Source organism: Cupriavidus sp. 05N39 (genome assembly GCF_056397325.1).
In genome coordinates, this window is the sequence record NZ_JBFTNE010000007.1 from 1 (window position 1) to 56338 (window position 56338).

A 56338-nucleotide genomic window follows, 5' to 3' on the forward strand; every position below is an offset into this window, starting at 1 on the left:
ACCCATGGCAAGTTGCCTTTATCGCGGACTACACGCTTTCCAAGCGGACTGATGTCTACCTGACCACGGCATATTCAAAGAATGCGGGTCTGGGACTGGATTCCCCGATGATTGGCTTTGCTAACAGCCTTTCCCTTGGCAATAGCTACGCGCTTGCCAGCGGCCAAAGCAACATGCTCGGTGTCGCCGTAGGTATTCGCCACAAGTTCTGACGATAGTTCAACGGTATGTGACAAGGCCATATTTGCGCAGTGGCGCGGGCAGTCCCGCAGGGAAGCTCGCGTGCATCCAGCCCCACCCATGCTCTTTGTGCCGCTTCGGCGGCATTTTTTTTGGGTTCGGAGGTTCCTCGAAGTGCGCGATGGGGACCAGGGAAGAACCGGGCGAATAGCGATAGCCAGTGACAGCTCAGATCAAATCAGACGCCAAAGGCACGCATATCGCGATACCAACGGGAGCCACACCAGGATCATCGAGAGGACGGTTAGGCAGCGCAAGGGATGCGCTCCGATCAAAGACGGATGTCGCGTTACGCGAACACTTTCAGGCCCCTCAGCACGGCAGGCCTACGCGCAACCTCCCGATACCAGCGAGCAAGTTCTGGATGCTCGCTCCATTCGATGGCGTCGTGAAATGCGCGTGCAATGGTGAATGCCGCGATGTCGGCAACCGAAAACGACTCGCCTGCCATAAAAGCGGAAAATGCCAGGAACCGGCCGCCGTCAAGTAGTGCGGATACGGCGAGTTCGTTGATGGATTTCGCCTGGTCGGACGCTCCGATCTGTTGGAGCTTGAATGCCCCATGGCTCACCGCAATGACGTCGGTCAAAAAATAGAAGAACCGCTCGTACACCTTGGCCCGCGCGACTGGATCGGCCGGCAGCAGAGTGGTCGGAGAGGACTCTGCCGCGAACAAGATGATGGCGTTGGACTGCGCGAGGACAAACCCGGCGCCAGAGGCACGTTGGACAAGAACCGGAACCTTGCCGAAGGGGTTCAACGACCGTAGCTCCTGCCCCTGGTGCTCTCCAGTTGCCAAGTTGACGGGTCTTGCGGAATAGGCAATACCAGCCTCTTCCAGCGCGATGGCGGCACGGATGCAATTCCCGGTTTGGGCCCCGTACAACTCCAGTGCATTCTGCATATAGGCCCCTCTCTCCCTGCGATCATCACTAGATTGCCGCTCTGGAGTGTATATGAGATCCGGAACAAGGGCAGGGTCATCCATATGCCACCTCATGCCTGGCTGCGAATGCCATCAGGTTTCGATACGGTTCCGCGGCTTTCCCGTCGGCATCCCCGGCAAGTGGAACCGGCATTCCCATTCGTTTCCATTTTCGATGCCTGGCACGAGACGACAGGACCTTCATTCGCCCCCTCGATATCGATGAAATGTTCGTGGCGATCACGGTCCCGGCGCGCGCCATCGACTCAATCTGGCGTCTTCATGACAAACGCCGCCCCAGCGTTTCGGGCACCATCGCGAGTCCGATCAGCGAGACAACCCCGCAGCCAATGACATAGAGAGCCGGCGCGTTGGGGTTGCCCGTGACCTGCATCAGCATGGTCGAGAACAACTGCGCGAAGCCGCCGAACAGCGCGATCGCCACGTAATAGGTCACCGACATGCCGGTTGCGCGCAGCCGCTGCGGCAGCACCTCGCTGACCAGCACCATCGTGGCAGGAGACGTCATCGCCATCGGTACGGCCAGCAGCCCTACCACGATCAGCAGGCAGGTCAGGGATGGAATGCGGTTAAGGAGCGAGAAGGCCGGATAGATCATGACGAGCAGCGCCACCCGGGACCACCACACGACTTTCCGGCGCCCGACGCGATCGCAGAGCCAGCCGGACAGCGGTGCGAACACCGCCAGCACCAGGGAGGCGACGAAGCCTGCCCAGATGGCATCGCCGCGCGAGATGTGCAGCTGGAAGGTCGCGTAGTTGGCCAGGTAGAAGGCGATGACGTGGATCGAGGCCGCGAGGCCGATCATCAGCAGGACGCTCGCCACCAATTCGCGCCAATGCGCCCTCATCAGCTGGCGGCCGGCGCCCTTCTTCGACGCCTTCTTCGGCTCCGGCACCAGCGTCTCCTCCAGGCGGCGCCGGATGACCTGACCGATCGGAATCACCAGAATGCCAATCAGGAAGGCGACGCGCCACCCCCACGACTCAAGCGCGGAAGGCGGCAGCGCATTACTCAGCACCAGTGCGACCAAGGCAGCGAACACAGCGGCAACGCCCTGGCTGGATGCCTGCCAGCTAGTGTAGAAGCCGCGCGAGCGCTCATCCGCATACTCGAGCAGCATCGCGCTGGCGGAGCCCATCTCGCCGCCAATGGCGAAGCCCTGGATCAGGCGGGCGAGGATCATCAGCACGGGGGCAAGGACGCCGAGTTGGGCATAGGGCGGCGTCAGCACCAGAATCAGCGCGCTGAAGGCCATCAGCCACATCGAGAGCACCACTGCCGGCTTGCGGCCGACGCGGTCGGCATACGCACCGATCACCAGTCCGCCCAGTGGCCGCATCAGGTAACCGGCCCCGAACGTGCCGAAGGACAGCAGCAGCTGGCCGAGCGGATTGCCGACGGGAAAATACAGGGGAACGATCAGCAGGGCGAAGAAGTTGTAGACACCCGAGTCATACAATTCCAGGGCGCCGCCAATGGTAATGGCCGAAACGGCCGAAACCTTGGATAGCGGCTTGGGTGCCGTCGCGTTAGGCGTGGCGCATCGGGATGTGGCTCCCATCGCGGTTGGATCAGAGGGCATTGGTGTCTCCTGCCTTGCGGCGGTGGATCAGCGAGTACATGGCTCGCCGTCGGTAGTCGTTGCTGAGCGGATGGCAATCTCAGAGTCGAAGATTCAGTTGCCTGACCAGGCTTGCCCAACTCACCTGCTCCGCCCCGATCAGCGCGGAGAACTGCTCGGCCGTGCCGCCGGCGGGTTCAAAACCCTTGTTGGCGAGGCGCGCATGCACATCCGGCATATTCAGGGCTTTCACAATCTCGCCATTGAGCCGCGCCACGATGTTCTTCGGTGTCCCGGCTGGCGCGACCACGCCATACCATTCGGTTGAATCGACGCCCGGGAATCCCGCTTCCGCCATGGTCGGCACGTCCGGCAGCAGCGCCAGACGCCGTTTGCCGACCACCGCGAGTGCCTTGAGTTGCCCGGACTTGAGCAGTGGCTGGACCACCGGGAGGCCAGGGAACATCATCTGGATATGGCCGCCGATCATGTCCGTCAGCGCCGGCGGCGCACCCTTGTAAGGCACGTGCACGATATCGATGCCAGCCTGCTGCCTGAATGCTTCGCCGAGCAGGTGCAGCTGGGTTCCGGGCCCGGACGACGCGTAGCTGATCTGCCCCGGGCGGGCCTTGGCTTGCACGACCAGCTCCTTGACCGAGCTGGCCACGGCCGGGTTCACCACCAGCACATAGTTCAGCGTGACCAGCAAGCTCACCGGCGCGAAGCTCTTGACCGTGTCAAAAGGCAGGCCGCCATAGAGGCTCTGGTTGATGAGCATCGGGGTGGTCGCCACCAGCAGCGTATAGCCATCGGGCGCGGCCTTGGCGCCGGCCGCCGCGCCAATATTCCCGCCTGCCCCGGGCCGGTTGTCGACTATGACCTGCTGCCCGAGGCTGAGTGTCAGTTTCTCCGCAACAATCCGCGTGGCGACATCGACACTGCCTCCGGCCGGCCAGGGTACGATCATCCGGATCGGACGGCTGGGAAAGCCGTCCTGCGCCCAGGCCGGGGACAGGCTTGCCGCAAGCGTGATGACGCACAGAGCGCGCTGCGCGAGACGCCGTACGAATCTCATATGGATTCCCTGTATGTTGTTTCCATGAGGTAGCAACCCCGAAGGCAATGGCTCTGCGCTTCCGCACAGGTATCCGCTAATCCAGGCGCACCCCGGATTGCTTGACCACGATGGCCCACTTCTTCTGCTCGGCAGCGATAAACGTGCTGAACTGCTCGGGGGTGTTGCTGGCCGGTTCATAGCCTCTGCCGATCAACTGATCGCGGACACTTGGCATGTTCAGGGCTTTCCCGATCTCCGTGCTGAGACGAACCACGATCTCCTTCGGCGTCCCGGCAGGCGCCACCAGGCCATACCATTCGCTCGCCTCGATACCGGGAAACCCCGCTTCCGCCATGGTCGGCACATCCGGCAGCAAGGCCAGGCGCTGCTTGCTGGCGACCGCGATGGCTCTGAGCTGGCCGGATTTCATGAACGGCAACACCGCGGGAAGGCCGTGAAACATCATCTGGATATGGCCGCCTACCATGTYGGTCAGCGCCTGCGGCCCCCCCTTGTAAGGGGCGTGGATGACGTTGATGTGGGCGGCTTCCTTGAATGACTCTCCGATCAGGTGCTGTTGCGTCCCCGGCCCTGGCGATGCATAGCTCATCCGCCCCGGCTCCGACCTGGCGCGGGCCACCAGTTCCGTCACCGATTTCGCCACCGCCGGATTCACCACCAGCACATAGGGTGAACTGGCCAGCAGGCTGAGCGGTGCAAAATCCTTGCTCGTGTCGAAGGGCAGGTTGCTGTAGAGGCTCGGGTTGATCGTCATCGGCGCGCTTGCCACCAGCAGCGTATAGCCATCCGGCGCCGCCTTTGCGCCCATGCCCGCGCCGATATTGCCGGTGGCGCCGGGCCGGTTGTCCACCAGGACCTGCTGGCCAAGGCTGATGGAGAGCTTTTCCGCAACCGTACGGGTGACGGAGTCGACGCCGCCGCCAGCGGGCCACGGTACGATGATGCGAATCGGCTTGTTTGGGTACCCACCCTGCGCCCACGCGCCGGGGACGGTAGCAGCCAGTGCTATGGCGGACAGAAGCAGGCCTGCACGGCGCAGTACGAAGTTCATCACGGTCTCCAGTCTTTATAGTGTTTTGATGATGCTCTACACACAAATCTGCCTATGGGCACGCTGCCTTTAGCTCAGGCATTGGCCTTGCGCTTCGGCCCGGCTTCGCTCGGGGCGCCCTGCGCGTCATGCCACTGCGCCATCAGGCGCTCCCATCTGGCCCGCACAGCCACGAGATTGCGTGCCTTGACATGGCCATAGCCGCGGATGTCTTCCGGAAGGCGTGCGATTTCCAGTGCCAGATCGAGATTCTGTTGCGACAGCGTCGGCAGAAGCGCTTCGATGCTCTTGCGGTACTCGCCAATCAGTGCTCGCTCCACCTTGCGTTCCCCGGTGTAGCCGAAGGCGTCGAACGGGGTACCCCGCAGGCCTTTCATCTGGGCCATCACGCGGAACGCAGTGCGCATCCACGAACCAAATGGCCGCTTGACGAGTTCGCCCTTCTCGTTCTTCCTGGCCATCATCGGCGGTGCGAGATGGTGGACCAGCTTGAAGTCGCCTTCGAACATCGCGGCAACCTTCCCGATGAAGGCCGGGTCGGTATGCAGCCGCGCCACCTCGTACTCATCCTTGTAGGCCATCAGCTTGAACAGGTAGCGTGCGACCGCTTCGGTGACCTTGCTGCTGCCGAGGCGCGACTCCACCGCCTGCACCCTGGCGACAAAATCTTCATACTGCGCGGCATAGGCGCGGTTCTGGTAGCTGACGAGGAACTCGGCGCGCTTGTCGATGAAATCGCCGAGCGATGGCTTCCTGACGAACTGAACCACCTGGGCATCGGCGGATCGCACCGGCACCTTGGCCAGATCGTGCGCGCAGTGCCGGCCCCACTCAAAGGCCGCCTTGTTGTTGTCGACCTGCACGGCGTTGAGTTCGATCGCGCGCATCAGCGCTTCACGCGACAGCGGCACCCTGCCCTTCTGCCAGGCGTAGCCGAGCAGCATCAGGTTGGAGTAGATCGACTGGCCGAGCAATTGCGTCGCCACTTGCTCGGCATCGAAGATGCCGAAATGGCCTGCCTCGACGCCTTGCGCGATCGCCGCAATGGCCTGGTCGCTGTGAGACTGCCAGTCCGGATCGCGGACAAAGGCCGAAGTCGGCGTCACGTGGCTGTTGAGCACGACAAAGGTGCGGCCCTGCGACAGGGTCGCCAGCGTTGCCTTGCTGGCGCCGACCACCGTATCGGAGGCGATCACCAGGTCAGCCATGGCGACATCGACGCGCGTTGCGTGCAGGGCGTCGGGCCCGTCGGCAATCTGGATGTGGCTCCAGGTCGCGCCACCCATCTGCGCCATGCCGGTGGCATCCTGCGTGATCACGCTCTTGCCTTCCAGGTGGGCCGCCATGCCGAGTACCTGGCCGATGGTGACGATCCCCGTCCCGCCGACGCCCGCCACCACGATGCGCTGGGCCTTGGCGGCATCCGGCAGCTTCGGCTCGGGCAGTACCGGCATATCGGAGAGCTTCGCCTTGCGCGCCGCTTCCGGCTTCTTGAGCTTGCCGCCCTCCACCGTGACGAAACTCGGGCAGAAACCCTTGACGCAGGAAAAGTCCTTGTTGCAGGTGTTCTGGTTGATCTCCCGCTTGCGGCCGAACTCGGTTTCGAGCGGCTGTACCGCTACGCAGTTGCTCTCGACCGAACAATCCCCGCAGCCTTCGCAAACCAGCTCATTGATGATGACCCGCTTGTCCGGATCGACCATCGTGCCGCGCTTGCGTTCCCGCCGCTTCTTGGTGGCGCACGCCTGGTCGTAGATGATCACGGTGGCACCCTCGACCACCCGCAACTCGCGCTGCACGGCATCGAGCTCATCGCGGTGGCGTATGGTGACGCCCGGCGCCAGGTCCTTGACGACGGCATATTTCTGCGGCTCGTCGGTCACCACGACAATGCGCTTCGCTCCCTCCGACGCCAGTTCGCGCGTCATGCCCGGCACGTCCAGTTGCCCGTCGACCGGTTGCCCGCCCGTCATGGCAACGGCGCTGTTGTAGAGGATCTTGTAGGTGATATTGACGCCGGCATTGATCGATTGCCGCACCGCCAGCGATCCGGAGTGGTTGTACGTGCCGTCGCCAAGATTGGCGAACATGTGCGCGCGCTTGCTGAACGGCGCCTGCCCCATCCAGGGCACGCCCTCGCCGCCCATCTGCGTCCACGACGTGGTCGAACGGTCCATCCAGACCACCATGCCGTGGCATCCGATCCCGGCCATGGCGATCGATCCTTCCGGCACGCGCGTGCTGGTGTTATGCGGGCAACCGGGGCAGAACCACGGGAGACGGTCGGTGCCGCGGCTGTCGCCCTGGGGGAACTGGCGATCCTTGGCCTCGATTTGCGCCAGGCGCACGTCCATCCGCGCGGCGATATCCGGGGGCACGCCCAGCTTCTTCAACCGGCCCGCGATGGCCTTGGCGATCAGCGCGGGGGTCAGGTCGGCCTTGGCGCGCAGCAGCCAGTTTTCCGCCGGCTTGCGGTGACTCCATTCACCGCCGGCGCCTTCACCGTCGGCCGGTTCGTACTTGCCGATCACGGCAGGCCGCGCGTCGGCGCGATAGTGGTACAGCTCATCCTTCAACTGCTGCTCGATGATCGGGCGCTTCTCCTCGACCACGAGGATTTCGCGCAGGCCGTGCGCGAACTCGCGCACGCCCGCCGGCTCGAGCGGCCACACCACGCCCACCTTATGGAGCCGCACGCCGATGGCGCGGCACAAGGCATCGTCCAGGCCAAGGTCGGCCAGCGCCTGCCGGGTATCGCTGTAGGCCTTGCCGCTGGCAATGATGCCGAGACGGTCGTTCGGCCCTTCAATCACATTGCGGTTAAGCCGGTTGGCGCGGATATAGGCAAGCGCCGCCGGCCACTTGATCTCCATCATCCGCGCTTCCGCCGCCAGCGGATCGTCGGGCCAGCGGATATGCAAGCCGCCCTCCGGCCTGGCAAAGTCCTCGGGCAGCAGGATGCGCACCCGGTCGGCATCGGTCACCACCGATGCGCCCGCCTCCACCACCTCCTGCACGGTCTTCATGCCGGCCCACAAGCCACTGAAGCGGCTCATGGCGAAGGCATGCACGCCCAGGTCCAGAATGTCCTGCACGCTGGCGGGAAAGAACACCGGCAGCCCGCAAGCGATGAACGTATGGTCGCTCTGGTGCGCGAGCGTGCTGCTCTTGGACACATGGTCGTCCCCGGCCAGTGCGATCACACCACCCAGCGGCGCCGTGCCCGCCAGATTGGCGTGCTTGAGCGCGTCGCCGCTGCGGTCCACCCCCGGGCCCTTGCCGTACCAGATGCCAAAGACGCCGTCGTACTTCTTGCTCTCGGCATCGAACTCGAGTTGCTGCGAGCCCCACACCGCGGTTACGCCGAGTTCCTCGTTGACGCCGGGCTTGAAGACGACATGATTGTCCGCGAGGTGCTTCTTGGCCTGCCACAACGCCTGGTCATATCCGCCAAGCGGAGAGCCCCGGTAGCCGGAAATGAATGCGGCGGTATTGTGGCCGGCCAGGGTATCGCGCTTGCGCTGCAGCAGCGGCAGGCGCACCAGTGCCTGGACGCCGCTCATGAAAGCGCGCCCCGTGTCCAGTGCGTACTTGTCGTCGAGCGTGACGATTTCCATGGCCTTGCGTGAGGCGTCTGAGAGAGGAGCATTCATAGGACTGGTACTCGCCAATTATGTTGTGGGGAGGGCGGCCAGCGCCCGCCGGGCTCGCAAGGACCCGGTAAGTCTGGCGCTTCTGTGCTTATGCTGATGCTGATGTCGGAAACCGCACGCCGAGCCGTTCGCCAAGCGCGCCTAACTCCTGCGCGATCGCGGCGGGCAGCGCAATACCATGCTCGCGTGCCTCGCGCTCCAGGGCATCGCCACGATTGCCAGGCAGCCGCGCGTCGTCGCCGCCCGCGCAAAGGTAGGTGTCGGTCCACTGCTTCATATAGTCGCCAAAGGGCGCCTGCCCGGCGAAGGATTCCGGCTTTACCATCCACAGGAATCCGTCCTGCATGGCGGCGGCACGGCCATGCGGACTATTGCCCGGCGCCGGTGCGTGAGGCGCCGCGGTGGCCGCCAGGGCACCGGCGAGGCACTCCACCATCATGGCAATGCCGATGCCCTTGTGCCCGCCCATGGGCAGCAGTGACCCGCCCAGCGCGCGCTTTGCATCGGTGGTGGGCCGGCCGTCCGCATCCAGCGCCCACCCTTCCGGGATCGGCTTTCCCTCACGCGCCGCGAGCAGGATATGGCCGCGCGCGGCCACGCTGCACGCCACATCGAATACGATCGGCGCTTGCCCCGGCAGCGGGCAACCGAACGCAATCGGGTTGTGCCCGATCGCCGCGCGCGGGAATCCCTCCATCGCGAGCGCCGGCGGCGTGCGTTGCCCGATCATGGAGAAGGCTCCGGCCTCCGCCGCCAGCAGGGCGTGGATGCCGAGCGCCCCCAGATGGCCGCACGATTGCAGCACGATCAGTACGGAAGCGCTGGTCTCCAGGGCTTCCAGTCCCAGGCGCACCGCATAAGGACCGGCGATCTGCCCCATGGCGCCATCGGCCTGCAGCACGATGCCGCCGGGGAAGGATCGGTATGCCATCACCGGCCCGGGATTGAACTCGTTCGCCCGCAGCCGCTCCACATAAGACGCCAGGCGGGTCATGCCGTGCGTCTTGTAGCCCCGCAACTCGCTGCGTACCAGGATCGCGGCGGCTTCGGCCGCTTGCTCCGGCGGCACGCCGCAGCCTTCGAATACCCGGGTCGTCCATTGCTCCAGCGCCTGAACGTTCCAATGCGTGCTCATGAGGCCTTCTCCCGCACCACCATGAGGCGCTCTGAAAACGGGCCGGCATAGACCGTCTGGTAATACAGGGGGYGGTCACGCAGCGTATAGCCACGCAGTTCCATGACGAAGCCCGGCTGCCCGGCTTCGAGGCCAAGCTCGCGGGCCGCTACCGACGGGATTTCGTCGAATCGCACCCACTGGTCCACGCGCAGCGTCGGTAGCGCCAGGCGCTGCCCGAGCAGTTCCCGCAGATTCTTTTCGAGTTCGTCGCGTTCAACGCCGCCCAGTTGCGCGAATTCCTCCTCGCGCAGCCAGAACTCGCTGTACAGGTCGAAGCGCCCGCCCACATTGATGATGCGTTCAATGCGAACGAAGGCTTCGCCATCGAGAAACTCCGACCACGGCCCTTTGCGCTTGAGCCGCTTGACCGAGCGCGCATGGACGTAGGAAGGCAGCTCGTTTCCCTCGGCATCGCGAAAGCGCAGGTAGCGCACATCGGCAGGCGCGACCCTGGCGCCCGAGACGAAGGTGCCGCGGCCCTGCTCGCGGGTGATCAGTCCGGAGTTCGAAAGGCGCGCCAGCGCCTTCTGGATGGTGCCCACGCTGACGCCGTGCGCCGTGGCAAGCTCGCCCTCGGAAGGCAACCTGTCGCCCTCGCGCAGCGCGCCGGATTCAATGGAACGGATAATGGCGTCGGAGACGCTGATCAGCTTTGTCATGTTGACTCAGAGGCTAAGTGCAAATCGACTGATTGCGGTTTCCCTGATGTCGAGTATCTCGCTGCTGAGACGGGTGCCGGACGCCACATCCATGGCGTAGGCATACAGCCGATCGCCCACATCCGAGATCTTCTGTCCCTTCTCGAGGATCCCGCTTGCGTCGAAATCAATGTTATCGGCCATGGTTTCCAGCGTATTGACGTTGCCGCAAACCTTGACCGTCGGCGCGACCATGCTGCCGATCGGATTGCCGACCCCCGTACCAAAGAAGGTGAGCTGGCAACCRCCGGCGGCAAGTGCACTGAGATTTTCCACTGCCGCCGCCGGAGCGTCCATGAAATGCAGGCCTTTTTTTACCGGGGCCTCGCCGTAGCGCAGCACGCCGACCAGTGGGCTCGACCCGGCCTTGGCCATCGCGCCCAGCGCCTTCTCCTCAACCGTGGTCAGCCCGCCGCGCTTGTTGTCGGGCGAGGGCTGGGATTCGCGCATGTCGACGCCGCGCTCGATCGCGAGGTTCTCCATGCCGCGGACCGCCTTGACGAAGGCATCCCTCACCGAATCGTCGACGGCGCGTTCCGCGAAGAGGTGCTCCGCGCCGATGAACTCGGACGTCTCGGAAATAATGATGGTGCCGCCTGCTTCGATCACACGGTCGGCCAGACGGCCGATCGTCGGATTGCAGCTCAGGCCGGAGGTGGTATCCGAACCGCCGCACTCGACGCCCAGTACCAGGGCCGAAACCGGGCAGGGTTCGCGCCTGGCACGCGAGGCCGCAAGCGAGAGCTTCAAGGCCTTGCGGGTGCCGGCGGCAATGCAGTCGATCGTGCCATTCGGTTGCAGATGCACCGTTTCCACGGGTTTCCCCGTAGTCCGGATACGGCGCGCCACCTCCTCCGTCGACGAATCTTCAAGTCCCACCAGCAGGACTGCGGCGACATTGGGATTGCGTCCCAGTCCTGCCAGCGACTCATAAGCGAAATCCAGGTCCGCGCCGAACTGCCCACGCACGAACAAGGTGGTGACGGGAATGCAGCCGCTGACGGTTTGCGCGATGGTGCGCGTGACCGGGTTGCAGTTGTCCATCACGGAAATCACCGCTACCCAGTTGCGTACGCCAACTGCGTCGTTCTCGCGGCGGTAGCCAAGGAATGTCATTGCCATTTTCTTACCTCTTTTCCAGATCGCCGCGGGCGCGGGTCGACTCGATGTTGTGCACGTGCATGTGTTCACCAGCCTTCAGGTTCCGGCTGGCCCGCCCGATGACCTGGCCGTACTTCAGGACATTGGCGCTCTGCGGGGTATCCGCGATACAGACCTTATGGCCGAACGGCACATCCTGGAGCAGGGTCATCTGGCCCGATACCTCTCCTTGCAAGGTGCAGGGCTCGCCGGCACGGCCGGCATCGAGCAGCGTGGCGACGTTGTCCGCCTGGTTGAGTACGATGGCACGTGGCATTTTCTGGATTCCTATATAGGTGTTTGATGTACTGTAGTTAACGGAAAGCCAGCATGTCAAGGCTTACTGGGGGAATCCACTAGTCCAAAAGTCAAAGTCCTATATAGAAGTTCTTGACAGCAAGGCGCGCTGTGCCTATCTTCACAACAAGGGCGGCACAGCAGTGCCCGCCAATTCAGGAGACAAGGCATGAAGGTGGCTTCCCACATGGAGAAGATTGCGAAACTCGAAGCATTGCGCGAACGCCTCGATCCCCTACAGGACTTCGAGCTGTGGTTCTGGACCGGGATGACGGCTGGCACGCACGCCGTCAATGCAGCACTCCATCATGYCGCCGTCACGCTGGACGACGACGTGTTCCCGACGCAGCCAGGCGCCTACCTGGTGCCACAGCCGGACGGCTCGCTGCGTGCGGCATTCGGCYCGCTCGGCGATGTGCTGCACGTGGGCAGGCCGAAGATCGATGCACCGGTCCCGGAGGATGTGGCGGCGATGATGCATGAGATGGAGATCGTCGAACGCCATCGGGATCCCTGCCTGCGCGAGGGGGTGGCGCCCACGGCGGCCATTGCCGGGGAATGCGATGCAGCCCTTGCCCGTTGCCTGCGGCTGCTGGCCTGCCGGATGCAAGGAGAAAAAGATGCACGTTGAAGCCCACATCGCCATCGCGCGCCGGATCGAGCGCTCGCTGCAGAAGTGCGGCCCAGCCGACTACGAGATCAAGATCGAGGCCGCCATGCTGGCGGGCACGCACTGGTTGAACGCCGCGCTGCATCGCCTGCGTGCGAACCAGCCGGATAGCGACGTCTTTCACACTTACCTGCTGACCATCAACGAGTTCCGACGGCTCAGCATCGCGGACGGCGAGTTGATGCAGATGCTGGCCGAAATCGAGGATATCCGGCCGCCCTTTGTCCGCGGCAACCTGGCGGGCGGCGAGCGCGCCGCCGAGCGCGCCCTTGAATTGCTGGCGCTGATCCGCGCGAAGGCCCGCGCCAGCGAGTGATCAATCTACTGCAGCACCATATGAAAAGGAGACCGCAGTGAAAGCAGTACGAGTCATACCGAGCCCTACGGGCGGCAAAGTGGAAATACAGGACATCCCGGCTCCGGTTGCTGGCGCCGGCCAGGTTCTGGTCAGGGTGCGTGCCGCCGGTCTGAACCGGGGCGAAATCAACCAGGCCCGCGAATTGCGCACGGGCAACACGATCACCGCGGGCGTCGAGTTTGCGGGCGAGGTGGAAGCGGTCGGCGAAGGCGTGCACGGGTGGCGCGAGGGGGATCGGGTCATGGGCCACGGCCGTGCGTGCCAGGCCGAGTATGTGATTGCCGATCCACTGGCGCTGATGGCCGTGCCCGATGGTCTTTCCTGGATCGATGCCGCGGCGTTCCCCAATGTCTTCATCACGGCCCACGACGCCGTGGTGACCAATGGCCAGTTGCGCGCCGGCCAGGCAGTACTGATCAATGGCGCGTCCGGCGGCGTGGCCATGGCCGCGATCCAGATCGCTTCGCTGATGGGCGCCAAGCCGGTGATCGCCACATCGCGGTCGGCCGCCAAGCTCGATCGCCTGAGCCAGTTCGGTGTCGATGTGGGCATCAATTCATCGAGCGAATCCCAGGTCGACGCCGTCATGGCGGCCACCGACAATCGCGGGGTGGATCTCATAATCGACACCGTGGGCGGCCCGGTCTTCGAAGACAACATGAAGAGCCTCGCGGTCAAGGGACGGCTGGTCAATATTGCCCGCTTGGGTTCGAACACGGCCCAGATCGACCTGAGCCTGCTCTGGCTCAAGCGCCTCACGCTGGTTGGCGTGACATTCCGTACCCGCTCCGAGCAGGAACGCCTGGAATGCATCCAGGCCTGTGCGCGCGACATGCTGCCCTTCCTGGCGGCTGGGCGGATCCGCCTGCCGATCGACCGTACCTTCCCGATGACTGCCATTGGCGAAGCGCACGCCTATATGCAGCAAGACCAGCACGTCGGCAAGATCGTTCTTGTCGTCGAGTAATCCAGTCTTCAAGAATTCCCATACAGATTCGAGAAACGAACAGGAGACATCCATGAGTATCCAGATCACACCGCTCACCGGCTCGGTTGGCGCGTCGGTGGAAGGCGTCAATCTGAACGAACCGGTGAGCGATGCGGCCTTCGAAGTGCTGCATCGGGGGTTCCTTGAATACGGCGTGCTGGTCTACCGCGGCCAAAACCTTCAGCCCGCGGCGCAGATTGCCTTCGCCCGGCGCTGGGGCAAGCCCGTGCAGGGTAACCCGCTGCTGAAAGGCCTCTCGGACTTCCCGGAGCTCGCCCAGGTCACCAAGATTCCCAAGGAGACGGCATCCACCGAGGCCTGGCACTCCGACTCCATCTATACCGAGGTGCCGCCCAAGATCTCCATTCTTTCCGCGGTGGTGGTCCCGCGCGGCGGAGACACGATGTGGTGCAATCAATATCTGGCCTACGAGCGTCTTTCGCCCGCAATGCAACGCATGCTCGAAGGCCTGCGCGTGCGTTTCACGGGACTGCGGCTCGCCAGGATGACGGGATCGGATGCGGTGCCCTCGGCGGTCCACCCGCTGGTTCGCACCCATCCGGAGACACGCCGCAAGGCGCTCTATGTGGGGCATCCCGATACGGCTCACTCCATCGAGGGCATGACGCCCGCCGAAAGCCGGCCTTTGCTCGACTTTCTCTACGAACACTCGACCAGCCCCGATAACGTCTACCGCCATATGTGGCAGGAAGGCGATGTCGTGATGTGGGACAACCGGTGCACCATGCACTACGCCGTACACGACTACGGCGAGGCCGAGCGCATCCTGAACCGGGTGACGCTCGAAGGCGAAGTCCCCTGTTGACCGTTTGACCTGTTGACCTGTTGACAAGCAGCGGGCCCGGCGGCGGTGCATTCGCCGCCGGTGCCCATGCTGTCGGCGGTTTCTTTCCAGCAAGTCCGGATCGAGACCCTGTCCCCAGATGCTAGCAACGGCTTCACGCGAGCCACGCGGGTTCTCCATGATCCGCCAGGGCTCTGCGTGGGGAAGCGCTTCTTGAACTGAAGGCGCCCGGCAGTCCGGTCACGAGGCCGCGCGACGGCAAGACAAGAGCATAGGAGAATACACAATGCAGATGGGTATCCCGACAGAAGTGCGGGCAGGCGAAGCACGCGTTGCCGCCACCCCGGAGACAGTCAAGAAATATGTAGCACAGGGCCACCAGGTTATCGTGCAAGCCGGTGCGGGATTGCGCGCCAGCCAGCCCGACGCTGCCTACGAGGCGGCCGGTGCCCGCATCGGCAGCGCCGCCGACGCCTTGGGCGCGCAGTTGGTGCTCAAGGTCCGCGCCCCGACCCCGGCCGAACTGGACCGGATGAACGAAGGCGCTGTGCTGGTCGGCATGCTCAACCCTTTCGATGCGGAAAACAAAGCCCGCATGTCTGCCGCCGGCATTATCGGCTTCGCGCTCGAGGCGGCGCCGCGCACCACCCGCGCGCAGAGCATGGACGTGCTCTCCTCCCAGGCCAATATCGCAGGCTACAAGGCCGTGCTGGTCGCCGCCCACCACTACCAGCGCTTCATGCCGATGCTGATGACCGCCGCCGGCACCGTCAAGGCGGCGCGCGTGCTGGTCCTCGGCGCCGGCGTGGCCGGCCTGCAGGCCATCGCCACCGCCAAGCGGCTGGGCGCGGTGATCGAAGCATCCGACGTGCGCCCCGCCGTCAAGGAACAGATCGAATCGCTGGGTGGCAAATTCCTCGATGTGCCCTTCGTCACCGACGAAGAGCGCGAGATCGCGCAGGGCGTGGGCGGCTATGCCCGCCCCATGCCACCCGACTGGATGCGGCGCCAGGCCGAACTGGTGCACGAGCGCGCCAAGGCCGCCGACATCGTCATCACTACCGCGCTGATCCCGGGCCGCCAGGCGCCGGTGCTGCTCAAGGAGGAGACCGTGAAGGCGATGAAGCCGGGCTCGGTGGTGGTCGACCTGGCCGCGGCGCAGGGCGGCAACTGCCCGCTGACGGTGGCCGACGAAGTGGTGGAGCGCCATGGCGTCACGCTGATCGGCCACACCAACCTGGCCGGCATGGTTGCGGCGGACGCCTCCGCGCTCTACGCGCGCAACGTGCTGGACTTCCTCAAGCTGATCACCGACAAGGATGGCAAGCTTGCCATCGATATGAAAGACGACATCGTAGCGGCTTGCCTGATGACCAAGAGCCGTGAACTGGAACTGACAAGCTGAGGAGAAGTCGATGGAAATGGTGAACCACACGGTGATCAACCTGATCATCTTCGTACTGGCGATCTACGTGGGCTACCACGTGGTCTGGACGGTCACACCGGCCCTGCACACCCCGCTGATGGCGGTGACCAACGCAATCTCGGCCATCATCATCGTCGGCGCCATGCTGGCGGCCGGCCTGACCGAGGGGCCCGTGGGCCGCACCATGGGCGCGCTGGCGGTGGCGCTCGCCGCGGTCAACGTGTTCGGCGGCTTTCTGGTGACGCAGCGCATGCTGGAGATGTTCAAGAAGAAGGAACCCAAGGCCAAGCCCGCGGGCGCCCATGGCAAGGAGGCCGCGGCATGAGCAATCTCGTGAGCATGAACCTCGTCACCCTGCTCTACCTGCTGGCCTCGGTGTGTTTCATCCAGGCGCTCAAGGGCCTCTCGCATCCCAGTTCCGCACGGCGCGGCAACGCCTTCGGCATGACCGGCATGGCCATCGCGGCGGTAACCACGCTGGTGTTGATCGCCAAACTGAGGAACGACTTCATGGCGGCAAGCGCCGCCCAGTCGTCGGTCGCCGAAGGCCTGGCATTGATCTTCGGCGCGCTGGTGGTCGGCGGCGGCATCGGTGCCTACGTGGCGAAGAAGGTCGAGATGACCAAGATGCCCGAACTGGTGGCCGCCATGCATTCGCTGATCGGCCTGGCCGCCGTCTTCATCGCGGTGGCCGCGGTGGCTGAGCCAGCCGCCTTCGGCATTGCGCCCGCGGGCTCGCATGACATCCCGCTGGGCAACCGCATCGAGCTGTTCATCGGCTGCTTCGTCGGCGCCATTACCTTCTCGGGTTCGGTGATCGCCTTCGGCAAGCTGGCCGGGCGCTACAAGTTCCGGCTGTTCCAGGGCGCGCCGGTGTCCTTCGCCGGCCAACACATGCTCAACCTGCTGCTGGCGGTGGCGATGATCGGCTTCGGCGTGGCCTTCTTCCTGTCGCAGGCCTGGATGCCCTTCCTGCTGATGCTGGCGATCGCCTTCGTGCTGGGCGTGCTGATCATCATCCCGATCGGGGGCGCCGACATGCCCGTGGTGGTGTCGATGCTGAACTCATACTCGGGCTGGGCGGCCGCCGGCATTGGCTTCTCGCTCAACAACCCGATGCTGATCATCGCCGGCTCGCTGGTTGGCTCCTCCGGCGCCATCCTCTCGTACATCATGTGCCGCGCGATGAACCGCTCGTTCTTCAACGTGCTGCTCGGCGGCTTTGGCAACACCGCGGCGGCCGCCACGGCAGGCGGTGCGGAACAGCGCAATGTCAAGGCCGGCTCGGCCGACGACGCGGCCTTCCTGATGAGCAATGCCGAGACCGTGATCATCGTCCCTGGCTACGGCCTGGCGGTGGCGCGCGCGCAGCACGCGCTCAAGGAACTCACCGAAAAGCTGGTCGAGAAGGGGGTGACGGTGAAGTACGCCATCCACCCGGTGGCGGGCCGCATGCCGGGCCATATGAACGTACTGCTGGCCGAGGCCGAGGTCCCTTACGACCAGGTCTTCGAGATGGAAGACATCAACAGCGAGTTCGGCCAGGCCGACGTGGTGCTGGTGCTGGGCGCCAACGACGTGGTGAACCCGGCCGCCAAGACCGATCCCGGCTCGCCGATTGCCGGCATGCCGATCCTGGAAGCCTACAAGGCCAAGACCATCATCGTGAACAAGCGCTCGATGGCGGCTGGCTACGCGGGCCTGGATAACGAACTGTTCTACATGGACAAGACCATGATGGTGTTCGGCGACGCCAAGAAGGTGGTCGAAGACATGGGCAAGGCAGCCTGAGGCAGCATAGGCTGGCCGCCTTTGCCCGCAGGCGACGGGTGGCCGGGCAACACCGGCATCCATTCTGGCAATCAAAGGAGATTTTGCATGAAAGCGCATCCCGCCCCTAACCTGTTTGCCGACCTGGAGGGCAAGGTCGCGCTGGTGACCGGCGCATTCGGCGGCCTGGGCCGGCACTTCGCCCTGACCCTGGCGCGTGCCGGATGCCGGGTTGCACTGGCCGGACGGCGCGTCGGCGAAGGCGAGGCACTGCTTGCCGCGCTCCGCGAGGAAGGCGCTGAAGGCTGCGTGGTTTCGCTCGACGTCAGGGACCCGGCCTCGGTGGCGTCGGCCTTCGCGGCCGCGGCCAGCGCGTTGGGCACGGTCGACATCGTGGTCAACAGCGCAGGCATTGCTGTCACGCGTCCCGCCATCGAGGTGGCGGAGGACGAATGGCAAAGCGTGATCGACACCAACCTGAGCGGCGCGTGGCGGGTGGCACAGCATGCGGCGCAGATGATGCGCGATGGCGGCAAGGGCGGCAGCATCGTCAACATCGCCTCGATCCTTGGTATGCGCGTTGCCCAGCAAGTGCCCGCCTATGCCGCGGCCAAGGCTGGACTGATTCACCTGACACGGTCGCTCGCGCTGGAATGGGCGCGGTATGGTATCCGCGTCAATGCGCTGGCACCGGGGTATTTCGAAACCGACATCAACCGGAGCTTCTTCGAGACCGACAGCGGCCAGGCACTGGTCAAACGGATCCCGCAACGCCGGCTTGGACAGCCGGAGCAACTCGACGGCGCGCTGCTCCTGCTGGCATCGAACGCTTCGGATTACATCACCGGCGCCGTATTGCCGGTGGATGGCGGGCACATGGTCAGCACGCTTTAGCCCGAAGCGAACGACACAACCAATCGAAGAGACCCCGTAGTGGATCGGGGCACAGGGAGACAGACACGATGACGCATGCCAGCGCGCAACGCGAGACCGCCCCGGCGGATAAACACCCGCCGGATCTGGATTGCACCAGGCTGGCGGCCTTGCTGCACGGCCAGGGCCTGATCGAGCGGCCCTCGCTCATGGCGCAACGGCTGGCCGGCGGCCAGTCCAATCCCACCTATCGGATCTGGTGCGAAGGGCGGCAATATGTACTGCGCACCAAACCGCCCGGCAAGCTGTTGTCGTCCGCCCATGCCATTGACCGCGAATATCGCGTAATGCATGCACTGCGGGACAGCGAAGTGCCCGTCCCGCAACTGTTCCTCTACAGCGAGGATACGTCGATCCTGGGCAGCCCCTTCTACGTCATGGAGTTCCTGCAAGGCAGGGTCATGTTCGACCAGTCGCTGCCCGGCCTGTCGCGTGAGGAACGCACGGCGATCTACCGGGAAATGAACCGGGTGATAGCGGCATTGCATCGGGTGGACTATCAAAAGGCAGGTCTCGCCGACTATGGCAAAAGCGGAAACTACATCGCACGGCAAGTGAGCCGCTGGGCACGCCAGTGCCAGGACACCGGCACGGACGGCAATACCGCGCTGGAGGCCCTGGCCGACTGGCTTCCACGCCATCTTCCGCCGGAACACCAGACCAGCCTTGTCCACGGCGACTTCCGCATGGACAACCTGCTCTTTCATCCAACCGAGCCGCGCGTACTCGGTGTCCTGGATTGGGAATTATCGACGCTGGGCCACCCGGTGGCCGACCTTGCCTATCAGTGCATGGGTTGGCATATCCCGGCATCGCTCTGGCGCGGCATTGGCGGGCTGGACCTGCACGACCTGGGCATTCCGGACGAGGCCACCTACATTCGGTGGTATGGCGATGCCAACGGCATGCAGGAGATGGAACATTGGGATTTCTACCTCGCCTATAACTTCTTCAGGCTGGCCGCCATCATGAACGGCATTGCGCGGCGCGCGGAAGGTGGCAATGCGGCGGCCGCGGATGCGCTGGAAACCGGCCGCAAGGCAAGGCCGCTTGCAGAACTGGGCTGGGAATATGCGACCCGCTACGGGGCAACGCGGTCAGTCGGCGGCAAGTGCGCCTGAAGTGTCGTTTTCCCGGCGCATGAAGCGGCCTGATGGTGCCAGCCCGCTTGCAGGCCAGCGGGTAGCCGGGCGCTTCGCCCGGCCAGCCCCGGCTGGCCTCCCCCTCACGCCACCTTCGGGAAATCCACCACGGTATCGTTGACGCGATTGACCATATTGGTGAACAGGATCGCACTGACCGCCTGGATGGCCTCGATGATCTGGCGGTCGGTATAGCCGGCTTCGCGCACATTGGCGACAGCGCTGGCGGGCAACGTGCCGGCGGTCTTCACCAGGGCCAGCGCAAAGCGGACCAGGGCGTCGATCTTGCTGTCTTCCGGGTAGCTGCCGGCGCGCAGTTCGCGTGTCTGCTCCGCGCTGTAGCCCGCCATCTTGCCGGTCATGGTGTGCGCGGCGACACAGTAATCACAAGCCGAGGCTTCGCTGACAGAGAGATTGATGGCCTCCAGCTCGCGGGCGCTGAGGGTGGCGTTCTTCAGCAACGCCCCGGTTTGCAGCACGTTGGCAAGCACCTCGGGGGCATTGCTGCCGATAACCAGGTAGGCGTTGGGCACCTTGCCGACGGCGCCCTTGATCGCAGCGAACAACTGGGCGGTCTGGCCGGTGGCTTCAGTGGCGTTGATGGTGTGAAGACGGGACATGATGGACTCCGGTTAGTTTGGTCGATGGATCGCGCCGTGTTTGTTGCGCTGCTTCCATGGACTGAAGTCTAGGCGTCCATCTTGTCATTTACAGCATACAATAGTCGCAATCTCTTGCTCCATCGTCTCAACATCCCGTCATGGACGCCTTGACCGAACTGGTGCGCATGCTGGCTCCCGCCGGCACCGTGGACCTGCACTGCCACTTCGCCGGCAACTGGCGCGTGGACAACGCGGCGGCGCCGCCCGGGCACCTTCCCTATCACATCATCCTGGGCGGGCAGGCGCGCGCGCTGGTGGAGCAGGACGCGATCTCGCTTGGCGCGGGTGATGTGCTGCTGTTTCCCCATGGCACCGCGCACACGCTGCGCAGCCTGCCGGACGGCGCAGCGCCCGCCGGCGCGGACATGCCGGCCCACCGGACGCGCTTCAACGGCTTGCTGACGGAAGTGACAGTGCCGGGCGACGAGCGTCCGCTGGATATGTTGTGCGGCACTTTTGTGCTGGGCTTGCCGGGCACCATGCTGTTGCGCAACCTGCCCCCCGTGCTGCGCATCGCCACCGCCGAACGCGCCGATTGCGCCTGGCTGGATGCCTTGATCGACATGATGCGCAACGAGGCCCAGGCGCCCGAGCCCGGCGGCATGGCGGTCATCGCGCAGCTTTCCACCGCCTTGCTGACCTTGCTGCTGCGCGCCCTGATCGCCCAGGGCGGGGTCACGCACAGCCTGCTGGCGCTGATGGCCGATGCGCGCATGTCCAGGGCGATCGATGCCGTGCTGCGCGCACCCGCCGAGCCGTGGTCGGTGGCGTCGCTGGCCGAGGCATGCAATATGTCGCGGGCGACCTTTGCCCGGCGCTTTACGCAACTCAGCGGCGAGACGCCGCTGCAGCTGGTCACCACCTTGCGCATGGAAATGGCCGCCCGCCTGCTGACGCAAGACCGCGATTCCGCGGCCAGCATCGGCGAGCATTGCGGCTATGCCTCCGAGGCGGCATTCGGGCGGGCCTTCAAGGCGTATTTCGGCATGGGGCCAGGCGCGTTCCGGCGCCAGGCGCGGGAACGCCGCGCAGCCGCCGCCGTGACGGCGGACACCAGGGGCTAGGCGGCGGCGCGCTGGGCCTCGTAGACCTGCAGGTGGGCATAGGCGATGCGCGCCAGCGGCGCGTCATGTCCCAGCCGCGCGGCGCGCTGCGCCATGTCGCCGACGATGTCCAACGCCTCCAGGCGGGGCGCGCCTTGTGCGATGTCGCGCATCATCGAGGCGGCCCACGTCGAGGTCTCGTCCAGCAGCCGCGCGGCCATCGCATCGGCCACCGGCTCGGGCAAGGCATGCCCGGACAAGCGCGCCACCGCCGCGCACTCGTCCATGGCCTGGCGCATCAGCGCCCGTCCGTCGGCCGTCCTGACGATCTCGCCGACGGTGCCGCGCATCAGGCACGTCATCAGCGCACCGGCCGAGATCATCACCCACTTGTTCCACAGCGCCTGGTCGATCGCCGGCGACAGTTCGCGCATGCCAGGCGTGCTCGCGGCGAGTGCATGAAATGCGCCGGCCAGGGCTTGCGCCGGTTCGGCACGGGCGCCCACGACGAGTCTGTCGACCGCCCCCTGGTGCACCACCGCGCCGGAAGCGTCCAGCGTGGTCGCGATGTAAGAGACACCGCCGAGCACCCTTTCCCGGCCGTAGCGCGCATCCAGCGTCTCATACGCGCGCAGGCCATTGACCAGCGGCAGGATCGCCGCGCCCTTGCCGTGGGTGCCGTCCAGCGCCGGGTCCAGCGCTTGCATCGCGCTGGCCAGGTCGTAGGTCTTGCAGGCCAGCAGGACGAGGTCGTAGTCCGCCCTGACCGCGCCGGAGAGCACGGTCTTTACGGCAGTATGGATATCGCCAAGCTCGCTGCGCACGACCAGGCCGTCCCTGGCCAGCACCTCGGCGCGCCGTGGCCGCACCAGGAACGTGACATCGGCGCCCGCCTGCATCAGCCGTCCGCCGTAGTAACCGCCCATGGCGCCAGCGCCCAGGACCAGAATCTTCATGACGTTCCCCGCTTCGATGGATGGGATAAATAAAAAAAAAGCCTATGAGGCGCCGCTCCCGGCAAGCTCGTCGCCTGCCTCCGCCGCGTCCTCGCCGCCCGACAAGAAGCCGGCAGCGGATTCGAGCCGCCGGCGCATGCCGTCTCCGGCGGCGGGACCGGGCACCAGCGCGTGCCGCGCGAAACTCAGGCGCTCCCCCGTGCCGGCGTCCACCAGCACCGGTTCGACGACCTTGCCGGTTTCCTTGTCGAGCAACTCCACGCTGGGGCCTTCCGGCGCGAAGTGCTTATTGCCCCAGGCCAGCATGGCCAGCAGCACGGGCAGGAAGTCGCGCCCGCACTGGGTCAGGACATACTCATAGCGCGGCGGCTTCTCGGAGTACTGGCGGCGCTCCAGCAAACCCTCCTCCACCAGCGCGGTCAGGCGGCGCGTGAGCATGTTGGGCGCGATATCCAGGTTCTTCTGGAAGTCGTCGAAACGCCGTGCGCCATAGAACGCCTCGCGCATCAGCAGCATGCTCCACCACTCGCCAACCCGTTCCAGGCCACGGGCGATGGGGCATTGCATGTTCCTGAAGGTCTTTCTTTGCATGGTCGAGGGCTCCAATCCGGCATCTTGATACTTTCAACATGATAGCTGGATTGAAATGTCCCGATGCCGGAAAACCCGCCCTGCCAGTGCTGCTTAATCCAGGATTTCGAGCGCCAGCGCGATGCCCTGCCCACCCCCGATGCACAGCGTCACGATGCCCCGGCGTATGCCGTCCATGCGCATCGAATAGAGCAGGCGCGTGGTCAGCACCGCGCCGGTCGCGCCGATCGGGTGGCCATGCGCGATGGCGCCGCCGTCCACGTTGATGATGTCGAGCGGCAGCCCGAGTTCGCCCGCGACCGCCAGCGGCACCGCCGCGAAGGCCTCATTGATCTCGATCCGCTCGATATCGCCCAGCGTCCATTGCGCGCGCTGCAGCGCCTGACGCACGGCGGGCACGGGGCCAAGGCCGAACAGACCCGGCTCGACCGCGCCGACGCCGTAGGCCACCAGCCGCGCCATCGGTGCCAGGCCCTGGCTCTCGGCCAGGGCGCGTTCGGCGACGAGCATGGCAGCCGCGCCGCTATTGAGCCCCGGCGCATTGCCCGCGGTGATGGTGCCATCCTTGCGGAACGCGGGGCGAAGCTTGCTGAGAATCTCGAATGTGGTGTCCGGCCGGTTTGCCTCGTCCACGCCGAACATCGCCGTCCCGCCCTTCGCCTTCACCGGAACGCCAACGATCTGCTCCACGAAACGGCCTTGTTCCTGCGCGTGGGCAAAGCGGCTCTGCGAGCGCTCCGCCCAGCGGTCCTGTTCATCGCGGCCAATCTTGTTGCGGGTCACCAGATCCTCGGTATGCCAGCCCGAGTGCTCGCCCGAGAAGGCATCCACCAGCCCGTCGCGCAGCATGCTGTCCTGCAGCACCGCGTCGCCCATGCGGCTGCCCCAGCGGCCGGCGGGCATCAGGTAGGGGGCCTGGTCCATGTTCTCCATGCCGCCGGCAACCGCTGCATCGACATGGCCAAGCCAGATTTCATCGGCGGCGCTGGCGATGGCCTGCGCGCCGGACCCGCACACGCGGTTGACGGTCATCGCGGGCAACGACACCGGCAGGCCCGCGCCGATGGCGGCCTGCCGCGCCGGGTTCATCCGGTTGCCCGCCTGGATCACATTGCCGAACACCACGCTGCCGATCCGTTCCGGGTCCAGCCCGGAGCGGCGGACCGTCTCGCGGATGACGGCCGCCCCCAGTTCGGTCGCCGGCGTGGCCTTGAGCGAACCGTTATAGGCGCCTATGGCGGTGCGAACGGGGTGGCATAACACGACTTCCCTGGCTTTCATCACAGACTCCCTGGCTTGGTGGACGAGGATGGCCACGCGGTCGCGGACCATTCCGCTTGGGCTTCGCCGGCGGGAACACCGCGCGGCGCCTTGCAGTAGCGGTTATCGGCACGGGCGCATCCCACGCCGCTGTCGCGCGGGCGCTCCGTAGCCGCATGGACGGGCTGGGCCGCCATGCCGGCAAACAGTGCGGCGCTGGCTAAGGCGCTGGCCAGCGCGTTGGCTAAAATGGCTTTCATCATGCATCTCCCGATTGAAGGTCTCAATGCGCGTCGGCCGACGGCGCTTTCGGCGCCGCCACCTTGCGCATCAGCGGCACCATCGCGGTGGTGATCACAAAGCAGACCATGATGACCAGGAAGGCATCGCCAAAGGTCTGCGTCTGCGCCTCGCGCCACGCCAGCGCCCACAGTTGCCTGAGCGCCGCGCTCTGCGCGTCGACAATGTCGTTGCCCCACGCGGCCATATTGCTGCCGACGGCCTGCAGCAGCGCGCCCATCGCCTCGTTGCGGTAGTTCAGGTGCTCGGCGATGCGCTGGAAATGCAGGTTGGTGCGGTCGTTCAGGATCGTCGCGCAACCAGCGATGCCGATCGCGCCGCCCAGGTTGCGCATCAGGTTGAACAGGCCGGACGCCAGCTTGAGCCGCTCCGGCGACAGCGCCCCGAGCGTGAGCGTGACCGCCGGCGCCACCGCGAACTGCTGCGCCATGCCGCGAAACGCCTGCGGCAGCAGCAATTCCTGCGCGCCCCAGTCATGCGTGATGGGCGCGAACTGCCACATCGAGAACGCAAAGCAGCCCAGCCCGAACATCATCAGCCAGCGCAGGTCCACACGGTTGGCGAAGAAAGCGTACACGGGGATCGACATGACCTGGAACACGCCGGTGGAAAACACCGCCAACCCGATCTGCAACGCGCTGAAGCCGCGCACGCGGCCAAGGAACAGCGGCGTGAGATAGATGGTGGCGAAAATGCCCACGCCGGCCATGAAGGAAAAGAAGCAGCCCAGCGCGAAGTTGCGGTCCTTGAGCGCGCGCAAATCCACCACCGGCTGCGCATAGGTCAGGCTGCGCCAGACAAAGCCCACGCCCGCGATGCCCGAGATCCAAGCCGTGGCGCGAATCACGTCGTCGCCGAACCAGTCCCAGCGCGGGCCTTCCTCCAGCGTGTATTGCAGGCAGCCGAGGAACAGCGCCATCAAGGTCATGCCGAGGTAGTCGGCGCCGCGTATCAGGGACCAGTTGGGCCGGTCCACGCGCACCAGCATGGGCACGGCTACGGTGACGAAGATACCGGGAACCAGGTTGATGAAGAACAGCCAGTGCCAGGAGTAGTGGTCGGTGATCCAGCCCCCCACGGTGGGTCCGAGCGTAGGCGCCAGCGAAGCCAGGGCCCCGATGGTGGCGGCGGCAATGACGCGCTGCTTGCCGCCGAAGAACGCAAAGGCGGTGGTGAACACCAGCGGGATCATCGAGCCGCCCAGGAAGCCCTGCATGGCGCGAAAGGCGATCATGCTCTGGATGTTCCAGGCAATGCCGCACAGCAGGCTGGTCAGCGTGAACCCGGCCGCCGACGCGGCAAACAGCCAGCGCGTGGACATTACCCGAGACAGCCAGCCCGACAACGGGATGACGATGATCTCGGCGATCAGGTAGCTGGTCTGCACCCACACGGTTTCATCGGTGCCCGCCGAGAGCCCGCCGCCGATATCGCGCAGCGAGGCCGAGACAATCTGGATATCCAGCAAGGCGATAAACATGCCCACGCACATGGTGGCAAAGGCGAACACCTTGGCGCCCGTGGTCATGGAGGCCGCGGAAAATGCCGGGGGTGAAGGCTTGGTCTCGGCCGGCTGCGCGCCCTGCCCGGGCGCGGCGAGGACACCGGTGCTCATGGCTGCACCTGCGCATCCGCGCGGGAATCGACTTCGGCGACCACGGACAGGCCGGGCCGGAGCATGGCCAGCGTGGCCTCGTTCTCCTCCAGCATGATGCGCACCGGCACGCGCTGGACAATCTTGGTGAAGTTGCCGGTGGCGTTCTCCGGCGGCAGCACGCTGAACTGCGCGCCGGTGGCCGGCGCCAGGCTGGTCACGCGGCCGTGGAAAACACGCCCCGGCAGCACATCGGCCTCCACGGTGGCGCGCATGCCCGGCCGCAGATGCGCAAGCTGCCCTTCCTTGAAGTTGGCATCGACCCACAGGCCGCGCGCCGGCACGATCGAAAGCAATTGCGTGCCGCCGGCGGCGTAGGCGCCCACGCGGGCGCGGCGGTTGCCGACAGTGCCGTCGATGGGCGCTCGCAACTCCGTGTAGCCAAGGTTCAGTTTGGCGATATCGCGCTCCGCGGTGGCCTGCGCGAGCGCCGCCTGGGCCTGCAGCTTCTGCGTGGCGATCACGTCGACCTGGCGCTGCGCGGCGAGCAGGCTGGCCTGCGCCTTCTGCGTGTTGGCCAGCGACTGCTTGTAATCGGAGTCTGCCTTTTGCGAGCTCTGGATCGATACGGCCGACTTGGCCGCCAGGCTCTGGTAACGCGCCTGGTCATCGCGGGCTCGCGCGGTGTCGGCATCCACCGCCGTCACCGCCGCCCGGGCCTGGCTGATCACGGCCTCCTGCAGGGACCGGGTGGCGTCGAGATTGGCCAGCAGCGCCTGCTGGGCGGCCACCGCGCCTTCCGCCTTGGCCAGCGCGGCGCGGTAGTCGCGATCGTCGATGCGGGCCAGCAAGTCGCCTGCGCGTACCTGCTGGTTGTCGGTCACCGTGACTTCGGCCAGGTAGCCCGGCACCTTCGGCGCGATCACCGTCACCTCCCCGCCCACATAGGCATCGTCGGTGCTTTGCAGGAAACGGCCGTGCGACCACCAGTGCTGGCCGTAAGCCGCGGCGCCCAGGCCGGCGGCGACGAGCGCGCCGGTCATCAGCAGGCGCCTGGGGCTGAGCCGGGGTTTAGAGACGGGAACGGGCTCCGAGCCAGCACGCTCGGCGGCGATGTCGCTTGTCATGACGCTTCCTCTTGCTTTCGTATTGACGCTTTCAGATGTGGCCCGCTGCGTGCGGGACGTTCGGGGTGGCGGCCGCGCGCGCGGCTGCCGATTTGTGAAGCTTGGCGCGCAAGCGCTCGCTGGCGGCCGGTCCGGGCACGACCATGTGATCCGCTTCGGTGATGGGATGCCCGGTCGCCGCATCCACCAGGACCGGCGTGACGGTGGCGCCGGTATGCCGGTCCACCAGTTGCACGCTCTCGCCCTCGGGCGAGAAGTGGCGGTTGCCCCAGGCCAGCAGCACCAGCATCACCGGCCGGAATTCGCGGCCCCGCGCGGTCAGCAGGTATTCGAAGCGCGGCGGCCGCTCGCAATACTGGCGCCGCTCCAGCAGGTCCTCGCGCACCAGCGTCTCCAGGCGGCGGGCCAGCATATTGGGCGCGATGCCCAGTTGCTTCTGGAAGTCGTCGAAGCGGCTCGCGCCATAGAACGCCTCCCGCAGGATCAGGATGCTCCACGGCTCGCCCACCCGCGCCAGGCTGCGGGCGATGGGACAAGGCGCATTGTCGAGCGGCTTTTTCTGCATGTTCGCGACCTCCGGAAATCAGGTTGCTATCAAGATGAAAGTTAGTATAGAGTTGTGGATATCATCATGCAAGTAACTTGTTAAACAAAGTCTTTGCGGCGGCGGACACGCCGCTTCCGGAATAACCGAAGGAGATGGAAATGAGTCGTACCCCGCCCCGCACCGAAACCGCCCCGGCGCATCCGCGCATCCGCACGCTTGCGACCCGGGCCACGGCGCTCGCAGCGGCAACGCTGGCAGCGGTGGGCCTGGCTGCCTGCGCGGCGGTAGGCCCGGATTACCGGGTGCCCGCCACCGACACGGCGGCAAGCTACCCGCATGCCGATACGCTGGCCGCGCGCGAGGCGCAACGGCCCGCCCCCGCGCTGGATAGCTGGTGGACGGGCTTCGACGATCCCGCGCTGACGCGCATCGTCCAGCGCGCGCTGGACCAGAACCTGGACTTGGCCGCCGCGTTGGCCCGCGTGCAGCAGGCGCGCGCCGTTGCCGCCGAAGCAGGCGCGCAGTTGCTGCCGCAGGGCAGCCTGTCGGCGCAGGCAGTCAAGGAACGGCAATCGCTGGAAAGCCCGCTGGGCAAGATCGGCAGCCAGTTCCCGGGCTATAACCGGAATTTCGCGCTCTACGATGTGGGCGCCGGCGCAAGCTGGGAGATCGATTTGTTCGGCGGCCTGCGGCGTGGCGCGGAAGCGGCCGACGCCGAAGCGCAGGCCGCGCAGGCCGACCAGTTCGGGGTGCGCATCTCGGTCGCGGCCGAAGCCGCCGATGCCTATTTCCGGGTACGCGGCGCGCAGCAGCGCATCGCCATTGCGCAGGACCAGGTTGCGACCAACGCCAGGCTGTTGGAGCTGGTGCGCCTGCGCTTGCGCGACGGCCTGTCGTCCAGCCGCGAAGTGGCGCAGGCGGAAGCGCTGGTGGCTCAGGCGCGCGTAACCATCCCGCCGCTGCGCATCGAGCTGCAAACCCAGTTGAACCGGCTCGATGTGCTGATGGGCGCCCAGCCCGGCACCTACGCCGCGGAGCTTGGCCCGCTGCAGGAGGGCGTGGCGGTGCCTGCCATCTCCGTGGCCCAGGGGCCCGCCGACCTCCTGCGCCGCCGCCCGGACGTGATCGCCGCGGAACGCAGGCTGGCGGCCAGCAGCGCCCGCATCGGGGCGGCCACCGCCGAGTACTATCCCAAGCTGTCGTTGTCGGCCCTGCTCGGCTTCGAGAGCCTGAGCGCCGGCAARCTGTTTTCCGCTGCAGCGTTCCAGCCGCTGGCGGCGGCTGGTTTGCGCTGGCGCCTGTTCGATTTCGGCCGCGTCGATGCCGAGGTGGCGCAGGCCAAGGGCGCCAATGCCGAAGCGCTGGTCAACTACCGCAAGGCCATGTTGCGCGCCACGGAAGACGTGGAGAACGCCATCGTCACCCTCACCGAACTGGAGTCGCAAGGCAAGGAACTGTCCACCGAGATCGACGCCCACGTGCGGGCGCGTGGCGCCTCCGAAGACGCCTACAAGGGTGGTGCCGTCAGCCTGTTCGAGGTGCTGGACGAGGAGCGCCAGTTGCTGGCCGCGCGCGACCAGCAGGCCCGCGTGCATGCCGACAACGCGCGCGCTGCGGTGGCCACGTTCCGCGCCCTTGGCGGCGGCTGGTGACATGCGTGGCTGGTGGTGGCGCCCCTGGCGCCGCGCCACCACAGACATCCACGCACCATTCCCGTGCCGCCGCACTCCCCCGGCACAAAGGCGCGCACAACTGGTGCGTACGCCTGGCCGTTGACCGGCCCATTGCGTACAAAACATGCGCACCACGCTTGTATATCAGGCTGGCATACCTCTTGCCTCATAGCCTGCCATGACCTTCTCCATCCCATCCTTTACCGATGCCTCCGGCCCCATGCGCGGCAGCACATCCGCCGGGATCGCCGAGCGCATCACGCAATCGGTCCTGGCCCAGCGGCTGGCCCCCGGCACCCGGCTGGGCGAGCAGGCGCTGGCGGGACTGTTCGGCGTTAGCCGGACCCTGGTGCGCGAAGCGCTGACGCGGCTGGCGGCACGCGGCATCGTCACGGTGTCGGCCCGGCGCGGCTGGTTCGTGATCGAGCCGTCCCGGCAGGAGGCCAGCCAGGCGTTTGCCGCGCGGCGCGCGATCGAACTGGGCTTGCTGCGCTATGCGGCGCCGGTCTCGGCGGCTGCCATTGACCGGCTGCAAGCGCATGTGACGCAGGAACAGCGCGCGCTGCGCGGCGACGACACCGCCCTGCGCAGCTACCTGCTGGGCGACTTCCATGTGTGCCTGGGCGAGTGCGTGGGCAATGTGCTGCTGGCCGACACGCTGCGCGACCTGACCGCGCGCACCACGCTGATCGCCATGCGCTACCAGTCCAGCCACCAGGCCAGCGAATCCTGCGCCGAGCATGTGCGGATCGTGGCGGCGCTGGCCCGGGGCGACACCGAACGCGCCATTGCACTGATGGATGCGCATCTCGGCCACGTGGAGGCTGGCCTCAGCGCCGCCACGCCGGAAGTCCCGCCCGATCCGCTTCGCCAGGCGCTGCGCCCGCTGGGGCCGCGCGCCTGAAGCATCGACTCTCAATTCGTACCCCGCCAACCTCATCACCTAATCGCCTCAACGGCAAGCTTGCAAGGACCCTTTATGAAACTCTCGAAACTCCTCCTCGGCCTCGGTGCCGCCGCCCTCGCCTTCTCGATGCAGACCGCCGGCGCCGAAGCGCTCGATGACGTGATCAAGGCCGGCGTGCTCAAGGTCGCGGTACCGCAGGACTTCCCGCCCTTCGGCTCGGTCAACGCCGAGATGAAGCCGCAAGGGCTGGACATCGACGTGGCGGCGCTGATCGCCAAAAGGATGGGGGTGAAGCTGGAACTCGTGCCCGTGACCAGCACCAACCGCGTGCCCTACCTGCAGACGAAGAAGGTGGACCTGGTGATCTCCAGCATGGGCAAGAACCCCGAGCGCGAGAAGGCCATCGACTTCAGCGAAGCCTATGCGCCGTTCTATAACGGCGTGTTCGGCCCGGCCGACCAGAAAGTGACCGCCGCCGCCGACCTGGCCGGCAAGACCGTCGGCGTGACGCGCGGGGCGGTCGAGGACCTAGAGTTGAGCAAAATCGCCCCGCCCACCGCCACCATCAAGCGCTACGAAGACAACAACGGCACCATCAGCGCCTTCCTGTCCGGCCAGGTGCAACTGGTGGCGACGGGCAACGTGGTCGCGGCCGCCATCCTCGCCAAGAACCCGCCCAAGAAGCCGGAGCCCAAGTTCCTGATCAAGAACTCGCCTTGCTTCATCGGCCTGAACAAGGGCGAACCCAAGCTGCAGGCCAAGGTCAACGCGATCCTGGCGGACGTGAAGAAGGACGGGGAACTCAATGCGCTGACGGTGAAGTGGCTGGGCATGCCGCTGCCGGCCACGCTTTGATACGGATGCCCTGAAACGGAAAGCCGCGCCGGACGGACGACCGCTCCGGCACGGTGTACTGCGCCAGCCTCGCGCGCATGAGCGCACCCGCGGCGCGCCCCCAACGAACGCATTCGCATGTCCTATCAATTCGATTTCCTTTCAGCCTTCGACTATGCCGGCGTGTTCGCGCACGGCGTCGCCGTCACGGCTGAACTCACCGTCGTGGGCGGCGTGCTGGGGGTAGCCCTTGGCATTGCCTGTGCCTGGGCGCGCACCCAGGGCCCGGCCTGGCTGGCGGCCATCGCCGGAGGCTATGTGGAGCTGATCCGCAATACGCCTTTCCTGGTCCAGCTGTTCTTTATCTTCTTCGGCCTGCCGAGCGCGGGCGTGCAACTGGGCGAAATGCAGGCCGCCATCCTGGCCATGGTGATCAACCTCGGCGCCTACAGCGCGGAGATTGTCCGCGCGGGCATCGCGGCCGTGCCGCGCGGCCAGTTGGAGGCAGGCGCGAGCCTGGCGATGGCGCCCTTCCAGGTGTTCCGCCACGTGGTGCTGCGCCCGGCCCTGAAGAAGATCTGGCCTGCGCTATCCAGCCAGGTGGTGATCGTCATGCTGGGCTCGGCGGTGTGCTCGCAGATCGCCGCCGAGGACCTGACCTTTGCCGCCAACTTTGTCCAGGGGCGGAATTTCCGGGCCTTCGAGGTCTACCTGCTGACCACCGCCATCTACCTGCTGCTCGCCATCGGCCTGCGCCAGATACTGCGCGGCGTCGGCGGCATGCTGTTCCGGAGGGCGTCATGACCGAATTCTCAAGCYGGGACATCCTGCGCAACCTGCTGCTGGCGGCCCGCTGGACCGTGGTGCTGTCGCTGGTGGCCTTCGCCGGCGGCGCCGTGACCGGGCTGCTGGTACTGATGATGCGCATCAGCCGCCGCGCGCCGCTGCGCCGCGCGGCCTGGGGCTTTATCGAGGTCTTCCAGGGCACGCCGCTGCTGATGCAGCTGTTCCTTGCCTTTTTCGGGCTGGCGCTGTTCGGCGTGGAAATCCCGGCCTGGCTGGCCGCCGGGCTGGCGCTGTCGCTCTGGTCGGGCGCTTACCTGGCGGAGATCTGGCGCGGCTGCGTGGAGGCCATCCCCAAGGGCCAGTGGGAAGCCGCCGGCTGCCTCTCGCTGGGGCATCTGCAGCAGATGCGCTACGTGATCCTGCCGCAGGCGCTGCGCATCGCCGTCGCGCCCACGGTGGGCTTCGTGGTGCAGATCATCAAGGGCACGGCGCTGGCATCCATCATCGGTTTTGTCGAACTGTCCAAGGCCGGCACGGTGATCACCAACGCCACCTTCAGCCCCTTTACCGTCTATGCGCTGGTCGCGCTGATCTACTTCGCGCTGTGCTGGCCGCTATCCCGCTACAGCCGTTATCTGGAAAGGAAGCTCAATGTCGCTCATCGCCATTGAAAACGTAAAGAAGCGCTTTGGCGCCAACGAAGTGCTCAAAGGCATCGACCTGAAGGTGGAGCCGGGCGAGGTGATCGCCATCATCGGCAAGAGCGGTTCGGGCAAGAGCACGCTGCTGCGCTGCATCAACGGCCTGGAGAGCATTGACGAAGGCAATATCACCGTGGCCGGCGCCAAGCTGGGCAGCAGCGAGCTTGAGCTGCGCGCGCTGCGGCGCAAGGTGGGCATGATCTTCCAGCAGTTCARCCTGTTCCCGCATCTGAGCGCGGGACGCAACGTGATGCTGGCGCCGACCGTGGCGGGCGGCGTCAGCGAGTCCGAGGCGCTGGCCCGCGCGCGCTGCTGTGCGATGAGATTACCTCGGCGCTGGACCCGGAACTGGTGATGGAGGTGTTGAACGTGGTACGTCAACTGGCGAGCGAAGGCATGACGCTGTTGATGGTGACGCATGAAATGCGGTTTGCGCGGGAGGTGTGCAACCGCGTGGTGTTCATGCACCAGGGGCGCGTGCATGAAATCGGGCCACCGGAAGAGATCTTCGCCAATCCGGCCACGCCCGAGCTGCAGCAATTCCTGGGCATGGCGGCCTGACATCCGCCAGCCAGGAACCGCGCCGGCAGGCTGCCTGCGCGGTTTCCATCCTGGCGGTGGATCTTCGGCGGGAATTGCCGCGCGCCATCCGGCTCTCAGGCAAACGCGATGCGAGAGGATGGCAGCACCGTGCCGACCGATTGGGCAAAGCGCCCGACGATGCGATCGATATCCGCTTCCGTGCAGATGAACGGCGGCGCAAACAGCACGTGGTCGCCGTGCACGCCATCGACCGTGCCGCCCATCGGATAGATAAGAAGGCCGTTCTGCATCGCGGCCGACTTGAGCTTCGCGTGGACCTTCAGCGCCGGGTCCAGGGTCGCCTTGGATGCGCGGTCCTCCACGAACTCGACGCCAACGAACAAACCGCGCCCCCGGATGTCGCCAACGTTCGGATGATCGCCCAGCACTTCACGCAGCCTGGCGCGCAGTTGCTCGCCGCGTGCCAGCACATTGGCAAGCAGCCCCTCCTCGGCAATCGTGCGTTGCACGGCCAGCGCCGCGGCACAAGCCGTGGCGTGCCCGATGTAGGTGTGGCCATGCTGGAAGAACCCGCTGCCGCCCACGATGGCATCATAGATGCGGCTGGTCGCGAGCATGGCGCCGATCGGCTGGTAGCCCGCGCCCAGGCCCTTGGCAATGGTCACGATGTCCGGCACGACACCGTCTTCCTCGCAGGCAAAAAGATAACCGGTCCGTCCCATGCCGGACATGACCTCGTCGAGGATCAGCAATACGCCGTACTTGTCGCATACGGCACGGATGCGCTTGAGATAGTCGGCAACCGGCGCAACCGCGCCGGCGGTAGCGCCAACCACGGTCTCGGCCACGAACGCCGCCACGCTTTCCGGGCCAAGCTCCAGGACCTTGGTCTCGAGTTCGTCGGCGAGGCGCTGCGCGTACTGCGCGTCGGTCTCGCCGGCCGCCTGATCGCGGTAGGCATAGCAGGGCGACACATGATGCGCCGGCACCAGCAGCGGCAGGAAAGGCTCGCGCCGCCAGGCATTGCCGCCAATGGCCAGCGCCCCGAGCGTATTGCCGTGGTAGCTCTGGCGGCGGGCGATGAAATGCCGGCGTTCGGTCTGCCCGATTTCCACGAAGTATTGGCGAGCCAGCTTCAGCGCGGCCTCGACGGCCTCGGAACCGCCCGACACGAAGTAAACGTGGTCAAGGTCGCCTGGCGCGGCCTGTACCAGGGTATCGGCCAGCGTTTCGGACACCTCGGTGGTGAAGAACGAGGTGTGCGCGTAGGCGATCGTGTCGACCTGCGCCTTGATCGCCTCGATCACGCGGGGATGGCCATGACCAAGGCAAGATACTGCCGCTCCGCCCGAAGCATCGATGTAATGCTTGCCGTTGCTGTCGATGAGTTCGATGCCCTTGCCCCCGACGGCTACGGCGAGGGACTGGCGAGGATTGCGGTGGAATACGTTGGTCATGATGTGTGCTCACTTTACTGCGACTCGATGCCGGCCTGCGCAACGGCGGCCCGCTTCGCGGCGAACTTTACCTTCAAAGCTGCATCATCCCGGTCATACCGCATGCGCATTGACCTGAAGTATAAGAAGGCCACCCCCATATTGCAACACTTGTGTCTTTTATGATTTTTATGATTTATATGATTCCAATTTGAGGGCGACCCACCTGCGGACGGTAGCCGTGCATCCGGCGCTTGCCTGTGCAACAATCGTTACAGACACCCTGACCGCGACTGACCATGACAATCGAATCCTCCGCGCCGCCGCAGCACCTGGACGAATTGCTCGCCCTGCTCCGGGAAAACTTCGCGGCGCTTAGCCCGCAATTCCAGGGGGGCGCCCGCTACCTGCTCGACCATCCCCAGGAGATACCCATCCTGTCCATGCGCAAGATTGCCGTGGACGCCGGAGTCCAGCCCGCAACGCTGGTACGCCTGGCGCAGTTTCTCGGGTTCGAGGGTTGGCAAGGACTGCGCGAGCTCTTCGTGGAGGCATTCCGCGGCGGCCCCCAGCCCTATGCAAAACGGGCCAAAAAGCTGGTCCGGGAAAGCGGTTCTAGCCGGATGCTCGCGGAGATGCTCGATACGCAGCACCGGAACCTCGACCTCACAGGCGCCAACAACGCGGAATCGATGCCACGTGCCGCAGAACTGCTCAGCGCCGCACCCAATGTCTACATTGCGGGTTTCCGCTCCTGCTATCCGATCGCCTTTACGTTTCACTACATCTATCGGCTGTTCCGCTCGTCGGCGCACCTGATCCACGGAGATGCCGGCACGCTGGAAATGGAACTGCGGGCCCTGGAGCCCAAGGATGCCGTCGTGGTTGCGAGTTTCGCTCCGTATTCGCAGGAGATCATTCGCGTCGCCGGCGCCGCGAAGCAAGCCGGCTGCCGCGTCATCGCCCTGACCGACAGCACGGTAGCGCCGATTGCACTGGAGGCGGACTGCACGTTGCTGTTCTCGGTCGACAGCCCTTCGTTCTTCCCCTCGATTACCGCCGGCGTGGCGGTCGTCGAAGCACTGGTCGAACAGCTTCTGGCCAAGAAGGGCAAGGGTGCAATCAAGGCGCTCGAACTTGCCGAAGGGCAATTGCACAAGACTGGCGCGTATGTGCGGGCGAAGCACGGCTAGCCAACGCGCCATGGTGCCAGGCGCGGGCAACCTGAACGGCAGAGGACTTACTCGAATGCCTCATCGCCCGGCTGCTCGTAAGCCTTCCTGACCTCTGCGCTCATCGGGAATTCGAAGTTGATGTTCTTTGGCGGGACGGGCTTGTTGAACCACTTGGCGTAGATGGCCTTGATCTCGCCGCTCTTCATCAGGCCAACGATCACGCCGTCGACCAGTTTCTTGAACTCGGGATCGTCCTTGCGCATCATGAAGCCGTAGGCTTCGAAGGACTGCGGCATGCCGACCACCGTCCATTCGGTGGGGTTCGGCGACATGGTCCGCACGCCGGAAAGCAGGACGTCATCCATCATGAAGGCGGCCACCCGGCCAGACTGCAGGATCAGGAACGATTCGCCATAGTCCTTGGCGCTCTGAATCGTGATGTTCGCCTTCTTCTCGTCATTGAGTTTGCGCAGGATCCGTTCGGAGGTGGTGCCCGCGTTCGTCACCACCGCCTTTCCGGAAAGATCATGGAAGTCCTGGACCGGACTCCCCTTCTTGACCAGCAGGCGCGTGCCCGCAACAAAAAAGGTGGTAGAGAAGGCTACCTGCTGTTGCCGCGACTTCAGGTTCGTGGTGACGCCGCACTCCAGGTCGACCGTCCCGTTCTGCACCAGCGAGATCCGGTTTTGCGAGGTCACCGGGATCATGCGCACCTGCAGGTTTGCTACCGCCGTCTGCTTGCCGACCTCCGCAATGACCTTTTCGCAGAGGTCCTGCGAATACCCAATCACCTTCTGGTTGCTGTCGTAGTAGGAAAACGGGATCGACGAGGTCCGGTGTCCGATCGCGATGGTCCCCGACGCTTTGATCCTCCCCAGGGTCGGACTGGCGGCTGCGTCAATAGCCTGGGCGGCGCCCGCGCCAAGAATGGATCCAACCAGCGCCACTCCCAGGCAGGTGACTTTAACGGCTTTCATCTATCGCTCCTTGTTTAGCAAACACGCGATGGGCCATCGCGCTTGAATGCTAGTCACCGAGCAACATCTGTTCCATACTTGTTAACCATGAAACATTCGTATTTTCAAAGCCGGATGTGACGCAACAAGCTCTCCAACGGGAAAAACAACGCAACATTTGGTGCAATCTCGCGTCAAGTTGAGGCACGCGGCCGGCTCCGCACCGCATGCGAGCGCCCGAGCAAGTCACGGGTGGATAGCACCGTCATACGTGTACGCCGGCGGCTGCCGGAGAGCAGATCCGCCCGGCGGCGGACGCAAGCCAATGCCACGCTTCGTCCGGCGCCTGGATGTGCCGACGATAGCGATGGGGCGAATGCAGGGGGGAGGTGACTACGGCAAGCGGCGCCCCAACCGGCACGGTGGGGCCCGACTTCAGTGATGAATACAACGGGGACCGGCGGACGTCTGCGTACAGCGTCTCACCGGCCATACACGCCGGGCGATTGCCGCAATGGCCTGTGGTGGAGGATTGCCGGCGGCCGTCCTCCGGCCCATCTCAACGCGCCARCACGCCCCGGATCGTATCCGCGAGGTCCTTGGCCAGGAACTTCGACACATAGGCGTCGGCCCCGACCTTGCGCACATGGTCTTCGCTGGCGGTCCCCGACAGCGAGGAATGAATCACCACCGGGATCGACTTGAACCGCGCATCAGCCTTGATCTTGCGCGTCAGCGTGAAGCCGTCCATCTCGGGCATTTCCAGGTCGGTCAGCACCAGCGCGATCTCGTCCTGCACGGTCCGGCCGTTGGCGGCGGCGTGGTCGGCGATCTCGCCCAGTTGCTGCCAGGCTTCCTGGCCGGTCTTGGTCATCAGCACCGGCACGCCCATGGCCTTGAGGCCTTGCTCGATCAGGCTGCGGGCAAAGGCGGAGTCGTCGGCGGCCAGGATCTTGGTGCCGGGGCGCAGCGTGACCTGCGGTCCGACGGTCTTGGGATCGACTTCCGGCTGGCGCGTCGGCAGCACGTCGCGCAGGATCTGCTCGACGTCGAGCACTTGCACCAGGCGCGGGTTCTCGGTATCGGTATCGAGCTTGGCGATGCTGGTCACCATGTCGCCCTTGACGCTGGTCTCGGCCGAGACCACCTGGTTCCACTCCAGGCGCACGATCTCTTCCACCGCTTCCACGGCGAAGCCCTGGGTGGAACGCGCGTACTCCGTCACCAGCAGGATGTTGAGGCCGCTACGCGGCGTGCACCCGACCATCTTGGGCAGGTCGATCACCGGGATCACCTGGCCACGGATATCCGCCATGCCCAGCATGGCCGGGCCGCCTCCCACCACGGTGGTGACCTGGGGCATCACCAGGATTTCCCGGACCTTGAAGACGTTGATGCCGAACAGTTCGCTGTTCGCGGACTGGTCCGACTCGCCCAGGCGGAACAACAGCAACTCGAACTGGTTGTTGTTGGTCAGGTTGGTCCGTTCGTCGATGTCTCTCATCGAGCTGCTCATACGCTTCCTTTGTCCCCGCAAGGCGCGTGCTCGCCGCGCGGTGTTGATCGTTTCGCCGGGCCCGCCTGCCCTGCGAGGCGCCCGGGGCACTTGCCCCCAGGCGGCGGCGCTGCAATGACGGGCCACTGCTCCGGCTAACGGCCAATCTTTGGGGAAATTTAGCGGCAAAGCGGCGACAGGCATGCGATTTGGCGCCGCACACCGCTAAAGTGCGGAATGAGACAGGCCGGGGACAAGCTGACGGGTGTGCGACGACATGGCTGACACTTCCGGGCAATGAGCAACATGCCGCAGGAAGCACCTGAAAGAGAACGCCAGCCCAGCCGCTGGCGCTCATGCAACAGTAAATTCCGTGACCGATTTACACGAACTAAACAGCCGCTTAAAATCGCACGGCCAGCGCCGGCGACTATCGCATACGACCGCGCAGCCTTGATTTCACCGGCAGCTTCTGGGGACACACGCCGGCCAACCGCCTCCCTCGCCATGTCCCTGCCCATGCTGCCAGTCCATCGCCCACGCGCCACGGTTCCGGTCCGGCGCCTCGAGTAGCGCCCGCGTCATGCCGGGTTCCCCGGCTTCCCGCCTTGTATTCGCCCCAGGACGACAATTACCGCTGCGCGCCCGCGACGCGCCATGGTCCGTTGCCTGAGGCTGCCGCTTTGACCGCCAAGATATTCCGCCCCGCCCCACCATGTCCTCGAACAGCACGACGCTCGCCGCCCCGGATTCCGGGGAGCATCGGCAAGGCAGCATCAGCCGGCGCATCGTCGCCATCGTCTTCTTTAACTTCATTGCCTATCTCGCCGTCGGCCTGCCGCTGGCGGTGGTGCCCGGCTTCGTGCATGGCGACCTCGGCTATGGCACGGTCGTGGCCGGGCTGGCGGTCAGCATCCAGTACCTGGCGACGCTGCTCAGCCGGGCTTACGCGGGAACCCTGTGCGACCTGCAAGGCCCCAAGAAATCCGTCACCCTCGGGCTCATGCTATGCGCCGGCAGCGGCCTGCTGGCGGTGTTGTCCGCCCTGTTCGTGCAAACCGGCTGGCTCAGCCTGGCCTGGCTGTTCGCCGGCCGGCTGGTGCTCGGCGCGGGCGAGAGCCTCGTCACCACCGGCACCATCGCCTGGGGCATCGGCGACGTGGGATCCCGCCACACCGGCAAGGTGATCTCGTGGAACGGCATGACAACCTACGGCGCGCTGGCGCTGGGCGCACCGGTTGGCGTGCTGCTCGACGCCCGCTGGGGCCTTGCCTCGCTGGGCATCGTCACCACCATCATGGCCGCCGGCGCGTTCGCGCTGGCACGCCGCAAGGCAGCCGTGCCTACGGTGAAAGGCGCGCGCATGCCGTTTCGCACCGTGTTCCGCCATATGACGCCCTTCGGCCTGTGCCTGGCACTGGGCTCGGTGGGCTTCGGCGCCATCACGGCCTTTGTCACGCTGTACTACGCCAGTCACGGCTGGGACCACGCCGCGCTGGCGTTGACCAGCCTGGGTGTGAGCTTCATCCTGGCGCGCCTGCTGCTGGCCGACAGCATCGTGCGCTTTGGCGGCTATCCGGTGGCGCTGTGCTCCTTTGCGGTGGAAGCCGCCGGGCTGGCGCTGATCTGGCTGGCGCAGGGGCCAGCCCAGGCGCTGGCGGGCGCGGCGGTCACCGGTTTTGGCTTTGCCCTGGTGTTCCCTTCGCTGGGCATGGAGGCGGTCAAGCTGGTGCCCCCGAGCAACCGCGGCTCGGCGYTCGGCGCCTATGCGCTCTTTCTCGATCTTTCACTGGGGCTGACCGGCCCGGTGGCGGGGGTGATTGCCAGCCATGCGGGCTATGGCTCGGTGTTCCTGTTCTCGGCCATGGCGGCGCTGGCCGGGCTGGGCTTGAGCCAGGTGCTGGCGGCGCGGGCACGGGCACGGCTGACGGATTGAGGCGCGGGCGCGGATATGCCGGCCGAGTACTCCCACGGCAAACGACCACACGATCAACGCGCGACAACGCCGCCTCGACCACACGGTCACGGCGTGCTCACGCCTCATTGACCTGGGTACTCCATCTGCAGGCTTACCCAGTCCGCGGTCCGTTGGCCAAAGCTGGCGGCGATACGACCGAGCGCCTCGTCGAGCGCGCGCAGCGGCCGCTCGGTCCGGGGTGCGGCCAGCATGCGGCGCGGCGCATCGACGTTCGCCACGCGGTCCGGCACGATCGTGAGTCCGCGTTTGGTGACGATGGGCTCCCGGTTCTTCGACACCGTATAGATGGTCGACCGGAACGTGGTCGCGAAGGCGTCCGCTTCAAGCACCAGCGCGATCTCGTCCACGCCGGGCGCAACTGGAATGCCGATGTCCTCGTGCGACCAGAACGAAACATAGTTGCGGGCAATCGTCAGCATGGCCGGCAGCCCCAGGTGGAATCGTTCGCTCGGGTGCCCGGACGACCAGCGCTCAATGCCGAGCGACCTCGCCAGCGCCACCGCCCGCTCGCGCCCCCCGATCGCCTCGACCAGCGCAAACGAGACCGGGATCGTGGCCGTGACACCGGTCGTGGTCACCACCTTGCGATCCGCGACATAGCGCTTGCGGCGCACCCATTTGGTCCCGGGATACGCCTTACGCAGGTCGTCGAACGAGTACCAGTGGCCCGTGGCATTGCGCCCCTCGAGCAACCCCGCGCGCGCCAGCACCCAGACGCCGTCGCAGACGCCCACCACCGTGGCACCCTTGCGCGCCTGCGCGGCCACCCACGCCAGCAGCTTCGGATCCTCGTCGCGATGGACCGCCGGCACGATCACATAGTCGGCGCCTTCCGGGAAGCGACGGTCGAAGTCGTCGGTCGTCGCCTGCGGCGTGATTGTTAGGCTCGCGGGGAACATGCGGACTGAGCCCGGCTGGGTTGCGAGCGCATGCACGTCGGCTGCGTTCGATGCGGACAGAATGCCATAGGGCACCACGTAGTCAGACAGTTCCGTGTAGTAGTTCTCCGCCACCACGGCTACGAGGGGCTTGGCGCGGCCGAAGCGCGGCTCGTACGCCGGCAGCCGGTCCGGTTGCGGCTCGACCGCCTGCGGCACACCAGCGGTCGGGCCAGCGACGGCAGGCATTCCGGACGCCGCCCCCCAAGCAGCCTGTTCGACGATCAGGACAGATATCAGCAACACGATGAATCTACGCATGCATTCCTCTAATCTTCGGAGTCAATGCCACGACCATGTCGCTCCATGCCATGGCAAGACAAAGCGGCTTCCTGCATGACGTGGGTTGGTGCTGGCGCAATATCCCGCACCAGTCCGGCCAGGCTATGCAGCCCAAGGGGCCTGATGGGCGTCGCCGGATCACGGCGTCTCCCCCGCTGCTTCTGGTTTTCCCTTGAAATGGCGGCCAGGCTTCGACCGCGCACTTCGCGCCTGTCCCTGCGGCCTTCGTGACGCCTGCCGTCGCGCGCGTACAGCTTGCTCCGCCGTCACCTTGCCCGCAAACTCTCCGTTCAGGTCCAGGCGCGGTGCATGCTCGACCAGGCACGCCCAATAGCGGCTTCCCCGGCACCAGGTGGCAATGGCCTGCGTCAACTGCTCGTGCGTGATACCCAAACGCTCCAGATGTTGGGCTGCGTCCCCGAGGATGCCTAGTTTGAGGGGCACCTTGGGCGCAGGGTTGACAGGAAAGACAAGCGGAAAATATTTCTGCAAACGCCGGATCGCCTCCACTACCGGTTCGACCGACTCGCGCGCCTTCCTGCGGGTGGTGGCGGCCTTCGGCTTGGCTGGCTTGGCTTGTTCGGCTTGCGCCCGCAGGCGATTGCGCAATTCGGCTAATTGCTCAAAACCCATTTTGCACTTCACTGAAGGTGGTTCATCTTGCCGCGAGGTTACCCGATCAACGCCAGAGCCGCATTCAGAATGGTCTGAACGCGTTTGAAAACACGGAGATAGAACATGCCGGATTGCCCGTGGCAGCTTGCTCCGTACTGGCCTATATCTGGAGCCTCGATAAATGGCAAGAAGCCTGCCCATGCCAATGAATACCATCTGGTCGCGCCACCGCCAAAACCGCAGCCTCCCACTACGTGAGCAATGATGACCTTGGTTAGGCGTACCTGCATGGGAAGTCGGTCAATGGCTTGGCGCGCATCCGCCCGCCTGGAATACAAGTGAGCCTGCTCCTGAAGCGGGAACACCGAAAGAGCACCCGCCGCGAATTGAGGTTCTAACATGGCCAGCATGGCCCGACGACCGCCGTCCAAGATAAATGGGGTCAACGGGTAGTCCAGCGCCGCAGAGCCATCCGAACGAATCTTGACTTTTCCCGCGCTCGCTTGCTCACGGAGACCATCGCACACGAGCGCGGCCACGACGTGCATATTTACAAGTACATGGCGGGGCCATTTTGGCCAAGTGCGAACGGTAGCGGCCCTTGATGTAAAGGAATTTTATTTCAGAATTAAAATTATTGTGACGAAAAGTAGGATTAATTAGATGGATTTTACCGAGAAGGTAGAGTAATTTCGCCCGGCATTCGTCCTTGTTCTAATAAGGACTAGCGAGAGAAATCTTGGATTTCTTGGCGCGCAAGGAAGTCTTTCTCAAAGGGCTCGGCGTGGGGTTGTCTGGCCTGAATTCCTCTAGATCGATAGAGCACTAGACCAATGTCCGGAATTCGGGAACGTCCTTGTGGACAGTGACCTCCCTCTCCTTGCATGTGGCTTGTTCGCTTGCCTGGGCGACAGAAAGCATCAGATGGCGAATCAAAGTTTTCATTCACAGGTCATGCACTACATTTAATCGGAGCATTTTGAATGCAACTCAGACTATTTCGCCTCTTATTTAGACTGCTTGATGCTATTTCATCCAGCCTGGCGGCGCGGCTCGCTGTCGCGGTGTTCTACGCGCCGCGCAAGTTTCCGGCGGCTAGATGGTGAATACCACGGTCTTCACCCCCGCAGGCGGCCTCTACCTGCTCCTGGGCGTCCTGTTGTTTTGCGCGGGGACGATGCTGGGCATCCCCCACGGGCTAACGAAGCGCAGCGGAGATGCCAAAAGAACTGAGCTTTGGCGCATTGCCCACCTCTCGACCTGCGTTGGGGGCGTATCGATCATTGCGCTCACGGTGGCGTTGGAAAGACTGTTTGCGGCCGCTGCGGTCTATACCCTGGCGCCCTTCTCTGCGGCCGCGTACAGCTTTTTCCTGGCCTGCACGCTCAGTGGATTGTTGAATAAGGCGTGGGATGACGATCGAACACAGGCCAGTGCTGCGCTCATCTACGGCCTGCAGATCTTTGCCTCTGCACTGTCGGTCGTTGCGGTAGGCGGCTTTTTTGCCACCTTATTTTTGAAAGTCGCGTCATGACAGCAACCAATTCCTCGGGTTTTCTGACGTACCCCGAGAACGTTGGCCATGAGTATCAGGATCTTCGTTGCTCCATCGAAGCTGATGCACTGACCTCCTTGCTGCTGCCAGCATTCGAGCTAGAGCCGTGTGTCGAGATCATCGTGCAACGGCAACTTTCGAGACCGTATCTACCTGGTGACAGAGCACGCGAGGAGCGACGGATACGAGAGCGATTTCCAAAGTTCATGGCGTTGTCATGCGCCCGGTTTCGAAGCGATGCTGCGCCCGACAAAACCGCGTCGCAGATTGAGCGGTTTGTGCGCGGACGTAGCGTTCCCCTTGAGTAGGTACCCTTGGCCGCCCCAGCGGATACCATCGCCGACCTGCTCACGATGCTCGACTCTGCCGTGGACACTTCCGGCCCACCGGTCGCGGAGAAAAATAGTCCCGCGTCGGCCGCGCCGGAGTTGGAGTTGGAGCCTGCCACGGCTACGCAAGCACCAGCATCGCCATTTTTTTCAATTTTCCAGTGCATTTTCGTACATGTCCGATTGATATTTGGACAAGTAACGTTCTTTCACCCATCAACCTCCGTCAATCGCGTGTAATCGTCGACTTTCGCTTGACCCATTCAATTCGCGCCGCTACAGTACGCGGGTTATTAATTCCAGGGCTTGCCCAGTGAGCACTTGTTCCGACGACAGTAGTCGATCCAGGATCGGCACCTCCGCCTGACCGGAGCACGGTACCCTCAGCGACCGTGCCCCGCTTGCGGCATGGTGCTATCGAGGCCGGACGTCCTGTCCCGCCTCTCTTCTTGAATACGGCTTCACTCTTCTGACCCCGCATGCGTTGCAGCTTGCCGCTGCCCGCGTTTGCCCGTGTCATTGACAAGACTCACCGGATCTTCCTGATTGTTACGGGAGTTCTTATGGTGTGGCACGAATTCGCCCTGCGCTTGCTTGAAGCGCTCGCGCTGGGCGCGTGTATCGGTACCGAACGGCAGTTGCGCCAGCGTATGGCGGGGCTGCGCACCAACGCGCTGGTAGCCGCCGGCGCGGCCTTGTTCGTATCGGTTTCCGCCTTTACCTTCGATCCTCAAGGCCATGCGCGCATTGCCGCGCAGGTCGTTTCCGGCATCGGCTTTCTCGGTGCCGGCGTGATCATGCGCGACGGCCTGAACGTGCGCGGCCTGAATACCGCCGCCACGCTGTGGTGCTCCGCCGCCGTGGGCGTGCTCGCCGGCCTTGGCCACGCCGCGGAGGCCGCGATCGGCACCGCCTGCATCCTTTGCGCCAATTTCGGCCTGCGCATGCTGGGCCAGCGCATCAACCGCGGCGGCACGTCCATCACCCCCGAAGTGGAGATGGTCTACCGCATCACCACGGTCTGCACCGCGCAGGAAGAAATCCGTGTGCGCGGCTTGCTGTTGCATGCGCTGACGGAAATGCCGGCCTTGCTGTTGCAGTCCCTGCACAGCGAGGACACCGCCGCTGGCGGGCACATCGAAGTCCGCGCCGATGTGCTGGCCGCGCCCGGCAATGAAGGCAAGCTGGAGCAGATCGTCAGCCGCATCAGCATGGAGAAGAGTGTTTCCCTCGTGCGCTGGGCCATTCCGGCCGGCGCGCTCGAATAACCCCAAGGAGATAGAAAGGAGCTGGATATGCGTTTGTTCAACTGGATGCTCCCCCAGACCACCAACCGCCGTACCCCCCAGGCAAGCCGCGGCGCAACCGCCCAGCTGTTCCAGGTGGTACTGCTTTGCAAGGACGACTATGGCGCGGGCCTGGAGCAGCAGATTCGCCGTGAACTGGCGTCGCGCGAGCTCTCGCTGCAACGCCTGCGCATGCGGCAATGCGAGCGGCGCGAACTGATCGAGATGCGCGTGCTGGTGCACTGCCAGCCCGGCGGCAGGCCCGGCATGGTCAGCCTGGTGCAACGACTGGGCCTGGAACCGCTGGTCCGCGCGGTGCGCTGGGAAACCGTTCCGCAGCCCGAGCGCGCGCTCGCCGCGGCCTGAGCCCCCGATCCACCGATCCAAACCGATTGCCGGAGGAAGAACATGGACCCCGACCCTTCTAGCAGGCGGCGCCGAAGGCATGGCGCGATCCCGTTGGCCTGATTCCGCTTCCTGCTCCCTGCCGGAACCGCGAAACCCACCACCCGGATCCGCCAGGCTCCCTTTGCGTGACGCGGCATCCTGACTGCCCGCGCGCGGGATCCACCCCTTCCTTCCGCGCTGCCACCCACCCGTAAGCAACACGGGCGATTTCGCCCATCACCGGCTACCTGCGCGGACTTGCCCTCCCGTAGCGCCGGGGATGCGTCACGCCTGTCGATTCCTGTCGTCCGCGGATCCCGCCTTGATGCGATCCCGGCGACGAAGCACCGGCAACAAGCGGCGCGCTTGCCCTGGCGGCGGCGCCCACCCGAGGAGAAAACCAATGCAAACGCCCACCACTCGCCAACGCTTGCTCCTGCGCCGGCCGCCAGGCCTTGCGCTCGCCGCCGCCTGCGCGGCCTGCATCGTACTGGCCGGCTGCGATGCCAACAGCCTGTTCGGCGCGCATGCCAACACGCCCAGGCAGAGTACCGAACCGGTGCGCGAGGGCAACTTCATCACGGTGCCCGAGGCATCACCGCTGCGCACCCAGCTGCAGGTGCAGACCATTGTCGAGCAGGTGCTGGAGCGTCCCATCGAGGTGCCCGGCTCGATCGAGGCCGACGCCGCCAAGCTGGTCAAGATCGTACCGCCGCTGGCCGGGCGCATCGTCCGGCTGCACGCCGCGCTGGGCGATGTCGTGCGCAAGGGCGATCCTCTCTTTACGCTGGATTCCGCCGAACTGAGCGCGGCCCAGGGTGAGGCCGGCAAGGCGCGCGCCGCCTTGCTCGAAGCGAAGCTGAACCTGGATCGCCAGCGCACGCTGTTCGAGGCGGAGATCGTGGCGCGCAAGGACTACGAGCAAGCCCAGCTTGCCTACTCGCAGGCAAGCAGCGACGCCGAGACCACGGCGGCCCATCTCGCGCAACTTGGCGCCGCCGGCACCGCGCCGTCGCATCGCCAATACACCATGACGGCGCCGCTGGCGGGCCGCGTCATCGAACTCGAGGGCGCGCAGGGCGGCTTCTGGAACGACACCGGCGCACCGGTCATGACCGTGGCCGACCTGTCCACCGTCTATCTCGCGGCCAGCGTGTCCGAGAAAGATATCGCTTCGATTTTCGTCGGCCAGCCCGCCGAAATCCTGCTCAATGCCTACCCCGGCAGGCCCGTGACCGGCCAGGTCCGCTACATCGGCGAGATCCTCGACCCCGACACCCGCACCGTCAAGGTCCGCGTGGCGGTCGACAACAAGGACGGACGCTATCGCCCCGGCCTGTTCGCCAAGGTGATCTTCGCGGGCGAAAAGCATCCGGCGCTGCTGGTGCCGCCGGCGGCACTGCTGCAAAGCGGGCTCTACACCCGCGTGCTGGTGGAAAAGGCGCCCTTCCGCTTCGAGCCGCGCGTGGTCACCACGGGCGCGCATGCCGACGGGCAAGTCGAGATCCTCGCCGGGCTCAAGGCGGGCGAGCGCATCGTCGTGAAGAACGGAGTCCTCCTCCATGATTGACCGCCTCGTTACCCTATGTTTCGACCGGCGTGCCATCGTCTGGCTGGTCTTCGCGCTGGTGGCGCTGTATGGCGCCTATAGCTGGAAACAACTGCCCGTCGAGGCCTATCCGGACATCGCCGACGTCACGTCGCAGATCGTTACCCAGGTGCCAGGCCTGGGCGCGGAGGAAATCGAGCAACAGATCACCATCCCGCTGGAGCGCGCGCTGCTGGCCACGCCCGGCATGCATGTGCTGCGCACCCGCAGCCTGTTTGCGCTGTCGCTGATCACCGTGGTGTTCGAGGACGGCACGGACGGCTACTGGGCGCGCCAGCGTTTGCAGGAACGCCTGAACGAGGTGGACCTGCCTTATGACGCCAAACCCGGGCTAGACCCCTACACCTCGCCAACGGGCGAGTTCTACCGCTACACGCTGGAGTCCGACACGCGCGACCTGCGCGAACTGTCGGAGCTGCAGGCCTGGACCGTGATACCGCGCCTGAAGAAAGTCCGCGGCGTGGTCGACGTGACCAACTTCGGCGGGCTCACCACGCAGTTCATGCTGGAACTCGACCCCGCGCGGCTGACCCAGTACAACCTGACGCTGGCGCAGGTGACCGATGCGCTCAACGCCAACAACGTCAACGCCGGCGGCAGCGTCATCGACCGCGGCGAGCAATCCTACGTGGTGCGCGGCGTGGGCCTGCTGCGCTCGCTCGACGACATGGGCAACGTGGTGGTCACGAGCAAGGGCGGCACGCCCGTGCTGGTCAAGGACCTCGGCACGCTGCGCTATGGCAATGTGGAGCGGCGCGGCATCCTGGGCAAGGACGACAACCCCGACACGATCTCCGGCATCACCCTGCTGCTCAAGGATTTCAACGCCTCGCAAGCGCTTGAAGGCGTGCACGAAGCCGTGCGCGACCTCAACGACAACCTGCTGCCCAAGGACGTGAAGGTCGTAGCCTATCTCGACCGCACCTCGCTGATCGACGCCACCATGCGCACCGTGGGCTTCACGCTCACGGAAGGCATGCTGCTGGTCGGCGTGGTGCTGCTGCTGTTCCTCGGCAGCCCCCGCGCCGCGCTGATCGTGGCGCTGACGATCCCGCTGTCGCTGCTGATCGCCTTTGTCTTCATGTATCACCTGCGCATTCCGGCCAACCTGCTGAGCCTGGGCGCGATCGACTTCGGCATCCTGGTGGACGGGGCCGTGGTGCTGGTGGAGAACATCCTGCGCCGGCGCGAACAGGAAAAAGACCGCGTGCTGACGCCGCGCGACGCCATCGATGCCACCTTGCAGGTGGCGCGGCCCATGTTCTTCGGCATGCTGGTGATCGTGGCGGCCTACCTGCCCTTGTTCTCCTTCGAGCGCATCGAGTACAAGCTGTTCTCGCCCATGGCCTTCGCGGTTGGCGCGGCGCTGATCGGCGCGTTGATCGTGGCCCTTGCGCTGGTGCCCGGGCTGGCGTGGATCGCCATGCGCAAGCCGCGCCGCATCTTCCACAATCCCGTGCTGGAATGGCTGGCGATGCGCTACCGCGCCGCGCTGGAACGCGGCATCGGCCGGGTGCGCTGGGTGGCCGCGAGCTGCGCCGTGGCCCTGGCCTGCGTGCTGGCGCTTGGCGCCAGCATCGGCCGCGATTTCCTGCCCTACCTGGACGAAGGCTCCCTGTGGCTGCAGGTGCAGATGCCGCCTGGCATCACCCTGGAGCGCGCCTCCGCGATGGCCAGCGAACTGCGCCGGGTCACGCGAGAGTTCCCGGAAGTGTCCTACATGGTGACGCAGACGGGCCGCAACGACGACGGCACCGACTACTGGACGCCCTCGCATATCGAAGCCAGCGTCGGCCTGCATCCGTACAAGACCTGGGCCTCCGGCATGACCAAGCAGCAACTGATCGACAAGCTGGCGGCGCGCTACGCGCAGATGCCGGGCTACACGGTCGGCTTCATGCAGCCGATGATCGATGGTGTGCAGGACAAGCTCTCCGGCGCCCATAGCGACCTGGTGGTCAAGGTGTTCGGCGACGACCTTCGCGACGTGCGCCGCATTGCCGGTGAAGTCGCCACCTCGCTGCGCGGCGTGCCCGGCGCGGCCGACGTGGCGATCGACGTGGAACCGCCGCTGCCCAACCTGAAGATCGACCTGGACCGCGCCGCCGCCGCGCGCCACGGCATCAACGCGGCCGACGTGGCCGAGCTGATCTCYACCGGCATTGGCGGCTCGCCGGTCGGCCAGCTCTATGTGGGCGAAAAGAGCTACGACATGACGGTGCGTTTCCCGGCGGTGGTGCGCTCCAGCGCGGATAACATCGGCGGCCTGATGCTGACGGCGGCCAACGGCGCCAAGGTGCCGCTGGCGGAAGTCGCGCGCATCACCACCGTCTCCGGCGAAAGCGTGATCGTGCGCGAAATGGCGCGCCGCCACATCATCGTGCGCCTGAATGTGCGCGACCGCGACCTGTCCAGCTTCCTGAAGGAGGCGCAGCCCGCCATCGAACGCGCCGTGTCCTATGACCACAAGCGCAACCAGATCGAATGGGGCGGCCAGTTCGAGAACCTGGAACGTGCGCAGGCGCGGCTGGCCATCATCCTGCCAATGACGCTGGCGCTGATGTTCGTGCTGCTGTTCGCCGAGTTCCGCAACCTGCGCCAGCCGGCGCTGGTACTGCTGGCGGTGCCGCTGGCCACCATCGGCGGACTCGCGGCGCTGCATCTGCGCGGCATGACGCTGAATGTGTCCAGCGCGGTCGGGTTTATCGCCCTCTTTGGCGTGGCGGTGCTCAACGGCGTGCTGATGATCGCGCAGATCAACCGGCTGCGCGCGCAGGACGGCATGGGTCTGCGGCAAGCGGTGATCGAAGGCGCGGCGAGCCGCATGCGGCCGGTGCTGATGACCGCCACCGTCGCCGCCATCGGGCTGACGCCCGCGATGCTGGCGGTCGGGCTCGGCAGCGACGTGCAGCGCCCGCTGGCAACCGTGGTCGTGGGTGGTCTCTTTACGGCCACCTTGCTGACCCTGCTGTTGCTGCCTGCCCTTTACTACCTGGTGGAAGCACGCGCCGAGCGCGCGGCCCAACGTTCCGGGGATTTGGAAACCGATGCCGAAGGCAACGCACCGGCGGCCAGCGCCGCGGGCCAGGCCTGAGGAGAACCCAATGCAAATCAAGAACAAGATCCACAAGAACCTGCAAGCTGCCCCCGCCCTGCGCAACACCCTGCTCGCCACACTGGTGCTGGCGGCATCCGCATCCTGGGCGCAGGACACCACCGCCACCGCTGCGGCGGCGGCCAGTGCGCCGGTACGCTTCGCCACCTATCTCGACGCGGTGGAGCGCCAGAACATCGGCCTGTCGGCGCAGCAGGAAACCATCCGCAGCGCCGAGGCCGGGATCTCGATCGCCGGCGTGCGCCCGGATCCGGTGCTCAAGTACGGCCGTGGCGACATCGAGACAAGCAGTGCGGTGTCGGCCAAGCCGCCGCGCACCCATGAATTCGAAGTTGAGATCCCGATCGAACTGGGCGGCAAGCGCAGCGCGCGCATCCGTGCCGCCAGGAGCAACCTGCGCCTGACCGAGGCCAACCTGCAGGGCTTCAAGCACGCGCTCTACGCGGATTCCGCCACGGCCTTCGTCGAGGCCTGCCGCAGCCGCGAAGCCCTGGTCCGGCAGGAATCGACGCTGGCCGCGCTGGCCAATGTGGTGCGCGCCAATGAGATCCGCCGCAAGGCCGGCGACATCGGCGGACTGGAGCTATCGCAGTCGCGCGTGGAACGCGACCGCTTCGGCGTCGAAGTGAAATCCGCCCGCGCCGCGGCGCAGGCCGCCTTGCAGAAGCTGTCGATCCAACTCGGCGTGCGCGTGGCCGAGGCCTTCGGCAACGCGCCGCTGGCATGTGAATTCCAGGCGTACGACCCCGGCACCGACACCGGGGCGCTGATTGCCCGGGCGATGGAAGCGCGTGACGAGGTCCGCATCGCCCGCGCCACGCTGGATCATGCCCGCGACAACGCGGGGGTGGCGCGCGCCAATCGCTGGGTGGATCCCAGCATTGGCTTCAGCCTGACCCTGACCCCCGGCGTGCGCGCCGGCATGAACGAGGAAGGCGAGCCCACCGGCGACGGCACGCCACGCTCGCGCATGGTCGGCGTATCGGTGTCGATTCCCCTGCCCTTGTCGCGGCTGCAGCGCGGCGAGCTGATCCAGGCCGAGTCGGAGGTCACACAGGCCATGCTGGGCTTGCGCGAGGCGGAACTGAAAACCGAGGTCGACGTGCGCAACGCCTTCACCACGTTCCAGGCAGCGCGGGAAAACCTGCAACGCTATCGCGAGTCGGTGATTTCCGATGCCGACCGGGTGCTCGAAGGCATGCGCCAGTCCTATCGCCACGGCTCGGCGTCGCTGCTGGAGCTGCTCGATGCGCAGCGCGCCGCGGACGAAACCTACCTCGACTACCTCCAGGCCCAGGCGGACCTGGCGGCGGCCACCGTGGAACTGCAACTCTCCACCGGCCTGAGGCCGGCCCTTTGATGACACCGGCAGCACGAACGCCACGCATGGCACCGGCATTGCCCAATGCCATGCGTAACAGGAGAAAAACATGAAAGCAGCCAACCATGCCCCATTCCAGCGGTGGCGCCTGTATCGCCTGAGCGTGATCGCGCGGCTGGACGATGTGCCCGATGCACGCCAGGCGATGCGCTGTGCCGTCAGCGACTGCGGCCAGTACCCGCTCAACGAGCGGCAATTTCCGCTCGGCCTGCCACCGTGCAAGTCCATGCTGAGCTTCGAGGTACGCATGCCGCAGCAGCGGGCCGCGCAACTCCTGGTTGCGCTGGAACGCGCGTTGGCACCGGTTCCCATCGTGCTGCTGCGCCTGGAGGTGATGGGCGGCCATGCCGAGGCGCCCCACACGGGACGCTTCCGGCGCGGGGCCGGGCTGGTTAACGGAGCGGCGGCTTTGCCAGCCGCGGCCACGCCGGCGGCGGAACGCCAGAAAGCGGAGCCCGTGGCGGGGTGAAACCGGGCCCGCCCCGCGCGTGGCTGCGCGCGATGGGCCATTTCCATAAGCGCCTTTTTAATCACAAAACGAACTTGACACGTATATACCCGACTCCTACCATGTACATACCATGTGCATGTACATTGGAGTCCGGAATGGCCACTGCAACTGAACGGATTGTCGTACAGGTTACGGCGAGCCAGAAGCGCGCAATCGCAAATACCGCCAAGCGGCTTGGCCTCAACGTGAGTGAGCTGATGCGGCAAGCCGCGCAAGGCTTTACGCCCGCGAACGATGAGGAAGACATCAACGCCCTGCTTGAGCGCGTCAACATTTCCACCAAGGAGGCGAATGAAGCGCTGGACGATGCATTGTCATTCGTCGCTGAGTCCAACAAGCGTATCGCCGCGATGTCGAAAGGGAAGGCGTAATGGGTGTGACAGACAAAGTGTGGGACGCGCTCACGACCGTCATCAAGATGAACGAAAAGGTTGTCTCGCTGGCCGGCACGGTGAAGGAACAGCAGACAAGGATCGAGGGCCTGACAGAGCGCGTCATCCGGCTCGAAGCGACGCTTGACCTTCTGCTGCGCGCCAATGATGTGAAGAAGATCAAGGGCTAGGAATATCCCTTGACCAGTCACTTTAACCACTGAGCCCTCGAAAAGTGGCAACCCTCATGCCGGCCAAGGATGCCCCGCATCGGGCGGAACCGGATCGCAGCCACATCGACGAGGCGAGCGCCGGCACGGATTGTCCCGCGCGCCTGCCCGGCAAGATGCGGTTCTCGCTGTGGCGCGCAGCATGGATAGCGTTGCTGCTGATATTGCCAGCCCTGCCGTGGCCCATCCGCGCCGCGCCACTCCCCAGTTCCCAGCTACAAATCATCGACCGGGCCACCATTGGCGCCGGAGACGGTACACCGGCCACAGTCCCCCTGCCCTATTACTGGGACCGCTCCCGTCCCGGCGAGAGCGGCGGCGCCCGTTTCAGCCTGCGCTTCCCCGACCTGCCCGGCCGGCAGGGCATGGCAGCGCTCTATCTGGAACGTGCCGCCAACAGCTACGAGGTACGGCTCAACGGCAGCCTGCTCGCCCATGCGGGCAGCCTGTCGGCCCCGGTTCCCTATGCCGGGCAGCATCCGTTGCTGATCCCGGTGCCGGCAGACCTGCTGCGCCCGGAGAACGAACTGCTTGTCACCATCGCCGCCAGCGCCAGTTCGCGCGGGGGCCTGTCGCGGGTGGAGTTCGGCCCGCCAGCGCTATTGGAGGCGCACTACGAGCGAGCGCTCTGGTTCAAGGTCATGGGACCCGTGGTCATCGCCGCGGTCAGCGTGCTGCTGGCTTGCCTGTCGGCGCTGGTGTGGTGGCGGCAGCGCGACCCCCTGTTCGGCCTATATGCCATTTCCGAGCTCGGGTGGTCTTTCGGGCTGGTGGAGTATTTCATTGCCGACGATGCCGGCGCGCGCGACGCCTGGCTCGCCGCGGTGCTGGCCGGGCGCGCGGTCTTCATGTACGCGACCGCCAGGTTCGCCATCCTGGTGACAGGCCTGGAGACGGGCTGGCTGCGGCGGATGCTGCAACTCTACCTGGCCATCAAGATCCCGCTGATCGCGCTGATGGTGGCAGCGCACAGCACCCGCGCCATGGTGCTGGCCAATGTCATCGTCAATGTCGTGATGGCGCTGTCGATCGTTGCCATGCTGCTCCGCGCCGCCGTGACGCGCCCGGAGCGCGAACGCGTGGCGATTGCCGCCGCCCTTGGCCTGACCCTGCTTGTCTCGATGCTGGACCTGCTTCATGTCTGGTGGATCGGCGACTACTACTGGGATTCCTCGGTCACCCGCTACGTGTCGCTGATATTCAGCCTGACGATGGGTTGGCTGCTGGTCGACCGCTATACGCGCGCCACGCGCGGGCTGGCCGCGCTGAACCGCAGACTGGACAGTGCGGTCTCCCGCAAGGAACAGGAGCTGTATGACCTGTACCGCCATTCACGCGAGATGGAGCGGGAGCAGGCCGCCCTGGAAGAACGCGGCAGGATCATGCGCGACATCCATGACGGGCTCGGCAGCCAGCTGGTTGGCATCCTGTCGATGCTGCGCTCGGGCCGCGCCAGCGCGCAAATGCTGGAACAACAGCTGCAACATGCGCTCGACGCACTGAAACTGTCCGTCGACGCGCTGCAGGACACCGGTGGCGATCTCGCGACCGTACTCGGCAACCTGCGCTACCGGCTTGGTCCGCGCCTGGAAGCAGCGGGACTGCGGGTGGACTGGCAGGTGGAGCGCCTGCCAACGCTGGACGGCCTGACGCCGCAGCGGGTACGGGAACTCCACTACCTGCTGCTGGAGGTCTTCTCCAATGCCATGCGGCATTCCGGCGGCAGCGTCGTACGCGTTTGCGCGTACAAGGATGCCCGCCAGCACGTGCTGGTCATCGAGATCCACGACAATGGGCGCGGCTTCGCGCCGGAGGCGGCCACGCCTGGGAAGGGACTGGGTAATATGCGCCGGCGTGCCGAGACCATCGGGGCAATGCTGGATCTACGCTCAGCGCCGGATGGCACGACCGTACGCCTGGTGTTCGCGCTGGCGCCGCAAGCCGACAGCGGCAACGGCGAACCCTCCGCCGGACAGGGCCACGCCGCCGATCGCGCCGGGAACGGAGCGATCGGCGCGACGGACCGCGCCTGATCAGTGCCGACCGGGGCGCGGCCCCCTCATATCACACCTTGATGTCGATATTCTGGCCAAGATGAGGAGGATTGCTGGCGGGGACGCCGACTTGCGGCACCGATTGCAGCAGGGCTGCCGCGCTCTGCCCTTGCATGTCGAGCGACTTGCGCAGCATCAGCAAGGCCACCGGATCGGTACCCGCGCTGCTCGCAGAGCTAATGATTGAAGTGTCCATGAATGGGTCTTCCTGATTGTGGTTAAGGTTTGGTTGAAGCTGAAAATGGCATTGAAACCAGCAGGAAGGCAGACCTTCCTGCATCTTGTGTTGTCGGCCTCCAGCCTGAAACCTTTAGCGCGGCGGCCGCCTGGCATCCGGAGCGTTTATGATGAGCGGCCCGGCCGCAGTGGACGGGAACAACCGGAGAGCCCGCGCAGCGGCCGAATCCGGCGAAACCAGCTACCAGAATTAAACATCATGGGTCGGGCGGCAAGGATTGCGGGAAACCTCGCTATTTCGTGTTTGGCTTTTGGCGCGCTTGGCATCTCCCTGGATTGCCTGGCGCTGGATTCAGCCGAACTTTATGAACGGGAATCGCCAAGCATCTGGGTGGTTTCCGTCTACGACGCGCAAGGCGTGCGCTTCGGCATGGGCAGCTCGGTCGTGATCGGGCCCGAGGAACTGGTCACCAACTGCCATGTGCTCAAGGGTGGCAGGTCCGTCAGCATACGGCGCGAGAAGATCACGCATGCTGCCAGCCTGCTGCATGCCGATGCCGAGCGGGATCTCTGTATCCTGCGTGCCAAGGGCCTGACCGCCCCGGCCGTGAAGATCGCGCCGTTGTCCGCGCTCAAGGTCGGGCAGAAGGTCTATGCCATCGGCGCGCCGCGCGGCTATGAACTGACGCTCAGCGATGGCCTGCTCTCCTCCCTGAACAAGGATGAACGAGACCGCATCGTCCGCCTCCAGACCACCGCGCCGATCTCGCCCGGCTCCAGCGGCGGCGGGCTGTTCAATGCGCAAGGCCAACTCGTCGGCATCACCTACCTGATGCGGACCGACGCGCAAAATCTCAACTTCGCCATTCCCGCGCAGTGGATCGCCGAGGTGCCGGCGCGTTCCGCCCAGGCGCAGCAGTCCTCCCGGAACGAGATGGTTGCGATGGCTGTCCCCGCGACCACGGCGGCGTCCCCGCCACGCCCCGTTGCCGGCCCGC

52 protein-coding genes and 2 pseudogenes (1 of these 54 cut by a window edge) are annotated in these 56338 nt (G+C 65.3%); 30 read left to right on the forward strand and 24 right to left on the reverse strand.

Annotated features, from left to right (window positions below; translation table 11 throughout):
• A pseudogene (locus tag AC1DN0_RS05095) lies at window positions 1-212 on the forward strand (porin); the annotation flags it as partial.
• A gap of 317 nt (window positions 213-529) precedes the next feature.
• Here AC1DN0_RS05095 and AC1DN0_RS05100 read toward each other — a convergent pair.
• The 9 genes from AC1DN0_RS05100 to AC1DN0_RS05140 all read right to left on the reverse strand — a co-directional run bounded on the left by AC1DN0_RS05100 (window position 530) and on the right by AC1DN0_RS05140 (window position 11824).
• A complete protein-coding gene (locus AC1DN0_RS05100) occupies window positions 530-1144 on the reverse strand; it encodes a glutathione S-transferase family protein (RefSeq protein ID WP_441626581.1) in 615 nt (204 codons plus the stop codon).
• Between the two features lie 301 nt (window positions 1145-1445).
• The gene (locus AC1DN0_RS05105; RefSeq protein ID WP_441626583.1) at window positions 1446-2771 is read right to left on the reverse strand and encodes an MFS transporter; all 1326 of its coding nucleotides are present in this window, start codon (window positions 2769-2771) and stop codon (window positions 1446-1448) included.
• Between the two features lie 79 nt (window positions 2772-2850).
• Window positions 2851-3825, reverse strand: coding sequence for a Bug family tripartite tricarboxylate transporter substrate binding protein (locus tag AC1DN0_RS05110; protein ID WP_441626585.1), 975 nt, complete (start codon window positions 3823-3825; stop codon window positions 2851-2853).
• A 76-nt stretch (window positions 3826-3901) separates the two neighbouring features.
• Complete coding sequence (locus AC1DN0_RS05115) at window positions 3902-4879, reverse strand: tripartite tricarboxylate transporter substrate binding protein (protein ID WP_477145580.1); 978 nt, start codon at window positions 4877-4879, stop codon at window positions 3902-3904.
• 74 nt (window positions 4880-4953) lie between these two features.
• The gene (locus AC1DN0_RS05120; RefSeq protein ID WP_441626587.1) at window positions 4954-8532 is read right to left on the reverse strand and encodes an indolepyruvate ferredoxin oxidoreductase family protein; all 3579 of its coding nucleotides are present in this window, start codon (window positions 8530-8532) and stop codon (window positions 4954-4956) included.
• A gap of 88 nt (window positions 8533-8620) precedes the next feature.
• Complete coding sequence (locus AC1DN0_RS05125; protein WP_441626589.1) at window positions 8621-9667, reverse strand: Ldh family oxidoreductase; 1047 nt, start codon at window positions 9665-9667, stop codon at window positions 8621-8623.
• Window positions 9664-10368, reverse strand: a complete 705-nt coding sequence (locus AC1DN0_RS05130) for a GntR family transcriptional regulator (protein ID WP_477145581.1) — start codon at window positions 10366-10368, stop codon at window positions 9664-9666. Before AC1DN0_RS05130 ends, AC1DN0_RS05125 begins: the two co-directional genes overlap by 4 nt.
• 6 nt (window positions 10369-10374) lie before the next feature.
• Window positions 10375-11529 carry a UxaA family hydrolase gene (locus AC1DN0_RS05135; protein WP_441626593.1) on the reverse strand — a complete coding sequence of 385 codons (1155 nt, stop codon included), beginning with the start codon at window positions 11527-11529 and terminating at the stop codon, window positions 10375-10377.
• Window positions 11530-11533: 4 nt separating this feature from the next.
• Window positions 11534-11824: a UxaA family hydrolase gene (locus AC1DN0_RS05140; RefSeq protein ID WP_441626595.1), complete on the reverse strand. Its 291-nt coding sequence runs from the start codon at window positions 11822-11824 to the stop codon at window positions 11534-11536.
• Between the two features lie 189 nt (window positions 11825-12013).
• On the opposite strand from AC1DN0_RS05140, the gene AC1DN0_RS05145 reads away from it, so the two are divergent.
• The 9 genes from AC1DN0_RS05145 (at window position 12014) to AC1DN0_RS05185 (ending at window position 19915) form a co-directional block, all read left to right on the forward strand.
• Window positions 12014-12475: a hypothetical protein gene (locus AC1DN0_RS05145; protein ID WP_477145582.1), complete on the forward strand. Its 462-nt coding sequence runs from the start codon at window positions 12014-12016 to the stop codon at window positions 12473-12475.
• Window positions 12465-12830, forward strand: coding sequence for a hypothetical protein (locus tag AC1DN0_RS05150; RefSeq protein ID WP_441626597.1), 366 nt, complete (start codon window positions 12465-12467; stop codon window positions 12828-12830). The genes AC1DN0_RS05145 and AC1DN0_RS05150 overlap by 11 nt, the downstream gene beginning before the upstream one ends.
• A 37-nt stretch (window positions 12831-12867) precedes the next feature.
• Window positions 12868-13839: a zinc-binding dehydrogenase gene (locus AC1DN0_RS05155; RefSeq protein ID WP_441626599.1), complete on the forward strand. Its 972-nt coding sequence runs from the start codon at window positions 12868-12870 to the stop codon at window positions 13837-13839.
• 52 nt (window positions 13840-13891) lie between these two features.
• Complete coding sequence (locus AC1DN0_RS05160; protein WP_441626601.1) at window positions 13892-14686, forward strand: TauD/TfdA dioxygenase family protein; 795 nt, start codon at window positions 13892-13894, stop codon at window positions 14684-14686.
• A 265-nt stretch (window positions 14687-14951) separates the two neighbouring features.
• Window positions 14952-16070 (forward strand): Re/Si-specific NAD(P)(+) transhydrogenase subunit alpha, encoded by a 1119-nt coding sequence (locus tag AC1DN0_RS05165; protein ID WP_441626603.1) that lies wholly within the window; start codon window positions 14952-14954, stop codon window positions 16068-16070.
• A 10-nt stretch (window positions 16071-16080) separates the two neighbouring features.
• Window positions 16081-16416, forward strand: a complete 336-nt coding sequence (locus AC1DN0_RS05170; RefSeq protein WP_045237502.1) for an NAD(P) transhydrogenase subunit alpha part 2 — start codon at window positions 16081-16083, stop codon at window positions 16414-16416.
• Window positions 16413-17882 carry an NAD(P)(+) transhydrogenase (Re/Si-specific) subunit beta gene (locus tag AC1DN0_RS05175; protein WP_441626605.1) on the forward strand — a complete coding sequence of 490 codons (1470 nt, stop codon included), beginning with the start codon at window positions 16413-16415 and terminating at the stop codon, window positions 17880-17882. The genes AC1DN0_RS05170 and AC1DN0_RS05175 overlap by 4 nt, the downstream gene beginning before the upstream one ends.
• An 87-nt stretch (window positions 17883-17969) precedes the next feature.
• Window positions 17970-18755: an SDR family NAD(P)-dependent oxidoreductase gene (locus AC1DN0_RS05180; RefSeq protein ID WP_441626607.1), complete on the forward strand. Its 786-nt coding sequence runs from the start codon at window positions 17970-17972 to the stop codon at window positions 18753-18755.
• Window positions 18756-18823: 68 nt separating this feature from the next.
• Window positions 18824-19915, forward strand: coding sequence for a phosphotransferase family protein (locus AC1DN0_RS05185; protein ID WP_441626609.1), 1092 nt, complete (start codon window positions 18824-18826; stop codon window positions 19913-19915).
• 104 nt (window positions 19916-20019) lie between these two features.
• On the opposite strand, the gene AC1DN0_RS05190 is transcribed toward AC1DN0_RS05185, so the two are convergent.
• Window positions 20020-20556 carry a carboxymuconolactone decarboxylase family protein gene (locus tag AC1DN0_RS05190; RefSeq protein WP_441626611.1) on the reverse strand — a complete coding sequence of 179 codons (537 nt, stop codon included), beginning with the start codon at window positions 20554-20556 and terminating at the stop codon, window positions 20020-20022.
• A 140-nt stretch (window positions 20557-20696) separates the two neighbouring features.
• Here AC1DN0_RS05190 and AC1DN0_RS05195 point away from each other — a divergent pair, with 140 nt between their 5' ends.
• Window positions 20697-21662: an AraC family transcriptional regulator gene (locus AC1DN0_RS05195; protein WP_441626613.1), complete on the forward strand. Its 966-nt coding sequence runs from the start codon at window positions 20697-20699 to the stop codon at window positions 21660-21662.
• Here AC1DN0_RS05195 and AC1DN0_RS05200 read toward each other — a convergent pair.
• The 7 genes from AC1DN0_RS05200 to AC1DN0_RS05230 form a co-directional block, all read right to left on the reverse strand.
• Window positions 21659-22597 carry a 2-dehydropantoate 2-reductase gene (locus AC1DN0_RS05200; protein ID WP_441626615.1) on the reverse strand — a complete coding sequence of 313 codons (939 nt, stop codon included), beginning with the start codon at window positions 22595-22597 and terminating at the stop codon, window positions 21659-21661. The two genes, AC1DN0_RS05195 and AC1DN0_RS05200, sit on opposite strands and share 4 nt — an antisense overlap.
• A gap of 42 nt (window positions 22598-22639) precedes the next feature.
• The gene (locus AC1DN0_RS05205) at window positions 22640-23188 is read right to left on the reverse strand and encodes a winged helix-turn-helix transcriptional regulator (protein ID WP_441626617.1); all 549 of its coding nucleotides are present in this window, start codon (window positions 23186-23188) and stop codon (window positions 22640-22642) included.
• A 93-nt stretch (window positions 23189-23281) separates the two neighbouring features.
• Window positions 23282-24469 carry a thiolase family protein gene (locus tag AC1DN0_RS05210; protein WP_441626619.1) on the reverse strand — a complete coding sequence of 396 codons (1188 nt, stop codon included), beginning with the start codon at window positions 24467-24469 and terminating at the stop codon, window positions 23282-23284.
• A complete protein-coding gene (locus AC1DN0_RS05215; RefSeq protein ID WP_441626621.1) occupies window positions 24469-24711 on the reverse strand; it encodes a hypothetical protein in 243 nt (80 codons plus the stop codon). Before AC1DN0_RS05215 ends, AC1DN0_RS05210 begins: the two co-directional genes overlap by 1 nt.
• 20 nt (window positions 24712-24731) lie before the next feature.
• Window positions 24732-26363, reverse strand: a complete 1632-nt coding sequence (locus tag AC1DN0_RS05220) for a DHA2 family efflux MFS transporter permease subunit (protein WP_441626623.1) — start codon at window positions 26361-26363, stop codon at window positions 24732-24734.
• Complete coding sequence (locus AC1DN0_RS05225; protein ID WP_441626625.1) at window positions 26360-27469, reverse strand: HlyD family secretion protein; 1110 nt, start codon at window positions 27467-27469, stop codon at window positions 26360-26362. The genes AC1DN0_RS05220 and AC1DN0_RS05225 overlap by 4 nt, the downstream gene beginning before the upstream one ends.
• Window positions 27470-27500: 31 nt before the next feature.
• Window positions 27501-28034: a winged helix-turn-helix transcriptional regulator gene (locus AC1DN0_RS05230; RefSeq protein WP_441626627.1), complete on the reverse strand. Its 534-nt coding sequence runs from the start codon at window positions 28032-28034 to the stop codon at window positions 27501-27503.
• 140 nt (window positions 28035-28174) lie between these two features.
• Between AC1DN0_RS05230 and AC1DN0_RS05235 the strand changes: the two genes are divergently transcribed.
• The 6 genes and pseudogenes from AC1DN0_RS05235 to AC1DN0_RS05260 all read left to right on the forward strand — a co-directional run bounded on the left by AC1DN0_RS05235 (window position 28175) and on the right by AC1DN0_RS05260 (window position 33478).
• On the forward strand, window positions 28175-29668 hold the full coding sequence (locus AC1DN0_RS05235; protein WP_441626629.1) for an efflux transporter outer membrane subunit: 1494 nt from the start codon (window positions 28175-28177) through the stop codon (window positions 29666-29668).
• A 199-nt stretch (window positions 29669-29867) separates the two neighbouring features.
• A complete protein-coding gene (locus AC1DN0_RS05240; protein WP_441626631.1) occupies window positions 29868-30593 on the forward strand; it encodes a GntR family transcriptional regulator in 726 nt (241 codons plus the stop codon).
• Between the two features lie 75 nt (window positions 30594-30668).
• Window positions 30669-31451: a transporter substrate-binding domain-containing protein gene (locus AC1DN0_RS05245; RefSeq protein ID WP_441626633.1), complete on the forward strand. Its 783-nt coding sequence runs from the start codon at window positions 30669-30671 to the stop codon at window positions 31449-31451.
• A gap of 117 nt (window positions 31452-31568) precedes the next feature.
• The gene (locus AC1DN0_RS05250) at window positions 31569-32234 is read left to right on the forward strand and encodes an amino acid ABC transporter permease (RefSeq protein ID WP_441626635.1); all 666 of its coding nucleotides are present in this window, start codon (window positions 31569-31571) and stop codon (window positions 32232-32234) included.
• Window positions 32231-32887 carry an amino acid ABC transporter permease gene (locus AC1DN0_RS05255; RefSeq protein WP_477145583.1) on the forward strand — a complete coding sequence of 219 codons (657 nt, stop codon included), beginning with the start codon at window positions 32231-32233 and terminating at the stop codon, window positions 32885-32887. The genes AC1DN0_RS05250 and AC1DN0_RS05255 overlap by 4 nt, the downstream gene beginning before the upstream one ends.
• Window positions 32868-33478: pseudogene (locus tag AC1DN0_RS05260) on the forward strand (amino acid ABC transporter ATP-binding protein). Before AC1DN0_RS05255 ends, AC1DN0_RS05260 begins: the two are co-directional and overlap by 20 nt.
• A gap of 95 nt (window positions 33479-33573) precedes the next feature.
• On the opposite strand, the gene AC1DN0_RS05265 reads toward AC1DN0_RS05260, so the two are convergent.
• On the reverse strand, window positions 33574-34917 hold the full coding sequence (locus AC1DN0_RS05265) for an aspartate aminotransferase family protein (protein WP_441626639.1): 1344 nt from the start codon (window positions 34915-34917) through the stop codon (window positions 33574-33576).
• Between the two features lie 278 nt (window positions 34918-35195).
• Here AC1DN0_RS05265 and AC1DN0_RS05270 point away from each other — a divergent pair, with 278 nt between their 5' ends.
• The gene (locus AC1DN0_RS05270; RefSeq protein ID WP_441626641.1) at window positions 35196-36089 is read left to right on the forward strand and encodes a MurR/RpiR family transcriptional regulator; all 894 of its coding nucleotides are present in this window, start codon (window positions 35196-35198) and stop codon (window positions 36087-36089) included.
• Window positions 36090-36136: 47 nt separating this feature from the next.
• On the opposite strand, the gene AC1DN0_RS05275 is transcribed toward AC1DN0_RS05270, so the two are convergent.
• Window positions 36137-37048 carry a glutamate/aspartate ABC transporter substrate-binding protein gene (locus AC1DN0_RS05275; protein WP_441626643.1) on the reverse strand — a complete coding sequence of 304 codons (912 nt, stop codon included), beginning with the start codon at window positions 37046-37048 and terminating at the stop codon, window positions 36137-36139.
• Between the two features lie 538 nt (window positions 37049-37586).
• Window positions 37587-38543: a chemotaxis protein gene (locus AC1DN0_RS05280; protein WP_035865986.1), complete on the reverse strand. Its 957-nt coding sequence runs from the start codon at window positions 38541-38543 to the stop codon at window positions 37587-37589.
• Between the two features lie 694 nt (window positions 38544-39237).
• Between AC1DN0_RS05280 and AC1DN0_RS05285 the strand changes: the two genes are divergently transcribed.
• Window positions 39238-40458 carry an MFS transporter gene (locus AC1DN0_RS05285; protein WP_477145584.1) on the forward strand — a complete coding sequence of 407 codons (1221 nt, stop codon included), beginning with the start codon at window positions 39238-39240 and terminating at the stop codon, window positions 40456-40458.
• A 104-nt stretch (window positions 40459-40562) separates the two neighbouring features.
• Here the strand turns inward: AC1DN0_RS05285 and AC1DN0_RS05290 are convergent, their stop codons facing one another.
• From AC1DN0_RS05290 to AC1DN0_RS05300, 3 genes are all read right to left on the reverse strand, one after another.
• A complete protein-coding gene (locus AC1DN0_RS05290) occupies window positions 40563-41627 on the reverse strand; it encodes a DJ-1/PfpI family protein (RefSeq protein WP_441626647.1) in 1065 nt (354 codons plus the stop codon).
• Between the two features lie 231 nt (window positions 41628-41858).
• A complete protein-coding gene (locus tag AC1DN0_RS05295; RefSeq protein WP_441626649.1) occupies window positions 41859-42353 on the reverse strand; it encodes a ProQ/FINO family protein in 495 nt (164 codons plus the stop codon).
• 38 nt (window positions 42354-42391) lie between these two features.
• Entirely contained in the window at window positions 42392-42883 is a 492-nt protein-coding gene (locus AC1DN0_RS05300; protein ID WP_441626651.1) for a hypothetical protein, read from the reverse strand.
• Between the two features lie 551 nt (window positions 42884-43434).
• On the opposite strand from AC1DN0_RS05300, the gene AC1DN0_RS05305 reads away from it, so the two are divergent.
• From AC1DN0_RS05305 to AC1DN0_RS05350, 10 genes are all read left to right on the forward strand, one after another.
• Window positions 43435-43869, forward strand: a complete 435-nt coding sequence (locus AC1DN0_RS05305) for a hypothetical protein (RefSeq protein WP_441626653.1) — start codon at window positions 43435-43437, stop codon at window positions 43867-43869.
• A gap of 916 nt (window positions 43870-44785) precedes the next feature.
• Window positions 44786-45487, forward strand: coding sequence for an MgtC/SapB family protein (locus AC1DN0_RS05310; protein ID WP_441626776.1), 702 nt, complete (start codon window positions 44786-44788; stop codon window positions 45485-45487).
• Window positions 45488-45514: 27 nt separating this feature from the next.
• Entirely contained in the window at window positions 45515-45871 is a 357-nt protein-coding gene (locus AC1DN0_RS05315; protein ID WP_441626655.1) for a hypothetical protein, read from the forward strand.
• 424 nt (window positions 45872-46295) lie between these two features.
• Window positions 46296-47462: an efflux RND transporter periplasmic adaptor subunit gene (locus AC1DN0_RS05320; protein WP_441626657.1), complete on the forward strand. Its 1167-nt coding sequence runs from the start codon at window positions 46296-46298 to the stop codon at window positions 47460-47462.
• Window positions 47455-50595 (forward strand): efflux RND transporter permease subunit, encoded by a 3141-nt coding sequence (locus AC1DN0_RS05325; RefSeq protein ID WP_441626659.1) that lies wholly within the window; start codon window positions 47455-47457, stop codon window positions 50593-50595. Before AC1DN0_RS05320 ends, AC1DN0_RS05325 begins: the two co-directional genes overlap by 8 nt.
• A 10-nt stretch (window positions 50596-50605) precedes the next feature.
• The gene (locus tag AC1DN0_RS05330) at window positions 50606-51976 is read left to right on the forward strand and encodes a TolC family protein (protein ID WP_441626663.1); all 1371 of its coding nucleotides are present in this window, start codon (window positions 50606-50608) and stop codon (window positions 51974-51976) included.
• A gap of 70 nt (window positions 51977-52046) precedes the next feature.
• Window positions 52047-52466 (forward strand): hypothetical protein, encoded by a 420-nt coding sequence (locus AC1DN0_RS05335; protein ID WP_441626665.1) that lies wholly within the window; start codon window positions 52047-52049, stop codon window positions 52464-52466.
• Between the two features lie 137 nt (window positions 52467-52603).
• A complete protein-coding gene (locus AC1DN0_RS05340) occupies window positions 52604-52879 on the forward strand; it encodes a plasmid mobilization protein (protein ID WP_045237533.1) in 276 nt (91 codons plus the stop codon).
• The gene (locus tag AC1DN0_RS05345) at window positions 52879-53070 is read left to right on the forward strand and encodes a hypothetical protein (protein ID WP_477102949.1); all 192 of its coding nucleotides are present in this window, start codon (window positions 52879-52881) and stop codon (window positions 53068-53070) included. The genes AC1DN0_RS05340 and AC1DN0_RS05345 overlap by 1 nt, the downstream gene beginning before the upstream one ends.
• A 56-nt stretch (window positions 53071-53126) precedes the next feature.
• Entirely contained in the window at window positions 53127-55142 is a 2016-nt protein-coding gene (locus AC1DN0_RS05350; RefSeq protein WP_441626670.1) for a sensor histidine kinase, read from the forward strand.
• Window positions 55143-55173: 31 nt separating this feature from the next.
• Here the strand turns inward: AC1DN0_RS05350 and AC1DN0_RS05355 are convergent, their stop codons facing one another.
• Window positions 55174-55359 (reverse strand): YjfB family protein, encoded by a 186-nt coding sequence (locus tag AC1DN0_RS05355; protein WP_441626672.1) that lies wholly within the window; start codon window positions 55357-55359, stop codon window positions 55174-55176.
• Between the two features lie 33 nt (window positions 55360-55392).
• On the opposite strand from AC1DN0_RS05355, the gene AC1DN0_RS05360 reads away from it, so the two are divergent.
• Window positions 55393-56338 carry the 5' portion of a S1C family serine protease gene (locus AC1DN0_RS05360; RefSeq protein ID WP_441626674.1) on the forward strand. 314 nt of this gene lie beyond the right edge of the window, so the window shows 946 of its 1260 coding nt (coding positions 1-946); the start codon lies at window positions 55393-55395; the stop codon falls past the right edge of the window.

What these genes read in the sequence shown, in the direction of transcription:
- AC1DN0_RS05100 (WP_441626581.1), bottom strand. Translation starts at nt 1,144, where the DNA reads ATGCAGAATGCACTGGAGTTGTACGGGGCCCAAACCGGGAATTGCATC.
- AC1DN0_RS05105 (WP_441626583.1), bottom strand. Translation starts at nt 2,771, where the DNA reads ATGCCCTCTGATCCAACCGCGATGGGAGCCACATCCCGATGCGCCACG.
- AC1DN0_RS05110 (WP_441626585.1), bottom strand. Translation starts at nt 3,825, where the DNA reads ATGAGATTCGTACGGCGTCTCGCGCAGCGCGCTCTGTGCGTCATCACG.
- AC1DN0_RS05120 (WP_441626587.1), bottom strand. Translation starts at nt 8,532, where the DNA reads ATGAATGCTCCTCTCTCAGACGCCTCACGCAAGGCCATGGAAATCGTC.
- AC1DN0_RS05125 (WP_441626589.1), bottom strand. Translation starts at nt 9,667, where the DNA reads ATGAGCACGCATTGGAACGTTCAGGCGCTGGAGCAATGGACGACCCGG.
- AC1DN0_RS05140 (WP_441626595.1), bottom strand. Translation starts at nt 11,824, where the DNA reads ATGCCACGTGCCATCGTACTCAACCAGGCGGACAACGTCGCCACGCTG.
- AC1DN0_RS05150 (WP_441626597.1), top strand. Translation starts at nt 12,465, where the DNA reads ATGCACGTTGAAGCCCACATCGCCATCGCGCGCCGGATCGAGCGCTCG.
- AC1DN0_RS05160 (WP_441626601.1), top strand. Translation starts at nt 13,892, where the DNA reads ATGAGTATCCAGATCACACCGCTCACCGGCTCGGTTGGCGCGTCGGTG.
- AC1DN0_RS05165 (WP_441626603.1), top strand. Translation starts at nt 14,952, where the DNA reads ATGCAGATGGGTATCCCGACAGAAGTGCGGGCAGGCGAAGCACGCGTT.
- AC1DN0_RS05170 (WP_045237502.1), top strand. Translation starts at nt 16,081, where the DNA reads ATGGAAATGGTGAACCACACGGTGATCAACCTGATCATCTTCGTACTG.
- AC1DN0_RS05175 (WP_441626605.1), top strand. Translation starts at nt 16,413, where the DNA reads ATGAGCAATCTCGTGAGCATGAACCTCGTCACCCTGCTCTACCTGCTG.
- AC1DN0_RS05180 (WP_441626607.1), top strand. Translation starts at nt 17,970, where the DNA reads ATGAAAGCGCATCCCGCCCCTAACCTGTTTGCCGACCTGGAGGGCAAG.
- AC1DN0_RS05185 (WP_441626609.1), top strand. Translation starts at nt 18,824, where the DNA reads ATGACGCATGCCAGCGCGCAACGCGAGACCGCCCCGGCGGATAAACAC.
- AC1DN0_RS05190 (WP_441626611.1), bottom strand. Translation starts at nt 20,556, where the DNA reads ATGTCCCGTCTTCACACCATCAACGCCACTGAAGCCACCGGCCAGACC.
- AC1DN0_RS05195 (WP_441626613.1), top strand. Translation starts at nt 20,697, where the DNA reads ATGGACGCCTTGACCGAACTGGTGCGCATGCTGGCTCCCGCCGGCACC.
- AC1DN0_RS05200 (WP_441626615.1), bottom strand. Translation starts at nt 22,597, where the DNA reads ATGAAGATTCTGGTCCTGGGCGCTGGCGCCATGGGCGGTTACTACGGC.
- AC1DN0_RS05205 (WP_441626617.1), bottom strand. Translation starts at nt 23,188, where the DNA reads ATGCAAAGAAAGACCTTCAGGAACATGCAATGCCCCATCGCCCGTGGC.
- AC1DN0_RS05210 (WP_441626619.1), bottom strand. Translation starts at nt 24,469, where the DNA reads ATGAAAGCCAGGGAAGTCGTGTTATGCCACCCCGTTCGCACCGCCATA.
- AC1DN0_RS05215 (WP_441626621.1), bottom strand. Translation starts at nt 24,711, where the DNA reads ATGATGAAAGCCATTTTAGCCAACGCGCTGGCCAGCGCCTTAGCCAGC.
- AC1DN0_RS05220 (WP_441626623.1), bottom strand. Translation starts at nt 26,363, where the DNA reads ATGAGCACCGGTGTCCTCGCCGCGCCCGGGCAGGGCGCGCAGCCGGCC.
- AC1DN0_RS05225 (WP_441626625.1), bottom strand. Translation starts at nt 27,469, where the DNA reads ATGACAAGCGACATCGCCGCCGAGCGTGCTGGCTCGGAGCCCGTTCCC.
- AC1DN0_RS05230 (WP_441626627.1), bottom strand. Translation starts at nt 28,034, where the DNA reads ATGCAGAAAAAGCCGCTCGACAATGCGCCTTGTCCCATCGCCCGCAGC.
- AC1DN0_RS05240 (WP_441626631.1), top strand. Translation starts at nt 29,868, where the DNA reads ATGACCTTCTCCATCCCATCCTTTACCGATGCCTCCGGCCCCATGCGC.
- AC1DN0_RS05245 (WP_441626633.1), top strand. Translation starts at nt 30,669, where the DNA reads ATGAAACTCTCGAAACTCCTCCTCGGCCTCGGTGCCGCCGCCCTCGCC.
- AC1DN0_RS05250 (WP_441626635.1), top strand. Translation starts at nt 31,569, where the DNA reads ATGTCCTATCAATTCGATTTCCTTTCAGCCTTCGACTATGCCGGCGTG.
- AC1DN0_RS05265 (WP_441626639.1), bottom strand. Translation starts at nt 34,917, where the DNA reads ATGACCAACGTATTCCACCGCAATCCTCGCCAGTCCCTCGCCGTAGCC.
- AC1DN0_RS05270 (WP_441626641.1), top strand. Translation starts at nt 35,196, where the DNA reads ATGACAATCGAATCCTCCGCGCCGCCGCAGCACCTGGACGAATTGCTC.
- AC1DN0_RS05275 (WP_441626643.1), bottom strand. Translation starts at nt 37,048, where the DNA reads ATGAAAGCCGTTAAAGTCACCTGCCTGGGAGTGGCGCTGGTTGGATCC.
- AC1DN0_RS05290 (WP_441626647.1), bottom strand. Translation starts at nt 41,627, where the DNA reads ATGCCTGCCGTCGCTGGCCCGACCGCTGGTGTGCCGCAGGCGGTCGAG.
- AC1DN0_RS05295 (WP_441626649.1), bottom strand. Translation starts at nt 42,353, where the DNA reads ATGGGTTTTGAGCAATTAGCCGAATTGCGCAATCGCCTGCGGGCGCAA.
- AC1DN0_RS05300 (WP_441626651.1), bottom strand. Translation starts at nt 42,883, where the DNA reads ATGCACGTCGTGGCCGCGCTCGTGTGCGATGGTCTCCGTGAGCAAGCG.
- AC1DN0_RS05305 (WP_441626653.1), top strand. Translation starts at nt 43,435, where the DNA reads ATGGTGAATACCACGGTCTTCACCCCCGCAGGCGGCCTCTACCTGCTC.
- AC1DN0_RS05315 (WP_441626655.1), top strand. Translation starts at nt 45,515, where the DNA reads ATGCGTTTGTTCAACTGGATGCTCCCCCAGACCACCAACCGCCGTACC.
- AC1DN0_RS05320 (WP_441626657.1), top strand. Translation starts at nt 46,296, where the DNA reads ATGCAAACGCCCACCACTCGCCAACGCTTGCTCCTGCGCCGGCCGCCA.
- AC1DN0_RS05330 (WP_441626663.1), top strand. Translation starts at nt 50,606, where the DNA reads ATGCAAATCAAGAACAAGATCCACAAGAACCTGCAAGCTGCCCCCGCC.
- AC1DN0_RS05335 (WP_441626665.1), top strand. Translation starts at nt 52,047, where the DNA reads ATGAAAGCAGCCAACCATGCCCCATTCCAGCGGTGGCGCCTGTATCGC.
- AC1DN0_RS05340 (WP_045237533.1), top strand. Translation starts at nt 52,604, where the DNA reads ATGGCCACTGCAACTGAACGGATTGTCGTACAGGTTACGGCGAGCCAG.
- AC1DN0_RS05345 (WP_477102949.1), top strand. Translation starts at nt 52,879, where the DNA reads ATGGGTGTGACAGACAAAGTGTGGGACGCGCTCACGACCGTCATCAAG.
- AC1DN0_RS05350 (WP_441626670.1), top strand. Translation starts at nt 53,127, where the DNA reads ATGCCGGCCAAGGATGCCCCGCATCGGGCGGAACCGGATCGCAGCCAC.
- AC1DN0_RS05355 (WP_441626672.1), bottom strand. Translation starts at nt 55,359, where the DNA reads ATGGACACTTCAATCATTAGCTCTGCGAGCAGCGCGGGTACCGATCCG.